55 protein-coding genes, 2 tRNA genes and 1 pseudogene (2 of these 58 running past the window's edge) are annotated in these 56,043 nt (G+C 60.2%); 22 read left to right on the top strand and 36 right to left on the bottom strand.

Features of this window, described 5'->3' with window-relative positions:
• From AC13RC_RS27820 to AC13RC_RS27855, 8 genes and pseudogenes are all read right to left on the bottom strand, one after another.
• Positions 1-403, bottom strand: the 5' portion of a protein-coding gene (locus AC13RC_RS27820) for an HAD family hydrolase (RefSeq protein ID WP_113332439.1). It extends 272 nt beyond the left edge of the window; only the first 403 of its 675 coding nucleotides appear in the window; it begins with the start codon at positions 401-403; the stop codon falls past the left edge of the window.
• Between the two features lie 98 nt (positions 404-501).
• Entirely contained in the window at positions 502-1,983 is a 1,482-nt protein-coding gene (locus AC13RC_RS27825; protein ID WP_488559171.1) for a mannitol dehydrogenase family protein, read from the bottom strand.
• A 148-nt stretch (positions 1,984-2,131) separates the two neighbouring features.
• Positions 2,132-3,136, bottom strand: a complete 1,005-nt coding sequence (locus AC13RC_RS27830) for an ABC transporter ATP-binding protein (protein WP_113332441.1) — start codon at positions 3,134-3,136, stop codon at positions 2,132-2,134.
• 11 nt (positions 3,137-3,147) lie between these two features.
• On the bottom strand, positions 3,148-3,990 hold the full coding sequence (locus tag AC13RC_RS27835) for a carbohydrate ABC transporter permease (RefSeq protein ID WP_488559172.1): 843 nt from the start codon (positions 3,988-3,990) through the stop codon (positions 3,148-3,150).
• A gap of 1 nt (position 3,991) precedes the next feature.
• Positions 3,992-4,868: pseudogene (locus AC13RC_RS27840) on the bottom strand (carbohydrate ABC transporter permease).
• Between the two features lie 144 nt (positions 4,869-5,012).
• Positions 5,013-6,329 (bottom strand): ABC transporter substrate-binding protein, encoded by a 1,317-nt coding sequence (locus AC13RC_RS27845; protein WP_113332442.1) that lies wholly within the window; start codon positions 6,327-6,329, stop codon positions 5,013-5,015.
• 146 nt (positions 6,330-6,475) lie between these two features.
• On the bottom strand, positions 6,476-7,429 hold the full coding sequence (locus AC13RC_RS27850; protein ID WP_113332443.1) for a sugar-binding transcriptional regulator: 954 nt from the start codon (positions 7,427-7,429) through the stop codon (positions 6,476-6,478).
• A gap of 59 nt (positions 7,430-7,488) precedes the next feature.
• On the bottom strand, positions 7,489-7,944 hold the full coding sequence (locus AC13RC_RS27855; RefSeq protein WP_113332444.1) for an RbsD/FucU family protein: 456 nt from the start codon (positions 7,942-7,944) through the stop codon (positions 7,489-7,491).
• Positions 7,945-8,267: 323 nt separating this feature from the next.
• Here AC13RC_RS27855 and AC13RC_RS27860 point away from each other — a divergent pair, with 323 nt between their 5' ends.
• The 6 genes from AC13RC_RS27860 (at position 8,268) to AC13RC_RS27885 (ending at position 14,763) form a co-directional block, all read left to right on the top strand.
• A complete protein-coding gene (locus AC13RC_RS27860) occupies positions 8,268-8,927 on the top strand; it encodes a response regulator (protein WP_069615956.1) in 660 nt (219 codons plus the stop codon).
• On the top strand, positions 8,924-10,276 hold the full coding sequence (locus AC13RC_RS27865; RefSeq protein WP_113354493.1) for an ATP-binding protein: 1,353 nt from the start codon (positions 8,924-8,926) through the stop codon (positions 10,274-10,276). Before AC13RC_RS27860 ends, AC13RC_RS27865 begins: the two co-directional genes overlap by 4 nt.
• Positions 10,277-10,378: 102 nt before the next feature.
• Positions 10,379-11,305: an ROK family protein gene (locus AC13RC_RS27870; RefSeq protein ID WP_488559173.1), complete on the top strand. Its 927-nt coding sequence runs from the start codon at positions 10,379-10,381 to the stop codon at positions 11,303-11,305.
• Positions 11,295-12,005 carry a copper homeostasis protein CutC gene (locus AC13RC_RS27875; protein WP_488559174.1) on the top strand — a complete coding sequence of 237 codons (711 nt, stop codon included), beginning with the start codon at positions 11,295-11,297 and terminating at the stop codon, positions 12,003-12,005. The genes AC13RC_RS27870 and AC13RC_RS27875 overlap by 11 nt, the downstream gene beginning before the upstream one ends.
• Positions 12,006-12,225: 220 nt before the next feature.
• Positions 12,226-13,107 (top strand): DUF6030 family protein, encoded by an 882-nt coding sequence (locus tag AC13RC_RS27880; RefSeq protein WP_488559175.1) that lies wholly within the window; start codon positions 12,226-12,228, stop codon positions 13,105-13,107.
• Positions 13,108-13,311: 204 nt separating this feature from the next.
• On the top strand, positions 13,312-14,763 hold the full coding sequence (locus AC13RC_RS27885; RefSeq protein ID WP_488559211.1) for a DHA2 family efflux MFS transporter permease subunit: 1,452 nt from the start codon (positions 13,312-13,314) through the stop codon (positions 14,761-14,763).
• A 3-nt stretch (positions 14,764-14,766) separates the two neighbouring features.
• Here AC13RC_RS27885 and AC13RC_RS27890 read toward each other — a convergent pair whose 3' ends face one another.
• From AC13RC_RS27890 to AC13RC_RS27950, 13 genes are all read right to left on the bottom strand, one after another.
• Entirely contained in the window at positions 14,767-16,317 is a 1,551-nt protein-coding gene (locus AC13RC_RS27890; RefSeq protein ID WP_113354486.1) for a SpoVR family protein, read from the bottom strand.
• A complete protein-coding gene (locus AC13RC_RS27895) occupies positions 16,317-17,588 on the bottom strand; it encodes a YeaH/YhbH family protein (RefSeq protein ID WP_069615950.1) in 1,272 nt (423 codons plus the stop codon). The genes AC13RC_RS27890 and AC13RC_RS27895 overlap by 1 nt, the downstream gene beginning before the upstream one ends.
• 18 nt (positions 17,589-17,606) lie before the next feature.
• A complete protein-coding gene (locus AC13RC_RS27900; RefSeq protein WP_069615949.1) occupies positions 17,607-19,553 on the bottom strand; it encodes a PrkA family serine protein kinase in 1,947 nt (648 codons plus the stop codon).
• Between the two features lie 334 nt (positions 19,554-19,887).
• A tRNA-Phe gene (locus tag AC13RC_RS27905) sits at positions 19,888-19,963 on the bottom strand.
• Positions 19,964-20,158: 195 nt separating this feature from the next.
• Complete coding sequence (yacG, locus tag AC13RC_RS27910; protein ID WP_075851761.1) at positions 20,159-20,374, bottom strand: DNA gyrase inhibitor YacG; 216 nt, start codon at positions 20,372-20,374, stop codon at positions 20,159-20,161.
• A 5-nt stretch (positions 20,375-20,379) separates the two neighbouring features.
• Entirely contained in the window at positions 20,380-21,000 is a 621-nt protein-coding gene (locus tag AC13RC_RS27915; protein ID WP_095435914.1) for a Maf-like protein, read from the bottom strand.
• Between the two features lie 91 nt (positions 21,001-21,091).
• Positions 21,092-21,310 (bottom strand): translation initiation factor IF-1, encoded by a 219-nt coding sequence (infA, locus tag AC13RC_RS27920; RefSeq protein ID WP_004117876.1) that lies wholly within the window; start codon positions 21,308-21,310, stop codon positions 21,092-21,094.
• 142 nt (positions 21,311-21,452) lie between these two features.
• Positions 21,453-21,935, bottom strand: a complete 483-nt coding sequence (locus AC13RC_RS27925; protein ID WP_113354485.1) for an arsenate-mycothiol transferase ArsC — start codon at positions 21,933-21,935, stop codon at positions 21,453-21,455.
• 5 nt (positions 21,936-21,940) lie between these two features.
• Complete coding sequence (locus AC13RC_RS27930; protein ID WP_069615945.1) at positions 21,941-22,414, bottom strand: UPF0262 family protein; 474 nt, start codon at positions 22,412-22,414, stop codon at positions 21,941-21,943.
• A gap of 3 nt (positions 22,415-22,417) precedes the next feature.
• On the bottom strand, positions 22,418-23,716 hold the full coding sequence (gene hisD / locus AC13RC_RS27935; RefSeq protein WP_488559176.1) for a histidinol dehydrogenase: 1,299 nt from the start codon (positions 23,714-23,716) through the stop codon (positions 22,418-22,420).
• Between the two features lie 58 nt (positions 23,717-23,774).
• The gene (locus AC13RC_RS27940) at positions 23,775-24,218 is read right to left on the bottom strand and encodes a DUF2948 family protein (protein WP_145315916.1); all 444 of its coding nucleotides are present in this window, start codon (positions 24,216-24,218) and stop codon (positions 23,775-23,777) included.
• 329 nt (positions 24,219-24,547) lie between these two features.
• Positions 24,548-25,840 (bottom strand): UDP-N-acetylglucosamine 1-carboxyvinyltransferase, encoded by a 1,293-nt coding sequence (gene murA / locus AC13RC_RS27945; protein WP_488559177.1) that lies wholly within the window; start codon positions 25,838-25,840, stop codon positions 24,548-24,550.
• Between the two features lie 141 nt (positions 25,841-25,981).
• The gene (locus tag AC13RC_RS27950) at positions 25,982-26,266 is read right to left on the bottom strand and encodes a hypothetical protein (RefSeq protein WP_488559178.1); all 285 of its coding nucleotides are present in this window, start codon (positions 26,264-26,266) and stop codon (positions 25,982-25,984) included.
• Between the two features lie 155 nt (positions 26,267-26,421).
• Here AC13RC_RS27950 and AC13RC_RS27955 point away from each other — a divergent pair.
• Positions 26,422-26,496 (top strand) — tRNA-Thr (locus AC13RC_RS27955).
• Between the two features lie 161 nt (positions 26,497-26,657).
• Here the strand turns inward: AC13RC_RS27955 and AC13RC_RS27960 are convergent.
• Positions 26,658-27,065, bottom strand: a complete 408-nt coding sequence (locus AC13RC_RS27960; protein ID WP_488559179.1) for a hypothetical protein — start codon at positions 27,063-27,065, stop codon at positions 26,658-26,660.
• A 503-nt stretch (positions 27,066-27,568) separates the two neighbouring features.
• Here AC13RC_RS27960 and AC13RC_RS27965 point away from each other — a divergent pair.
• From AC13RC_RS27965 to AC13RC_RS27975, 3 genes are all read left to right on the top strand, one after another.
• Complete coding sequence (locus tag AC13RC_RS27965) at positions 27,569-27,793, top strand: hypothetical protein (protein WP_488559212.1); 225 nt, start codon at positions 27,569-27,571, stop codon at positions 27,791-27,793.
• A 91-nt stretch (positions 27,794-27,884) separates the two neighbouring features.
• Positions 27,885-28,715 carry a hypothetical protein gene (locus AC13RC_RS27970; RefSeq protein WP_488559180.1) on the top strand — a complete coding sequence of 277 codons (831 nt, stop codon included), beginning with the start codon at positions 27,885-27,887 and terminating at the stop codon, positions 28,713-28,715.
• Positions 28,716-28,841: 126 nt separating this feature from the next.
• On the top strand, positions 28,842-29,906 hold the full coding sequence (locus AC13RC_RS27975; RefSeq protein WP_488559181.1) for a D-alanine--D-alanine ligase family protein: 1,065 nt from the start codon (positions 28,842-28,844) through the stop codon (positions 29,904-29,906).
• 36 nt (positions 29,907-29,942) lie between these two features.
• On the opposite strand, the gene AC13RC_RS27980 is transcribed toward AC13RC_RS27975, so the two are convergent.
• Together AC13RC_RS27980 and AC13RC_RS27985 are read right to left on the bottom strand one after the other, a co-directional pair.
• Entirely contained in the window at positions 29,943-30,290 is a 348-nt protein-coding gene (locus AC13RC_RS27980) for a CAP-Gly domain-containing protein (protein WP_112722542.1), read from the bottom strand.
• Between the two features lie 119 nt (positions 30,291-30,409).
• Positions 30,410-31,288 (bottom strand): AraC family transcriptional regulator, encoded by an 879-nt coding sequence (locus tag AC13RC_RS27985; RefSeq protein WP_488559182.1) that lies wholly within the window; start codon positions 31,286-31,288, stop codon positions 30,410-30,412.
• 182 nt (positions 31,289-31,470) lie between these two features.
• Here AC13RC_RS27985 and AC13RC_RS27990 point away from each other — a divergent pair, with 182 nt between their 5' ends.
• The 3 genes from AC13RC_RS27990 (at position 31,471) to pdxA (ending at position 34,728) form a co-directional block, all read left to right on the top strand.
• Complete coding sequence (locus AC13RC_RS27990; protein ID WP_488559183.1) at positions 31,471-32,322, top strand: oxidoreductase; 852 nt, start codon at positions 31,471-31,473, stop codon at positions 32,320-32,322.
• Between the two features lie 199 nt (positions 32,323-32,521).
• Entirely contained in the window at positions 32,522-33,706 is a 1,185-nt protein-coding gene (locus AC13RC_RS27995) for a four-carbon acid sugar kinase family protein (RefSeq protein ID WP_488559184.1), read from the top strand.
• Complete coding sequence (gene pdxA / locus AC13RC_RS28000; protein ID WP_488559185.1) at positions 33,703-34,728, top strand: 4-hydroxythreonine-4-phosphate dehydrogenase PdxA; 1,026 nt, start codon at positions 33,703-33,705, stop codon at positions 34,726-34,728. The genes AC13RC_RS27995 and pdxA overlap by 4 nt, the downstream gene beginning before the upstream one ends.
• A 78-nt stretch (positions 34,729-34,806) precedes the next feature.
• Here pdxA and AC13RC_RS28005 read toward each other — a convergent pair whose 3' ends face one another.
• A complete protein-coding gene (locus AC13RC_RS28005; RefSeq protein WP_488559186.1) occupies positions 34,807-36,333 on the bottom strand; it encodes an MFS transporter in 1,527 nt (508 codons plus the stop codon).
• Between the two features lie 182 nt (positions 36,334-36,515).
• Here AC13RC_RS28005 and AC13RC_RS28010 point away from each other — a divergent pair, with 182 nt between their 5' ends.
• The 3 genes from AC13RC_RS28010 to AC13RC_RS28020 all read left to right on the top strand — a co-directional run bounded on the left by AC13RC_RS28010 (position 36,516) and on the right by AC13RC_RS28020 (position 38,934).
• Positions 36,516-37,391 (top strand): LysR family transcriptional regulator, encoded by an 876-nt coding sequence (locus AC13RC_RS28010; protein ID WP_488559187.1) that lies wholly within the window; start codon positions 36,516-36,518, stop codon positions 37,389-37,391.
• A gap of 96 nt (positions 37,392-37,487) precedes the next feature.
• Positions 37,488-37,961, top strand: coding sequence for a VOC family protein (locus tag AC13RC_RS28015; RefSeq protein ID WP_113332466.1), 474 nt, complete (start codon positions 37,488-37,490; stop codon positions 37,959-37,961).
• Between the two features lie 229 nt (positions 37,962-38,190).
• On the top strand, positions 38,191-38,934 hold the full coding sequence (locus AC13RC_RS28020; RefSeq protein WP_488559188.1) for a metallophosphoesterase family protein: 744 nt from the start codon (positions 38,191-38,193) through the stop codon (positions 38,932-38,934).
• 56 nt (positions 38,935-38,990) lie between these two features.
• Here AC13RC_RS28020 and AC13RC_RS28025 read toward each other — a convergent pair whose 3' ends face one another.
• From AC13RC_RS28025 to AC13RC_RS28045, 5 genes are all read right to left on the bottom strand, one after another.
• Positions 38,991-42,149 (bottom strand): efflux RND transporter permease subunit, encoded by a 3,159-nt coding sequence (locus tag AC13RC_RS28025; protein ID WP_488559189.1) that lies wholly within the window; start codon positions 42,147-42,149, stop codon positions 38,991-38,993.
• Between the two features lie 23 nt (positions 42,150-42,172).
• Complete coding sequence (locus AC13RC_RS28030; RefSeq protein WP_113332468.1) at positions 42,173-43,321, bottom strand: efflux RND transporter periplasmic adaptor subunit; 1,149 nt, start codon at positions 43,319-43,321, stop codon at positions 42,173-42,175.
• 60 nt (positions 43,322-43,381) lie between these two features.
• The gene (locus AC13RC_RS28035; protein WP_488559213.1) at positions 43,382-43,990 is read right to left on the bottom strand and encodes a TetR/AcrR family transcriptional regulator; all 609 of its coding nucleotides are present in this window, start codon (positions 43,988-43,990) and stop codon (positions 43,382-43,384) included.
• 228 nt (positions 43,991-44,218) lie between these two features.
• Positions 44,219-44,698 carry a hypothetical protein gene (locus tag AC13RC_RS28040; RefSeq protein ID WP_113332470.1) on the bottom strand — a complete coding sequence of 160 codons (480 nt, stop codon included), beginning with the start codon at positions 44,696-44,698 and terminating at the stop codon, positions 44,219-44,221.
• 117 nt (positions 44,699-44,815) lie between these two features.
• Positions 44,816-45,247, bottom strand: coding sequence for an OsmC family protein (locus AC13RC_RS28045; protein ID WP_004117925.1), 432 nt, complete (start codon positions 45,245-45,247; stop codon positions 44,816-44,818).
• A 357-nt stretch (positions 45,248-45,604) separates the two neighbouring features.
• On the opposite strand from AC13RC_RS28045, the gene AC13RC_RS28050 reads away from it, so the two are divergent.
• Complete coding sequence (locus AC13RC_RS28050; RefSeq protein WP_488559190.1) at positions 45,605-46,399, top strand: FadR/GntR family transcriptional regulator; 795 nt, start codon at positions 45,605-45,607, stop codon at positions 46,397-46,399.
• Between the two features lie 30 nt (positions 46,400-46,429).
• Entirely contained in the window at positions 46,430-47,578 is a 1,149-nt protein-coding gene (gene dgoD / locus AC13RC_RS28055; protein ID WP_106999017.1) for a galactonate dehydratase, read from the top strand.
• Between the two features lie 326 nt (positions 47,579-47,904).
• On the opposite strand, the gene AC13RC_RS28060 is transcribed toward dgoD, so the two are convergent.
• The 6 genes from AC13RC_RS28060 to AC13RC_RS28085 form a co-directional block, all read right to left on the bottom strand.
• Positions 47,905-48,621, bottom strand: a complete 717-nt coding sequence (locus tag AC13RC_RS28060; protein WP_112341769.1) for a Bax inhibitor-1/YccA family protein — start codon at positions 48,619-48,621, stop codon at positions 47,905-47,907.
• A 22-nt stretch (positions 48,622-48,643) separates the two neighbouring features.
• Entirely contained in the window at positions 48,644-49,414 is a 771-nt protein-coding gene (locus AC13RC_RS28065; RefSeq protein WP_113389270.1) for an anti-sigma factor family protein, read from the bottom strand.
• Entirely contained in the window at positions 49,401-49,940 is a 540-nt protein-coding gene (locus AC13RC_RS28070) for a sigma-70 family RNA polymerase sigma factor (protein WP_145315892.1), read from the bottom strand. The genes AC13RC_RS28065 and AC13RC_RS28070 overlap by 14 nt, the downstream gene beginning before the upstream one ends.
• 64 nt (positions 49,941-50,004) lie before the next feature.
• A complete protein-coding gene (locus AC13RC_RS28075) occupies positions 50,005-50,928 on the bottom strand; it encodes a bestrophin family protein (protein WP_488559191.1) in 924 nt (307 codons plus the stop codon).
• A 123-nt stretch (positions 50,929-51,051) separates the two neighbouring features.
• Entirely contained in the window at positions 51,052-51,801 is a 750-nt protein-coding gene (msrA, locus tag AC13RC_RS28080) for a peptide-methionine (S)-S-oxide reductase MsrA (protein WP_488559192.1), read from the bottom strand.
• Positions 51,802-51,921: 120 nt separating this feature from the next.
• A complete protein-coding gene (locus AC13RC_RS28085; RefSeq protein WP_488559193.1) occupies positions 51,922-52,131 on the bottom strand; it encodes a SlyX family protein in 210 nt (69 codons plus the stop codon).
• A 234-nt stretch (positions 52,132-52,365) separates the two neighbouring features.
• Here AC13RC_RS28085 and AC13RC_RS28090 point away from each other — a divergent pair, with 234 nt between their 5' ends.
• The 4 genes in view from AC13RC_RS28090 to AC13RC_RS28105 are tightly spaced (each overlapping or abutting the next) and all read left to right on the top strand, a layout consistent with a single transcriptional unit that may run on beyond the window.
• Positions 52,366-53,199, top strand: coding sequence for a metallophosphoesterase family protein (locus AC13RC_RS28090; protein ID WP_488559194.1), 834 nt, complete (start codon positions 52,366-52,368; stop codon positions 53,197-53,199).
• On the top strand, positions 53,196-54,359 hold the full coding sequence (locus AC13RC_RS28095; protein WP_488559195.1) for an ABC transporter ATP-binding protein: 1,164 nt from the start codon (positions 53,196-53,198) through the stop codon (positions 54,357-54,359). The genes AC13RC_RS28090 and AC13RC_RS28095 overlap by 4 nt, the downstream gene beginning before the upstream one ends.
• Positions 54,352-55,275, top strand: a complete 924-nt coding sequence (locus AC13RC_RS28100; RefSeq protein ID WP_488559196.1) for a carbohydrate ABC transporter permease — start codon at positions 54,352-54,354, stop codon at positions 55,273-55,275. The genes AC13RC_RS28095 and AC13RC_RS28100 overlap by 8 nt, the downstream gene beginning before the upstream one ends.
• Positions 55,272-56,043, top strand: partial view of a carbohydrate ABC transporter permease gene (locus tag AC13RC_RS28105; RefSeq protein WP_488559197.1) — the 5' portion only. The gene runs 65 nt beyond the window's last position; only the first 772 of its 837 coding nucleotides appear in the window; the start codon lies at positions 55,272-55,274; the stop codon falls past the right edge of the window. The genes AC13RC_RS28100 and AC13RC_RS28105 overlap by 4 nt, the downstream gene beginning before the upstream one ends.

Raw genomic sequence — 56,043 nt, forward strand, 5'->3', positions numbered from 1 at the left:
TGAAGATATTGGGTTCTAGCCTGTCGAGCAGACCGGTCACGCCGAGAGAGAGACGGATGCGCTCAAGCTGGCTCGACGAGGCAACGCAGCGCGGCAGCGAAAGCGCATCCAGCGTTGCACTGATGCCGTCGATCGGCTTCAGCTCATGTTTGAAGCGCTCATAGAGATCGTTGCGGATACGGTCGAGAAATGCCTGGTCGATGAAGACGTCGAATTCCGTCTGCATCGTATCGACGAGCGTCGCCAGGCTCTTGCCGAGGAAGCGGCTGTAGACATCCTCCTCGCTCATCTCGACGCCGACATCATGCATCGCCTGGATGAGCACGCCGACCGACAACGGCTCGCTGTCGACAAGCACGCCGTCGCAATCGAAGATTACGAGCCCTGTTCCCGCATCCGCCATCACAGATCCAACCTGAATTTTGTTGCTGTCCCGCCAGCCGGAAACCCGGCACGGCAATGGAAAACGGCCGGAACAGGAGAGGTCCGGCCGCTTGAAAATTATTCCGCGAGTTTGTTGTCCAAGTATAGCTGCAGGGTGACGCGGGTACCCTTTTCCCACAGCGTTTTCAGTGCATGCGCGAAGCGCTTTCGGAAAAGATCGGATTTGGCGACATCTCCGAAAATATCATCGAACACCAGGAAGGCGTTCGGATCGTCCTTCGCCTTGAGCGCCGCTTCATGCAGCCGATCGGCGCTGGCATCGTTGAAGACGATCTCCTTGCCGCTGTCGCTCTTGCCGGCAAAGTAGCGGCACCACAGCGCCGAGACGAGCGATAGGCCGACAATATCCTCGCCGCGACGAAGGCGGTCGGCCGTCGACGGCAGAATGAACTTCGGCTGGCGGTTGGAGCCGTCCTGCGCCAGGCGCGGGATGGTGTCGGCAATCTTTGGATTGGAGAAGCGCCGCTCGATCAGCTTGAAATAATCCGCAAGCACCGTGTTTGGCACCGGCGGGATGACGGGGATGATCTCATCATTTTCGAGCTTGGCGAGGAAGGCGCGGATCAGCGGCTCTTCCATGGCTTCATGCACGAAGTGAATGTCCATCAGCGCCGCCGGGTAGGCGATCGCCGCATGGCCGCCGTTGAGGATGCGGATCTTCATGTGCTCATAGGGCGTCACGTCGGGCACGAAGGTCACGCCGACCTTTTCCAACGGTGGGCGGCCTGCGGGGAAATTGTCTTCCAGCACCCATTGCTTGAACTCTTCGCAATAGACGGGCCAGTTGTCCTCGATATCGAAAGCTTCTTTGAGCAAGTCGATTTCACGCGCACCCGTCGCCGGCGTGATGCGATCGACCATGCCATTCGGAAAGGCGACATGCGCAGCGATCCAGTCGGCAAAGGCCGGATCGGAAAGCCGCGCCGTGCCGACGACAGCAGCTTTGGTGACGCCGCCATTGTGGGGAATGTTGTCGCAGGACATGACGGTGAAAGGCTGCAGGCCGGCCGCACGCCGCGCCTTGAGACCAGCCACGATCAGGCCGAACACCGTCTTCGGCGCATCCGGGTTCTGCCCATCGGCCACGATCGCCGGATGGGCGGGATTGAACTTGCCGGAGGCATCGATGAAGTAACCACCCTCGGTAATCGTCATCGAAACGATGCGGATCGCGGGATCCGCAAGCTTGGCAATGATTGCCTTGGCATCGCCGACCGGCAGGATGTCGACCATCGGCGCAGTCACGCGCGCGGCCGTGCGATTATTGTCCTGCTCGACCACTGTCGTCAGAAAATCCTGGGCAGCCAGCTTCTCGCGCATAGCCGCATCCGACGGCAGCACGCCGGCGCCGATGATCGCCCAGTCATGGGCTTCTCCCGAATTGAAAAGATCGTCGAGATAAACAGCCTGATGGGCACGATGGAAATTGCCGACACCGAAATGCACGATACCAGCCGAAAGCGACTTCCGGTCATAAGCAGGAATAGCCGCCTTTGCAGCCGCCTGCTGAAGAGTTGCGAGCGATAATTTGCACGTCATGTCTCTGGTCCTTTTGAAGGTCTCTGGCTCCGGGCGGCTCGGGAATGCCGCACCGGCTGGTATGCTTGATCGGTCTACGCAGATCGATGGATGCGAACCGGAACAGATGCGTTGGCCGTGCCCGCTCAAGCGCACACGGCCTTGGCTTTTAGGCTGAAATCGCCAGCCCTTCGGCGTTGAACCGGTGAATATGCGCCTTGTCTGGCGTGAGATAGACGGTATCGCCAGCCCGGGCTGGAAAATCACCCGAGCCGCGAGCGGTCACCGTGCCGATCCCGTCGACATCGATATGCAGGAAAGTGTCGGAGCCGAGATGCTCAGCAACGAGAACCTTACCCTGCCAGTCACCCGACGTGGTCGACAGCAGCACGTGTTCCGGCCTGACGCCGATCGTGTCGGCGCCAAAGGTCTGCGCATAAGCGCCCTTGACGAAATTCATCTTCGGCGAGCCGATGAAGCCGGCGACGAAAAGATTGCGCGGGCTGCGATAAAGCTCCAGTGGCGAGCCAACCTGCTCGATATTGCCGCGGTTGAGCACGACGATCTTGTCAGCCATGGTCATGGCCTCGACCTGATCGTGCGTCACATAGATCATCGTCGTCTTCAACTGCTGATGCAGCTCGCTGATCTCGAGGCGCATGTTAACGCGCAGTGCCGCGTCCAGGTTCGATAAGGGCTCGTCGAAGAGGAAGGCTGCCGGCTGACGCACGATGGCGCGGCCGATCGCGACGCGCTGGCGCTGACCGCCGGAAAGCTGGCGCGGCTTGCGCTCAAGATAATCCGTCAGGTTCAGGACGCGTGCAGCATCCGCCACCTTCTTGTCGATTTCCGCCTGCGGCATGTTCGCCATCTTCAGCGGAAATGCGATGTTCTTGCGCACACTCATATGCGGATAGAGCGCGTAGGACTGAAACACCATGGCAAGGCCGCGCTCGGACGGCTTGAGATTGGTGCCATCCTTGCCGTCGATCATGATCTGGCCGCCGGAGACATCTTCGAGGCCGGCGATCAGGCGCAGCAGCGTGGACTTGCCACAGCCCGAAGGGCCGACGAAAACGACGAACTCGCCGTTGTCGATCTCAAGATCGATGGAAGGAATGACCTTGGCTTCGCCGAAGACCTTGGAGACTTGTTTGAGAACAATGCTACCCATGTTTCTCTTCCTTACTTAACCGCGCCGAAGGTCAGGCCGCGAACGAGTTGCTTCTGGCTGAACCAGCCGAGGATCAGGATCGGAGCGATCGCCATGGTCGATGCCGCTGAAAGCTTGGCATAGAACAGGCCCTCCGGGCTGGAATAGGAGGCGATGAAGGTGCTCAGCGGCGCCGCGTCCACCGCGGAGAGATTGAGCGTCCAGAAGGCCTCGTTCCAGGCGAGGATGATGTTGAGCAGCATTGTCGAGGCAAGGCCGGGGATCGCCATCGGCGTCAGCACGTAAATGATCTCCTTGGCAAGCGTCGCCCCATCCATGCGGGCCGCCTCGAGGATTTCGCCGGGAATTTCCTTGAAGTAGGTGTAGAGCATCCAGACGATGATCGGCAGGTTGATGAGCATCAGCACGACGACCATGCCCACCCGGCTGGCAAACTGGTTGTTCAGGAGGCCGAAGCTCTGGAACAGCAGATAGATCGGGATGAAGGCGCCGACCGGCGGCATCATCTTCGTCGACAGCATCCACATCAGGACGTCCTTGGTGCGCTTGGTCGGCGAGAACGCCATGGCCCATGCGGCAGGCACCGCAATGAGCAGACCGAGAATGGTCGAACCGAAAGCGATGATGACCGAGTTGCCGAAGTGGAGGAAGTAATCCGAGCGCGACTGCACCTCGAAATAATTCTCCAGCGTCCAGTGGAAGAAGAGGAATTGCGGCGGCGAGGCAATCGCATCGCCTTCCGTCTTGAAGCTCGTCAGGATCGTCCACAGGATCGGGAAGAAGATGAGGATTGCTACGATCCAGGCGGCGACCGATACGACGATCTTGCGTTGGGTGGTGATTTTGCGTGCCATCTCAAGCCTCCAGATTCTTGCCGACTGCGCGCATCAGGAAGATCGCGACGATATTGGCGAGGATGACGGCGATGATGCCGCCCGCCGATGCACCGCCAACATCCTGCGACAGAACGATCTGTGAATAGACGAGATAAGTGAGGTTGGTCGTCGCCGTTCCGGGACCGCCATTGGTGGTGACGAGGATCTCGGCGAAGGCCGACAGCATGAAGATCGTCTCGATCAGGATCACCACGGTGATGGCGCGGGCGAGATGCGGCAGGATGATGTAGATGAATTTCGAAACCGGTCCCGCCCGCGCCATCCATCTCGGCGGCTTCCTTCTGCTCCTCATCCAGCGACTGCAGGGCTGTCAGCAGGATGAGCGTGGCGAAAGGCAGCCACTGCCAGGCAATGATGATGATGATCGACAGAAGCGGAACCGTCTCCAGCCAGGTCAGCGGATCGAGCCCGAAAAAACGGAAGAGATGTGCCAGGAGCCCGTTCACCGGGTTCATGAACATGTGCTTCCAGATGAGGGCGGCGACCGTCGGCATCACGAAGAAGGGCGCAAGCACCAGCATGCGCACGATGCCCTGGCCGAAGATCGGCTGATCAAGAAGGAGAGCCAGCGCAATGCCGCCAATGACGGTGATCAGCAACGCACCACCGACAAGCAGCAGCGTCACGATCAGCGAGCTGAGGAAGGCCGGATCGGTGATGAAATATTCGTAGTTGAGAAACCCGAGGAAATCATGCGTGCCGGGGTTCAGAAGATTGTAGTTCAGCGTCGAGAAATAGATCGTCATTACGAGCGGGACGATCATCCACGCAAAGAGAAGCAGAACCGAAGGCGCCATCATGACGCGTGCGGTGGAATGGGTGTGCAACGTTGCCATGGCAAGTACCGACCTATCTTTAAAGGAGGGGGTGGCCGCGGACCGGCTGAAACAAAAGGGCCGCCAAGGGCAGTTCGGCGCTCGGCGGCCTAGGGGAAAGCAACGCTCGAGAGGGGGCGCTGCTTTCCTTAGCTTCGAAGGCCGTTACTTCGGATAGCCGGCCTTCTTCATTTCGCGTTCCGTCAGCTGCTGGGCAGCCTTCAGAGCCTGATCGACCGAAATCTGGCCGGCGAGAGCAGCCGAAAACTGCTGGCCGACAGCCGTGCCGATGCCCTGGAATTCAGGAATGGCGACGAACTGAACGCCGACATAGGGAACCGGCTTGACAGTCGGATGCGTCGGATCAGCCGAATTGATCGAGTCGAGCGTCATCTTGGCGAAAGGCGCTGCCTTCTGGTAGTCCGCATTCGCATAGAGCGAGGTGCGGGTGCCGGGAGGTGCATTCAGCCAGCCTTCCTTCTGTGCGACCAGGTTGGTGTAGTCCTTGCTGGTGGCCCACGAAATGAACTTTTCCGCCGCTTCGGTCTTCTTCGAGGAAGCCGGGATGGCGAGGTTCCATGCCCAGAGCCAGTTGCCGCGCTTGCCGAGGCCCTTATCCGGAGCCAGAGCGAAGCCGACCTTGTCGGCAACCTTCGATTCCTTCGGATCGGAAACGAAGGAAGCAGCAACGGTGGCGTCGATCCACATGCCGCACTTGCCGGACTGGAACAGGGCCAAGTTCTCGTTGAAACCGTTGGACGATGCACCCGGAGGGCCGGCATCCTTCATCAGCTTGACGTAGAAGTCGAGCGTGTCCTTCCATTCCGGCTGGTCGAACTGTGCCTTCCACTTTTCATCGAACCAGCGGGCGCCGAACGAATTCGACATCGCCGTCAGGAACGCCATGTTTTCGCCCCAGCCCGCCTTGCCGCGAAGGCAGATGCCATAGACTTCATGGTCCTTGTCGGTGATTTTGCGGGCTGCATCGGCAACAAAGTCCCAGGTCGGCGCATCCGGCATTTTCAGGCCGGCCTTGTCGAACAGGTCCTTGCGGTACATCACCATCGAGCTTTCGCCGTAGAACGGCGCTGCATAGAGCTTGCCGTCGGTCGTCAGACCGCTGCGAATGGCCGGGAGAAGGTCATCCACATCATAGTTCTTGTCGGCGGAAAGCTTGTCGAGCGAGGCAAGCCAGCCGAGCTTGCTCCAGATCGGCACTTCATAGGTGCCGATCGTCAGCACGTCGTACTGGCCGGCCTTGGTAGCGATGTCGGTCGTAACCTTCTGGCGCAATACGTTTTCTTCAAGCGTGACCCACTGCAGGTCGATACCGGGGTTCTTGGCTTTGAAATCGTCCGTAAGCTTCTGCATACGGACCATGTCGCCGTTGTTGACGGTTGCAATCGTGAGAGTTTCGGCAGACGCCAGGCCGGCAAACATCAGAGCCGAGCAGGCGCCCAGCAGTAAAGTTTTCAATTTCATATCTTCCTCCCAGAAGATTAAAAATGAGCATTCGCTTTGCTCGTGGGCAATTACTCACTTCTTGCGACAAAATGTCAATGCAGATTCGTTGCTGCATTGCCGAGCAAGCAACCTATCCTTTTGTTTTTATGAGTTAAATTTTTTGCTCAAACCTTGAGCAAAAATTCGGCAACTGCCTCGTCGGTAATCAAACCATTGATCTGCTGACCGACAACGGCCGCCTTGATCGCCTGGAATTTGCGCCGACCCTTTGCGATTCCGATGACGCTGCAGGTATCGCGCGACGGCAAGGGCGCACTGGCGACGCGCTCATTGACATCATCGGGCATGAGGTTGCCATTGCCATCGAAAACCCAGCCGCAGATCTCGCCGGCAGCGCCCCGATCCATCAACGCCAGCATCTCGTCCCTCTCGAGAAAGCCGTCGAGACAGAGCGGCGCTTCCACGCCCATCTCCCCGATACCGACGAAAGTCACGTCGGCCTGAGCGCTAATATCGAGCGTCGAGCGCACCAGTGCCTGCGCATGCAGGAGCTCCCGCTCCTCGGCCGACGACACCAGCACCGGCAGCGGCATCGGAAAGTGCCGCGCCTTGACGACGTCGGCCATGCTGAAGATGACGTTGTAATAGGCAGCGGAACCGTCGGGACCGATATTGCCCGTCAGCGACACCACCCGATGCTGCAGACATTCGATCGCCGGCAGCTGGTCGACTGCAGCCTTCAACGTGCGGCCCGTGCCGATCGCCAGCACGATGGGGTCGGCTCGCCGCAGCCAGCGCTCGATTTCGGCAGCACCGGCCTCGGCGATGCCAATGGTCGAAGATGTGCTGTCGGGATCGCTCGGCACGATATCGACATGGCGCAGACCGAACTTCTTCTTGAGCTCCGCCGCATATTCCAGACAGGCGGCGATCGGGTGATCCAGCCGAACCTTGATCAGCCGTTCGGCAACGGCCAGCGACACCAGACGCTGCGCCGACTGCCGGGATATTCCCATCGCAACGGCGATTTCATCCTGCGTGCGGCCGGCGACGTAGTAGAGCCATCCGGCCCGCGCCGCATCGTCAAGCCGCCCTTGGGAATCCAGCTTCTTCGCCATCGCCTTCCTTTACCGAAACAGCGCCCTTGCTCGGGATGATCCAGACTATCCGTGCCGGATCATGCAGTCTCCGGCGGGATGACGCCCTTGGTCAAGGTGAAACAGCCGTAGAAGCGGCGCTCGCCGGTCTGAATGACGCAAAAGGCATCCTTGGCACGCTCGTAGAAGGCGTAACGCTCGACCGGCATCAACGGCCAATGCTTGCCCTCGGCCTTGTCGATCACCGCCTGAACCTCCCGCTGGACCTGCGGCACCTCCTCCGGCGCATCGACAACTTCCATGCGCGTCGCGGCGTCATCAATGAAGGTATCGAGCGGCATCAGCGACAATATCGCCGCGACGGCATCGGCAGCAGGCACATTGTCGATGCGCAGCAGCTCGCCCAGGACCGTCTGGCTCGCAATGGCCTCCGCCGGGAAATTCGTGTCGACGACGACGAGCATGTCGCCATGCCCCATCGATTTCAGCGCATAGAGCACGTCCGCATTCAACAGCGGCGAAATTCCCTTCAGCATGAACGATCCTCCGATAGCCTGTGGCGGCCACTTCGCGGCCGCTTTGTTCTCCGCGCAAACAAGTAACCATCGCGTTCCTCTCTGTCCATAGGCGCCGGGAACGTTTTCGGCGGGTAGCCTGCAGCAATTCCAGGAAAAGTGCGCAGCAGTTTTCCGTTCGGGATTGCGTGAAAGCAAAGGGATAGAGCGGCTCAGAGATTCCGTGAAAAACTGAACCGCTCTGGCCATGAACTGTGCATCCCGCCGCGGCTTATTTCAGCCGTTATTGACCCGATAGGTTCGTCGGCATTAACTGAGGTACGTTCAACGGTTGAGAGGTGCATGTGCGCATTCTTGTGGTGGAGGACGACGACACGATCGGCGGCGCGGTTCGCGACCATATCGCGGCAGGCCCTCATGCCGTGGATTGGGTCAAGAACCTGACCGATGCGGAGGAGGTCACCAGTGCGGTGCAATACGGCCTCATCCTGTTGGATCTGCAGCTTCCCGATGGCAGCGGCATCGATTTCTTGAAGCGGCTGCGCCGCAAGCCTGACGAAACGCCCGTCATCATCCTGACAGCTCGCGATCAGATCTCCGACCGTATCGAAGGCCTGAACAGCGGCGCCGATGATTATCTCGTCAAGCCGTTCAACCTTGGCGAATTGACGGCCCGTATCCTGGCGGTCGCCCGGCGTTATGCCGGCAGTCCGCAGCCGACCCTCCGGTTTGACGACCTCGAAATCGATCAGCCGCAGCGCCGCGTCAAGCTGGCGGGCAAGGACGTGATCCTGACAGGACGAGAATGGGCCGTGCTCGACCTGCTGATCACGCGGCCGGGCGCCATCGTTTCCAAGGACAAGATAGAAGAGGCGCTCTACGCCTTCGGCTCCGAAATCGAGAGCAACACGGTGGAGGTCTATGTCAGCCGCCTGCGCAAGAAGATCGGCAAGGACCGCATAAGGACGGCCCGCGGCGTCGGCTATTGCCTGGGTGAGCGATGACCGAACACAAGGAGCCCAGCCGCGCCAGCATCACCCGGCGCCTGATCACTGCGCTGACCGGCACTGTCGTCGTCTTCTGGCTGATTGCGGTCGGCATCGGTGTCTATGTCGTCAACAAGGAACTCTCGGAAACATTCGATGGCGCATTGCAGGAAACCGCCGAGCGTCTTCTGCCGCTGGTGCTCGACGATCTCGCCAACCGCGACCATTCCGGCGATCCTCAGAGCCTGGAAGAGCTCAATAAGGGGCTGAACCGCGAATATCTGACCTATCAGGTACTCGATGGGAACGGCAAGGTTATCCTGCACTCCCACGATGCCCCTCCAACCGCCTATGACGTGCCGCTGAAGATCGGCTTCCACAATACGTCGCGATACCGGATCTATACCGAATCCTCGGCCGACGGCACGATCTTCCTGCACGTCGCCGACGCCTTCAAGAATCGCCGCGAGGCATCGCGCGAAAGTGGCGTTGCGCTGCTCTGGCCGCTACTGGCCCTCATTCCCGCCAGCATCATCGCCATCGGCGTCATCGTCGGCCGATCGCTGCGGCCGATCGACCGCTTGCGCTCGGAGATCGCCACCAAGGACGGCGGCAACATGGCGCCGCTCGTGAGCGAGACGCTGCCGCTCGAGCTGCAGCCGATCGCCCGCTCCGTCAATCTGCTGCTGGAGCGCCTGCGCCTGGCGCTGGAAGCCGAGCGCGAATTCACCGCCAATAGCGCCCATGAGCTGCGCACCCCGATTGCAGGCGCTCTTGCGCAGACCCAGAGGCTGATCGCCGAACTGCCGCAGGGGCAATTGACGGAACGCGCCGGCCGCATCGAGACGTCGCTTTCCAATCTCGGCCGGCTCGCGGAAAAGCTGCTGCAGCTTTCCCGCGCCCAGGCCGGGATCGGCACGGGTGACAAACCCGCCGATCTCGTGGCCATCATCGAAACCGTCATAGGCGATTACGACCGCGATACGGGAACGGCAGGCCGTGTCCTTCTGGAGAACGAAACGGCGGAGAAACTGATGCGCAACGTCGATATTGACGCATTTGCGATCGTCATGCGCAATCTCATCGAAAACGCCTTGATCCATGGGCCGGCGGATGACGAAGTGACCGTCCGGATCGACGACCGCACCGTCCGCGTCATCAACGGCGGCGCCGTGCTTTCCGCACATGATCTCGCCGGCCTGAAAAAGCGCTTCTGGCGCGGCAAGACGAAAGCGGCAGGCTCCGGCCTTGGACTTTCGATCGTCGAGCGCATCGTCGGCCAGATCGGCGGCCATCTCGATCTACTGTCGCCGGCGACCGGCAGGACCGATGGCTTTGAAGCCAGGATCACCCTGCCGTCCGGCTGATGACGCTCTAACTGTCAGGGATTGGCCTCATAGAGGATTGATCTTGCAAAGACCGGCAAAGGGTGCGAGCAAGTGCGCCATGTTTCCAGCGGGTCGGTATCCATGATCGTTTCCTTCGACATTGGCGGCAGCGCCATCAAAGGCGGCATTGCCCGCTCCATGACGGACATCGTGCCGCTGGCGCGGCGCCCGACGCCCAGGCACGATTTCGCCGAATTCGTCAATGCCTTGCGTGAGGTGATTGCCGAAGCCGGCGAGAGGCCGGATTGCCTCTCCTTCTCCATCGCCGGCGTCGTCGATCCCGATACGCAGACACTCACCTGCGCCAATATTCCCTGCATTCACGGCCGGCATCTTGCCGCCGATCTGGAAGCGGAACTTGGCTATCCCGTGCTGATCGCCAATGATGCCGATTGCTTCGCCATGGCGGAGGCCATGTCCGGAGCGGGCCGTGGCCATCGCATCGTCTTCGGCGCCATTCTCGGCACCGGCGTCGGCGGCGGCCTTGTCGCGGATGGCCGGCTGGTCAATGCTGCCGGCGGCTTTGCCGGGGAATGGGGCCACGGCCCCATCATCGCGTCCTCCGCCGGCAATCCATCAGTCGCTATTCCCGCCTATGCCTGCGGCTGTGGCCAGAAGGGCTGCGTCGACACCGTCGGCGGCGCACGCGGCATCGAACGCCTGCACAAGACGCTTCACGGGCTGGAACTTTCCAGCGAGGAGATCATCGGCCAGTGGCTCAGGGGCGAAGACCGTGCCGAACGCACGATTGACGTCATGGTGGATCTGGTCGCCTCGCCGCTTGCCCTCACCGTCAACATAACTGGCGCGACCATCGTGCCGGTCGGCGGTGGCCTTTCCAACGTCGAACCGCTCCTAGCTCGTTTGGACGAGGCGGTGCGCGCCCGCACCCTGCGTAAGTTCGGCCGGCCGCTCGTCGTGCCGAGCGAGTGCAAGCTGGAACCGGGCCTCATCGGCGCCGCCCTGCTGGGCCTGCAATATGCCGGAGAGCGCACCCATGCTGCTTGAGGTCTGTGTCGAGGATATTGCCGGTCTCAAGGCGGCCGTCGAGGGTGGCGGCGACCGTATCGAGCTTTGCAGCGCGCTTCCTCTCGGCGGGCTGACGCCGAGTGCCGGGCTGATGGCCGCCGCAGCGAAGATAACGGTCCCTGCATATGCCATTATCCGTCCGTGCGCCGGCAGCTTCGTCTATTCGGCGGATGAAATTGAGATCATGAAGCGCGACATCGATGCCGCACGAGCTGCCGGCTTGCCGGGCGTCGTGCTCGGCGCTTCCCTGCCGGATGGCCGACTGGATGTTGACACGCTCAAGGCGCTCACCGCCCAAGCGGAAGGTCTCGGCAAGACGCTGCACCGCGCCTTCGATCTGGTGCCCGACGTCGAGGAAGCCGTCCATGTCGCTATCTCTCTCGGCTTCGAACGCATTCTGACCTCCGGCGGCGCAAGGACTGCGGCCGAAGGCGTTGCCATGCTTGAACAGGCGATTGCAGCCGCCGCCGGCCGCATCTCCATCATGCCCGGCTCCGGCGTGACGCTTGCAACGGTCGGCCAGCTATGGCCGCGCCTGCAGATCAGCGAGATCCACGCCTCCTGCTCCGCAACCGCCTCGGAGACGGATGAGCGTGTCATCGCCCTCGGCTTCTCTCCGCCATCGGTCCGCCGCACGGATGCCGCCACCGTCAGGGCACTTAAGGCGTATTTCGCCTAGAGCGGACTGCTCCAAGAACATGCAAAAAGCCGGACGCGGGGAACGCGGGAACCGCATGCCGAAGGTCGCGATCTGCTTTAAGCAACATCATGAATTGACAAAGAAACATTAGAATGATCAATCGTTCATAAACGCATATGCTGTAGCCATGAACATGGCTGCGCAACATACAGTTATTGCAGCAAGGTAAGTTTCCTCGGGAGTAGCTGTGATCTGAACCATGTCGGTGGCGCCACCTCGCAAGAAAAGCAGGGCTGTCTTTTGGATTGCAGCTGTTGTCATCGGTTCGATCATCCTGGCAACCGCGCTCCTTGCCAACGATATGCGCAATCTAAGAGCGCTGGATAGCCGCTATCATCTCAATCTCTTTCCGAAACCGGAACAACATGCAGCAGCGCCCGCCGCGCCTGCGCAGGAACAGCAGCCGGCCCATGCGGCTACGCCTGCGGTGGCGGCGCCGAAGACGTCAGGCCCGGCGGCCACAAGCGTCCGTGTCAAGCCAGCGACGGTCACCGCCAAGCCATCCGTCAAGAAAAGATCCCATCTGCTGGATGAGCCTGTCGACGCGCTGCTGAGTGCCTTCGTGCGCAGCTGGCGGATATCGGGCCAGGCGCTTTGCGCCGATCTCCAGAAGTTCGGCCTGTCCGTAGGCGAATGGCGGCAAAGCGAACTGGGCACCAGCACTTCGGAGTGCAGCTATGCCGTCCAGAAGGGCGCCTATGGCGATCCCAAGGCAGCTTCCTTCTTCATCATCGCCAGGGGCAAGCCATCAGGCGAAATCGATACCATCCGCATCAAGGTCATCATGCCTGACAATGACGACGGAAAGGCCGTTGCCGGCACCTTTGTCGACACCGTCGTCCTATTGCTGAACGAGACACATTGGCTGGACTTTCAGGCCGCACTCGAGGCAGTCGGCAAGTTGCAGGATGTGACGCTGCAAGCCTTCGGCGCCAAGCTTGCCTTTTTCAAGGAATTCCAGAGCGACAACAATTTCAATCTGCAGCTGGAATTGCGCAGAACGTCGCCGGAACAGCTCCGAACCGCGATCGTCTTCGACAAGGCGCGCTGGACACTGCCCTCCCCGCCATCGACTAATTGATCACATGGATTCCTTCGAAAGGCTGGGTTCCTGTTGCGCTGCGCCATCGATAGTGCTCATATAGGCAACGATTCCGAAGGTCGGCGGATCACCGGCCGCCAGCACCATGTTTCCCGAGAGCACACGAGGCGGTTTCCGAAGGGATTCATGCAAATCGTCAAACGCGCCGGTCCCCAGCCGGACGTTGGAAAGCCATTTCATTTCATGGATTCGATAGATCCCAATCCGCAGGGCCAGACTTTTGCGGTCGAACGCAATCCCCGCCTGCGCTACATCATCCCCGCGGTGGTCGCCGTCGCCTTCCTGATGGAACAGCTGGATTCGACCATCCTCGTCACCGCCGTTCCCGATATCGCCAAGAGCCTCGATACGACGCCGCTGCGCATGAATCTGGCGGTCACGACCTATATTCTGACGCTTGCCATGTTCATTCCGGTGAGTGGCTGGTTTGCCGATCGCTTCGGCGCCCGGCGCATCCTAACGCTTTCCCTCTTCATCTTCACCATCGGCTCGATCCTCTGCGGCCTGGCGACCAGCCTGCCGATGCTTATCGCCACGCGCGCACTGCAGGGCTTTGGCGGCGCAATGATGACGCCGGTCGGGCGCCTCATCCTCATCCGCAGTTTCCCCCGCAGCCAGCTCGTGACTGCCATGACCTACATGACCCTGCCCGCCGTCATCGGGCCCGTCATCGGGCCGGTGCTCGGCGGCTTCCTGACAACCTATCTGTCCTGGCGCTGGATCTTCTGGGTGAACCTGCCCTTCGGCCTGATCGGCATGGCCATGGCGCTGCGCTATGTCGAGGATACCGAACGCGACAAGACCATGAAATTCGACTTTCCCGGTTTCGTCATGGTCGGTCTCGGCTGTGTGCTGCTGCAATATGGCATCGAGAATATCGGCCGACCTGCAATTCCGGTCTGGGCCATCCTCCTAGCGCTTGCCGCCGCCGGCCTGCTGCTGGTCGGCTTCATCCGCTATGCCAGAACAGTGGAATCTCCGGCCGTGGATCTCACCCTCTTCAAGCTGCGCACCTTCCGCATCGGCACCCTTGCCGGCGGCATCTGTCGTATCGGGCTGAATGGCGTGCCCTTTCTGCTGCCGCTGATGCTGCAGGTCGGCTTCGGCTTGAGTCCGATCGTCTCGGGTACATTGACCTTCGTCAGCGCCCTGAGCGCCCTTGCCGTGCGGCCGGTCTCGGCAAAACTGCTAAAGCTCTATGGCTTCGATCGCATGTTGACGTGGAGCGCCGTATTCGGTGCCGCCGTCGTCGCCGGCTTCGCGCTGATCACACCCGATACGCCGCACTGGTTCATCATCGTCTATGTCTTCATCTTCGGGCTGGCGCGGGCCGGACAGTTCATGACGTCCAATACGCTATCCTATTCCGATACTCCGGCGGCTCAACTCAGCCGCGCGACCAGCTTGGGCGGTGTGCTGCAGCAATTGAGCGTCAGCTTCGGCGTCTCCGTCGCCGCCATGCTGCTGGGTCTGGTGACTTTGGATGGATCGCCGCTGACGCCGGAGAAATTCCACATTGCATTTTTGCTGATGGCCGTGATCCCGCTGCTCGGCATACCCGGCTTTCTCAAGCTGCGGCCGGAAGACGGCGCGCAAGTGAGCGGCCATCAGCGGCAATCGAAAAAGCAGCCGTAAGGCTTATGCCGCAAGCGCCGAGGCGCGCGGATGGACGAGATGATCGCGAAGTACCGCGCCGGAGCGGTCGACTTCCTGCATCAGCACGTCGTAGCTCCACAGATCGGCCAGATGCTGCAATACGCGCTTAGCATCCATATCGTCGAGCATCGCGCCGTTCAGCACCGTATGCTTGACCAGCAGCCGCCTGTCGCCGGCAAGATCGACATCGACGATCTCGATATGCGGATCGATCCAGCCGACATCATATTGCCGTGACAATTCACGGCGGATGCGCCGGTAGCCACGCTCATCATGAATGGCGGCGACCCTCAGCCCCTCTTCCTCCTCCGGATCATCCGTCAGCTGGAACATGCGCATCTTGCGCATCAGATGCGGGCTCAAGAACTGGGCGACAAAACTCTCGTCGCGATAATTGGCCCAGAGATCGCGCAGCACCGCCATTGCATCGCCGGTGCCGGCGATTTCCGGGAACCATTGGCGATCCTCTTCCTCCGGCTTCGTCACGATGCGCTCGATATCCTGCATCATGGCAAAGCCGATCGCGTAGGGGTTGAGGCCGGAATAGCGGGGATCGTTGAAGGTCGGCTGGAAAACCACATTGGTATGCGATTTCAGGAATTCCAGAAAATCGCCGTCGCCGATGCCACCGAGTTCGTGCAGCCGGGTCATGATGCGATAGTGCACGTAGGTCGCCGTGCCCTCGTTCATCACCTTGGTCTGGCTCTGCGGGTAGAAATATTGGGCGACATGCCGCACGATGCGGATGATCTCGCGCTGCCAGGGTTTTAAGCGGGGCGCCATCTTTTCCAGGAAATAGAGGATATTTTCCTGCGGCAGGCCCGCCAGCGAGCGTCGCCGCTCCAGATCGAGATCCTGTGTCTTCTTGCCCGACCCGGCCGGAACCGTGCGCCAGAGATCGTTGAAGATCTTCTCGTCATATTCGCGCCGCTCGCGCTCGCGCTTCTCCTCGTCGCGCAGGTCCGGCGTCTTCTTGCCGGCATAGCGATGCACGCCATGCGACATCAGCGCATGGGCGGCATCCAGCGTGCGCTCGACGGCGGCGTGGCCATAGCGCTCCTCGCAGCGTGCCACATAGCTCTTGGCGAAGTTGAGATAGTCGAGAATGCCTTCGGCATCGGTCCAGAGCTTGAAGAGATAATTGTTCTTGAAGAAGTGATTGTGGCCGAAGGCGGCATGGGCGATGACGAGAGCCTGCATCGTCGCGCTATTCTCCTCCATCAGATAGGAGATGCAGGGGGAGCTGTTAATGACGATCTCATAGGCAAGGCCGCGCAGGCCCTTGCGGTAGAAGGCCTCGTGATGGGCGAAATGCTTGCCGAAGGACCAGTGCTTGTAAAAGAGCGGCATGCCGATCGAGGAATAGACGTCGAGCATCTGCTCGGCGGTGATGATCTCGATCTGATTGGGGTAAACATCGAGCCCGAGCTCGTCGATGGCGATCTTCTCGCAGGCATCGTGAATTCGCTGGATGGTGGCGAAATCCCAGTCCGCGCCTTCGAAAAGCCGCTCCATCGATGCCTTTTTTGCCATCATCCGCTCCTTGTTTCCGCCGTACGGCGCTGGAAGAGATCGTGGAAGACCGGATAGATCTGGCTGCGATCGCTGACACGCCGCATGGAAAGCACCGGCCATCCCGCCTGCATCCGCTCATAGAGCGACCAGATCGCCGAGCCGGACGAGATCGCGACGCTGCGTGATTCCCCCACTTCGAGATAGGCAAAATATTGGCAGACGGGCAGGATCTCGCTCGTCATCAGCGCCGCCGTCGTCGCATTGTCGGAATAGGCGTTATCGCCATCCGATGCTTGCGCGGCGTAGATGTTCCAGTCGGATGCCGGGAAGCGGTCCCGCACGATCCGCCGCATGGCCTCGAGCGCGCTCGAAACCTGGGTGCCGCCGGTTGCCGGGCTGCGGAAGAAGGTCTCCTCGTCCACCTCTTCCGCTACGTCGGTATGGCGGATGAAGACGATCTCGACGCGGCGATACTGCCGGGTCAGGAAAATGTAGAGCAGCATATAGAAGCGCTTGGCGAGATCCTTCATGTGCTCCGTCATCGAGCCGGAGACGTCCATCAGGCAGAACATGACGGCTTGCGCCACCGGCTTCGGCTCGTTCTCGAAACGGCGATAGCGGATATCGATCGGGTCGATATAGGGAATGCGCCGGACCTTCGATTCCAGTCTTTTGATCTCGTCTTCGAGCTGTGCGCGGCGCTTCTCGTCCGTGCACTCCTCGGCCTCCTCGATGAGCTTTTCGACCGTTTCCGGCTTCGGGCGATGCAGCGCGACACGGCGCATCATGGCAAGCCGCATCGTGCGGTTGATGGCAAGATTGGCAGGTGATCCCGTAACCGAATAGCCCGAGCGCACCGGATTGATCTGGTCCGCCGACATCAGGCGGCGCTTGGCTAGATCGGGCAATTCGAGATCGTCGAGGAAGAGATCGAGGAATTCGTCCCGCGTCAAGATGAAGCGGAAGGCATCCTCGCCGGTTCCATCGCCGCCGGCCCGCGACTTGCCGCTACCGCCCTCGGGGCGGGGAAGCATATCGCCTTCGATGAAGTCCTTGTTACCGGGAAGAATATGTTCCTTCAGGCCCTCCGGGCCGCGATGGAACCGAGGTTCCTCGGTTCCATCCAGGGGAATGCTGATTTCGCCACCCTTCAGAATATCCTGAATGTCGCGATTTTGAGAGGATTCATAGACCGCTCTCTGCACCAGCGCTTTTGCTCTTCGCAAAAACCGTTGACGATTTTCCAGACTTTTTCCGCCTGGGTTCAGGCGTCTGTCAACAATGTGCATTCCTTCTTCCTTGGTGGCTCATCCCGCCTGTTTCACACGCATGTACCATTCCACAAGCCGCCGGACCTGCCGTTCGGTGTAACCCCGCGCGACCATCCGCTCGACGAATTCGCCATGTTTCTTCTCCGTCTCGCCATCCTTCTTGGAGCCGAACGAGATGACGGGCAGAAGGTCCTCGACTTGAGAGAACATCCGCTTTTCGATGACTTCACGGATCTTCTCATAGCTGGTCCAGGACGGGTTCTTGCCGCCGTGGCTCGCCCGTGCCCGCAGGCAGAACTTGACCACCTCGTTGCGGAAGTCCTTCGGATTGGCGATACCTGCCGGCTTTTCGATCTTGGTGAGCTCCTGGTTCAAAAGCTCGCGGTCGAGAAGCTGGCCGGTATCCGGATCCTTGAAATCGACATCCTCGATCCAGGCGTCGGCATAGTCGACATAGCGATCGAAGAGATTCTGTCCGTAATCCGCATAGGATTCCAGATAGGCCTTCTGGATCTCGTTGCCGATGAACTCCGCATAGCGCGGCGCCAGTTCGCTCTTGATAAACTCGATATACAGCTTTTCGGTTTCAAGCGGCAGCTGCTCGCGGCGGATTGCCTGCTCCAGCATGTACATCAGATGCACCGGATCGGCACCGACTTCTGTCGTATCGTAGTTGAAGGTCGCCGCCAGCACTTTGAAGGCAAAACGGGTGGAGGCTCCATCCATGCCTTCGTCGACACCGGCCGAGTCACGATATTCCTGCACGCTGCGCGCTCTCGGATCAGTCTCCTTCAGGCTCTCGCCGTCATAGACCCGAAGCTTGGAGAAGGCGGTCGAATTCTCGTGCTTAGAAAGCCGCGTCAGAACCGTGAAGCGGGCGAGCGTCTCCAATGTCGACGGCGCGCAGGGCGCGTCGCTGAGCTCGGATTCCTCGATCAGCTTCTCATAGATCTTCTGCTCTTCGGTGACCCGCAGGCAATAAGGCACTTTCACCACGCAGATGCGGTCGATGAATGCCTCATTGTTCTTGTTGGCCTTGAATGTCTGCCATTCCGACTCGTTTGAGTGCGCCAGGATGATGCCGGAGAAGGGTATCGCACCGATATTTTCCGTACCGATGTAATTGCCTTCCTGCGTCGCCGTCAGCAGCGGATGCAGCATCTTGATCGGTGCCTTGAACATTTCGACGAATTCGAGAATGCCCTGGTTGGCACGGTTCAATGCACCGGAGTAGCTGTAGGCATCCGGATCGTTCTGCGCGAGGCTTTCGAGCTTGCGGATATCCACCTTGCCGACCAGCGAGGAAATGTCCTGGTTGTTCTCGTCGCCCGGTTCCGTCTTGGCGACGGCAATTTGCCGCAGCCTTGAGGGCTGCATCCTGACGACACGGAAGCGGGAAATATCGCCTTCGAACTCTTCCAGCCGCTTGAGGCACCAGGGACTCATGAGCCCGGTCAGGCGCCGGCGCGGAATGCCATAGCGCTCCTCGATCATCGGCCCCATGGTGACGGGATCGAACAGGCTGAGCGGGCTTTCGAAGACCGGGCTAAGCTCGTTTCCGGCCTTGAGCACATAGATGGGATGAACTTCCATCAATGATTTCAGCCGCTCGGCGAGGGATGACTTGCCGCCGCCGACAGGCCCGAGTAGATAGAGGATCTGCTTGCGCTCCTCCAACCCCTGGGCCGCATGGCGGAAGAAGGCGACGATGCGTTCGATCGTCTCTTCCATGCCGAAAAAGCCCGAAAAAGCCGGATAAGTCCGGATGGTCCGGTTCATGAAAATACGCCCAAGCCTTGTATCCTTGGCCGTATCGATCAGCAGTGGTTCGCCCATGGCTGCCAGTAGCCGCTCAGCCGCATTTGCGTACATGAGCGGATCATCCCGGCACGCTTCCAGGTATTCTGAGAATGACATCTCGACTTCGCGCCGTGCTTCAAAAGTACGGGCGAACGTGTTGAACAGAACATCATTGTTTAACATGGCGCCTCGGTAGCTTGCTATTGCAATTAACGCCGGCTTTTACGAGATCACTTTATCCCGCTGTATCTAAAGTGCGGTATGACTCGCTACGAATCAATAGGTGATCTGTCAATAATTCGTACGCTTGATTCCAAATGTCATCAATATCTTGATGGGGTCATGCACCGAATTAATGAAACACAACCAGAAGATTGTTGTGGCAATACAACGCACTCAGTGGTTATGCAACCTCAACCGGCCTATTGCCGCATATTTTTGCAAATACACGATCTCGGCGAAGAATTGATCGAAGCCAGCGTCAAGCTTCATTGTCCGCATGATTGGGGAGAAAAGATGGTGCCCAGAGCCGGAATCGAACCAGCGACACGCGGATTTTCAATCCGCTGCTCTACCAACTGAGCTATCTGGGCATCCTAGCTTCGCGTCGAGGGAAGAGCCTTGGCAGGCGCTGGGCGGTTGGTTCGCCCCGGAAGCGAGCGGGGTTATAGCATCTTGTTCGGCCATGTCCAGCAGCAAATGACTCTTTTTTGACAGGAAATCGAATTTTGCCAATTCGCGAACAAAATGAAAGGGTTCGTGAGATCCTGCACCTTTGGAAAACGCATTCAGTCCTGGTCGGAGCCGTCGGCCTTCGTCTCGTCCTCGGTGACGGGGATGGCATAGGAGCCGTTGAGCCACCGCGAGAGATCGACGGAGCGGCAGCGATCCGAGCAGAAGGGATAATGTTCACGCAGCGAAGGACGGCCGCATTCCGGACAGGGACGCGTCTTTCGCAGCGGCTCGACTTTCGAACCGACCTTGATCTCTTCAGCCTTCGTCATGACGACTATCCTTCCTGCCATCCGGCATGGACATCGAAGCCCTCGCCTGCCAGCAGCAGCATGGTTTCATAAAGCGGCAATCCGACGACATTGGTGTAGGAACCGACAAGCTTTTGCACGAAGGAGCCGGCAAGCCCCTGAATGCCATAGGCTCCCGCCTTGCCCCGCCACTGGCCGGAGGCGAGATACATGTCGATATCCCGGCTGGAAAGCCGCTTGAAACGCACCTTGGTTTCCACCACCTTCTGGCGGGCCTTGCGGTCCGGAGTGATCAGGCAGATGCCGGTATAGACGACATGGCCGCGCCCGGAGAGCAGATGCAGCGCCGCAGCCGCCTCATCGACGAATTCCGCCTTCGGCAGGATGCGCCGCCCGACGGCGACGACCGTGTCGGCCGAAAGGATATAGCTTCCCTGCCAGGCGGCGTCGCTCTTGATTGCCGCAAAGGCGGCATCACCCTTCTCAGCCGAAAGCCGCCGCGCCAGCGAGCGCGGATGCTCCGATTTCTTCGGCGTCTCATCGATATCCATGGGCATGAGACGCGCGGGCTCGATGCCTGACTGATGCAGGAGCTCGACGCGACGCGGCGATCCGGAGGCCAGTATCAGCTTGTGTTTCAACGCCATCAGATCTCGACCTGTCATGCGGGAATGAGAGCCGGGTCCCGGAGCATGATGCCGAAAATGTCGGCGGCACCCGGCTCCAGCGAACGACGGATTACTTGAAACGGTAGGTGATGCGGCCCTTGGTCAGGTCGTAAGGGGTCATTTCCACCAGCACCTTGTCGCCGGCCAGAACGCGAATGCGGTTCTTGCGCATGCGGCCCGCGGTATGGGCGATGATCTCGTGCTCGTTTTCCAGCTTCACGCGAAAGGTCGCGTTCGGCAGGAGTTCGGTGACGACACCGGGAAATTCGAGGACTTCTTCTTTCGGCATTAAAGCTTCTTTTCCTGTCGGTTGAGGCCGGCGCTCCTGTTAAAAAGGCTGGGTCGCCGGAAATTTGCGCGGAAACTACACAATCGCCGCGGTTTTGTGAACCACGTTGATAAGGGTTTCTGCATTTGTTTCATTTGCGGCTCTAAAGCGAGCCGCGATGTTCCACAAGCCTGCTCTCTATGAGGCCGAGAAGATAGTCCCTCACCGCGCGATAGGCATCCAGAACCTGCTCACGCGTTCCATCCGTCGCGGAAGGGTCCATCGTCGGCCAATAGATGACGTCGACAGCGTTCGCCCGCGTCAGTTCCAGCGCGGCATGATGCGCCTCGGGAGACAGCGTGATGATGACATCGAAGAAATCATCCTCCAGCTCTTCCATGGTCTGCGGCTGACGGCGGCCAAGCGAAAGCCCGATCTCGGCAAGCACCACATCGACGAAGGGATTGCGCTCGCCGGCGCGTACCCCGGCCGAGGCGATATACGTGCCCTGAGGCAGCATGCTGCGCGCCATCGCCTCGGCCATGGGCGAACGGATGGCATTGAGGCCGCACATGAAGAGGATGGCGCCGGGGGATTTGCCCCCGGGCGACCTGCCATTCTGCTCGATCGCCTGCGGCTCATCCATGGCAGTCACCCGCGCCAATAGAGCACGCAAACGAGCGTGAAAAGCCGCCGCGCCGTGTCGAAATCCACGCTGATCTTGCCGTTCAACCGGTCCATCAGCGTCTGCGAGCCTTCGTTGTGAATGCCGCGCCGGCCCATGTCGATCGCCTCGATGCGGCTTGGCGTGGCCGAGCGGATCGCCTCGTAATAGCTCTCGCAGATCATGAAATAATCCTTCACGATCCGGCGAAACGGGGTGAGCGACAGAATATGGGTGGCGACAACGCCACCATCTTCCATGCGGATGTCGAAGACCAGCTTCTGGTCGACCAGCGACAAGTTCAGGAGATAGGGGCCGCCCTGATGTCCCACAGGCTCGAAGCTGTTTTCCTCAATCAGGTCGAAGATGGCGACGGCGCGTTCGTGCTCGACATCGGGCGTCGAGCGGCCGATCGTGTCGTCCAGGACCACATCGCTCAGCCGGAAGACGCCCTTCGCCATGCCTTACCCCTCGAGATTGAGGCGGATCGCAACCGACCGCGCATGCGCATCCAGCCCCTCGGAATTGGCAAGCGCGATCGCCGCTGGCCCGAGCGCGCGGAGCTGCTCCGACCCCAGCCGGAGAATAGAGGTGCGCTTGACGAAATCGAGCACCGACAACCCGGAGGAGAAGCGTGCAGAGCGGGCAGTCGGCAGCACATGGTTCGAGCCGCCGACATAATCGCCGATCACTTCGGGCGTATGACGGCCGAGAAAAATCGCGCCGGCATTGCGAACACCGGCCAAAAGCGGCTCGGGATCATCGACCGCCAGCTCCAGATGCTCGGCCGCAATGCGGTTGGCAAGCGGAATGGCCTGCTTCACTTCGGCGACTAGGATAACCGCGCCGAAATCCCGCCAGCTCGTCGCTGCCGTCTGCGAGCGGCTGAGCTGCTTCAGCTGCCGCTCGACCGCCGCTTCCACGGCTCTGCCGAATTCGGCATCGTCGGTGATCAGGATCGATTGGGCGCTTTCGTCATGCTCAGCCTGCGCCAGCAGATCGGCGGCGATCCAGTCCGGATCGTTATTCTTGTCGGCGATGACGAGCACTTCCGACGGGCCGGCAATCATGTCGATACCAACAGTGCCGAACACCTGGCGCTTGGCTGCCGCCACATAGGCATTGCCGGGGCCGGTGATCTTATAGACCGGCTTGATCGTCTCTGTGCCGTAGGCAAGGGCTGCAATCGCCTGCGCGCCGCCGATGCGGTAGATCTCCTCGACGCCGGCCATGCGCGCGGCCGCGAGCACGGCTGGATTGACGGCGCCGCCTGTGGCCGGCACGGCGATGACGACGCGATCGACACCGGCGACTTTGGCCGGCACGGCATTCATCAGCACCGAGCTGGGATAGCTCGCCGTACCGCCGGGCACATACAGACCGACCGCTTCGATCGCCGTCCAGCGCGATCCGAGGCCAACGCCGAGATCGTCTTCATAGATATCGTCCTTCGGCAGCTGCCGGCGATGATGCGATTCGATGCGGGTGGCTGCAACCTTCAAAGCGCCGAGGACCTCGGCCGGAACGGCGGCGACGGCCGCATCGATTTCCGCTTCGCTGACGCGCATCGGCGTTACGGCGAAATCGACGCCGTCGAACTTCTTAGAATAGTCTGCAAGGGCGGCATCGCCGCGCGCCCGCACATCGTCGATGATGCCGCGCACGACGGCATTCACATCCTCGGACACTTCCCGCTTGGTCGTCAGGAACGCGGCGAACTGCTGCTCGAACCCTTCCGACGCCTGATCCAGCCAGATAGCCAAACTGATATTCCTCTTTCACTGCGGCCGCCCGCGGCGGCAAAAATCCAACGGTCGCTGCCTATTCGCCCGCGTCGGGATGTCGGGGCTTATGGGCCGTCTCCCATGCCCCGCCGATATCCGCAAGCTGGGCTTCGATGCATTCGACATCGAGCGCAATCGTCGCGTTGGCGGCAAGGGCAAGCTCGATCGTCCCCTCAGGCCCCTCGCCCTTCTGCTCGAAACGGATCGCAAGCAGCGACAGCACCTCGTCGCGATTGCGCCGGTCGAAGCCACTGGAGCGCACGGCTTGCACGCGCTTGAACACCAGCGCGGAACGATGGCGTTCGTAAGGCTTGCTGCGCTGGTCCGATTGTTCCCAGACGAAACGATTGGCCGCGAGCGAAAACTGCTCTTGCTTCGGCGCATAGGACATGTCGCCGACCTTGAAGACGCTATCCTGCATATAGGCAGAGATGACATCCAGGTCCTCGGTGTCGAGTGCCATTAGCTTGAGATCGCTCATTCGTCCTTTATCCCTGATCGCGCCATTGGAACCCCCGGCAAGCATTGTTGCCGGCGTTCCTTCATTCTGGACATAGGATGGGAGCGCAAAAGACGCAACCGAAGAAAGCAGGCTTGCCCGCTCTCTTCGCGCCGACGGATGGAAATAAGCCTGATCATGCAAAATGCTGTCGCGCTTTTGCGACAGCGGAATGCAAAAACCGGAGGGCTGCCCGGGGGCAGGACAATCGCATATGAGCTGAAATCGTTGCCGCCTCCCCTTCTCCCCTCGGGGAGAAGAGGTTTCCGGGGATGATCCCAGCATATGCGATTGCCGGGGGAGCGGCGCGCTTATTCGCTGATGCGCTCGACCACGGCGCCGCAGCGCGTCAGCTTGTCTTCCAGCCGCTCGAAGCCGCGATCGAGGTGATAGATGCGCGACACCACCGTCTCGCCCTCGGCGGCAAGACCGGCAATGACGAGCGAGACGGAAGCGCGAAGATCGGTCGCCATCACGGGCGCGCCCTTCAGCTTCTGAACGCCTTCGACGCGGGCGGTCTGACCGGAAAGCGAGATCTTGGCGCCGAGGCGGGCGAGCTCCTGCACATGCATGAAGCGGTTTTCAAAGATGGTCTCGGTGATGTTGGAGACGCCCGAGGAGCGGGTCATCAGCGCCATGAACTGCGCCTGCAGGTCGGTCGGGAAGCCGGGGAACGGATCGGTGACGACGTCGACCGGCTGGATGCCGCCGCCATTGCGCATGACGCGGATGCCGTTATTGGTCGGCGAAACCGTGGCGCCGGCCCGGCGCAGGCTTTCGAGCGCGGTATCAAGCAGCGCGACATCGGTGTTTTCAAGCGTGACGTCGCCGCCGGCCATGGCAACGGCCATGGCATAGGTGCCGGTCTCGATACGGTCGGGCAGCACGCGGTGGCGGGCGCCGGAGAGCGAGGTGACGCCCTCGATGGTGATCGTGCCGGTGCCGGCGCCGGAGATCTTGGCGCCCATGGCGATCAGGCAATTGGCGAGATCGACGATCTCGGGCTCGCGGGCCGCATTGCCGATGACGGTGGTGCCGCGGGCAAGCGTGGCCGCCATCATCATCACATGCGTGGCACCGACAGAAACCTTCGGGAAATCATAACGGGCGCCGATGAGGCCGCCCTTCGGCGCCGTGGCGTTGATATAGCCGCCGTCGATTTCCATGGTGGCGCCGAGCGCCTGTAAGCCCTCAATGAAGAGATCGACCGGGCGCGTGCCGATGGCGCAGCCGCCGGGCAGCGACACGCGCGCCTGTCCCTCGCGGGCGAGCAGCGGCCCGATGACCCAGAAGCTCGCGCGCATCTTGGCGACGAGCTCATAAGGCGCGGTCGTATCGACGATGGTGCGGCAGGTGAAATGGATGGTGCGGGAATAGCCGTCTTCCTGGCGCTCGCGCCGGCCGTTGACGGCGACATCGACGCCGTGATTGCCGAGGATGCGCATCAAAAGCTCGACATCGGCGAGATGCGGCACGTTTTCGAGGGTCAGGGTATCGCTTGTCAGCAGCGAGGCGATCATCAGCGGCAGGGCGGCATTCTTGGCGCCGGAGATCGGAATGATACCGTTGAGCTCATTGCCGCCGACAATCCTGATACGATCCATATAAGCAATACGGGCGAGGCCCGCCTTTCCTGATAGTTCCGGGCGCCAATGTCAGGCGCCAGGTTTCGTGCACCTGGTAAAAGGCACTCTTTAGACGAAATAGATTAACGCATCAATTCGATTGATGATGGGCGACATCAATCATTGCGATTCGTCCCTTTTTGCGGCGGAATCGGCACTATCCCCAGGCTTTGCGCCCGGCAGCCCATCCGTCTCGTCGGCCTGCCCGGCGCGCCGCGCCCTGACCTGCTGCTTGCGCCGCGCCAGATTCTCGCGCAGCTTCTGCGCCGCACGCTCACGCCGCCGATCCGCTTCCGTGACCTGCCTGGCATCCGCCCGCGCGCCCGCCTCGCCGCCGACCCCGCTGGGGGCCGAACCGCCCTGCAAAGCCTGCCCTTCATCGATTTTCGTCTTGTCCGCAGCCATGGTTTTCCCATAGCCGAAAACCCTGGCCTTCAAAAGACCGACACATTTTTTCCAACGAACTTTCACAGAACTTGCAATTTGCGGCTTGCACTCCGCCCCGACCTATGGCAATAGCCGCCTCGCCCAATACGGCGCACCTATCAGCGCCACGGAATGCTGCTATAGCTCAGGGGTAGAGCACTCCCTTGGTAAGGGAGAGGCCGAGAGTTCAAATCTCTCTAGCAGCACCAGCCACACAGCCGATATCTTTGTGGTTTCCGACACAGGTATTCGTTTGTCCTGATTGAAGCTGTGAGGCTAAGCAGTCTCCACAACGTATATTGACCGCGGCATCGTATGGAGATGATTGGGCAGTTTGCTGCAATTCTATAGTCAGAGATGGTCCAAGGCTCTATGACTTGCCAGCCACATACTTCTCACCGACATCAAGCAAGTGTTTTGCGGATTGGCAAAATGCGTCTTTTTGGTCCTGGGTCGGATATGTCATCGTTGAAACTGCGCCCATAACGATGAATGCCTTCTGTCCATCATCAGTCTTTAAAAAAGTATCGGGCGCTACAACGGTCGCGAGCTTTTTGGATGGCGGTGGGTTATTGCAAGAATTGGCTGCAAACAAACCAACAATATAAGCAGACTGGATCGGAAACTTGGTGCTGTAGATAGAAAATTCCTGCATCAAACGATCATGGTCGGTAAAAATTGCCGCCACATATTGCTTCATCTCTGGGGAGAGTTCATCGGCAAATGTCGGGTAAGCCCCCCATATAAGTACACTACATACGATAAGTAATTTCCGCATTTTACCTCCGACGCCAACCGCATGCGTCCACACGCATAGCGCGATCCACTATTCCGCCAATCGCGCAGACGGTCAACGCACTTTTCCATCGCTCAGAGTGGAAAACATATCTTTCTGACGCATTGACATGAAAGACACATCCTCAGCCATCTGCTGTCATACCTGCGAAGGTTTTATGGAGTTCATTTCCAACCCATTTTAACGCCCCTCACAGGATTGGCCGCACTATTTTTCAGCAAGCTATTAATTCTACCCAGCAACCGCGACGTTGCGGGTCCGATCATACGGATGATCTCGATAAGCCCTACAAAAAGCCCCACCGACTCGCATGGGAAGTATCCAGTGCCTTAGGGAGAGGAGATTAGAGGTGCTCTCCCGCTATTTCCTGCGTCATCACGCAGCCCTCCCCAATTCCGCTGCAATCCCCCGTATAACCCCTCCTCCCATCACATCCTTCTTGGCCCGGGAGAAAAGCCTCAATATCGAAACTACGCGTCGCCGTTCTGTTTGCCGGTCAGTTCACCGAGTATGAGGTTTCCGTCATGTCGGCCCGCAATGTCGTCAAGGCGATCGATGGCGGCAGATATGAGACCGTGCCGATCCTGATCGACCGCACCGGGCACCGGCTGACGGCGCTGGAAGGGCAGCAATGCCTTGGCAAGGGAGAAGCCGAGAGTTCAAATCTCCAGCAGCAGCAGTTTTCCTCCGGAAACCTCTTAATCCTTTGAGCTGCAGCGTAAGATTGCTCGTTACCTGAACTTGGCGTTTGCGCCATAATACACCAATCAGATTCGTTGGGGCCGAGGGTGAAATTCGATCATGATTGGCGGAGGACTTCGAACAGCTTTTGAGACGACGGCTCCGCAAAAGGGAGAATTGCTCTCGGTTGTCCGGCAAAATGGCTCCAATAACCTGATCGTCTATTTCAATTCCTACGGCGTAGAGAATCGCCCCGGCAAACAGCCCGGCAGGCCCTTCGGAACAAAATTCCAGAATTATCGAAAAGTCATCCGCTACGATGCGCATGCCATCTGGTTCGTGGAAGAGAAGGGTTCCTGGTATCTTGAGCATCAGGACCGCATTCTCGACATCCTGATGCGTTACATCGTCGAACATGACATTGCGGCGATCAAAATGATTGGCTCCAGCGCCGGCGGATACGCAGCGATCAGAATGGGGTTGCTGCTGGATCAACGGCTTAAGCACAGCGGCAGCGACGCCACGATTCTCTCTTTCGCGATCAATCCCCAAACCGGCTTTCGGCCGGACTTGTTCGCCCGCATCGAAAGGACGACACTGGAAAGCCGCTGGCAGGGTGCGCGGCTTGGACAGGATCCCATCGTGCTCGCAAAGGACTATATTGACGCCTACGCACCCATGCAGATCGATCTCGTCGAGCTCGCGCGGAACTACCAACCGCGAAACGTCGGCATCGTCCTGATGTACGATAATCTTAATCCGATCGAGACCACCTTCTGTGGCGACCTCGCAGATATTGATTTCATTCTGCACTTCCCCGTGCCGCTTGGTCTAAACCACTTCGATGGCGCAACGAAAATCCTCCTCAACGAATTGTGGCCGGTCTTCGATCAGGCTCTGTCTTTCCCCAAATTGGACAATGCAGATGGGGAGCTGCGCGCCCTGGCATGATACGAACTCCGGCACGTACAAATCTGTTCTTGTGACAGCACACCTCATCCCTCCCCAATTCCGCTGCAATCCCCCGTTTAAACCCTTCTCCCATCACATCCTTCTTGGCCCGGGAGAAAAGCCTCAATGTCGAAACTACGCGTCGCCGTTCTGTTTGGCGGTCAGTCCACCGAGCATGAGGTGTCCGTCATGTCGGCCCGCAATGTCGTCAAGGCGATCGATGGCGCAAGATATGAGATCGTGCCGATCCTGATCGATAGCGCCGGGCGCTGGCTGCTGGTGGAGGAAAAGGGCGGCGCGCTGCCGGAGCCGGTTGCCTATGAGGGCACCGAAGTCTGCCTGGTTCCGGGCGGCAAGGGGCGGCTGCTGGCGCTGGAAGGTGCTGGTGGGCGCGAGCTGCCGGCGGTCGATGTGCTGTTTCCGGTGCTGCATGGGCTGAACGGCGAGGATGGCTCCATTCAGGGCCTTGCCCAGATCGTTGGCCTGCCCCTCGTCGGCTGCGGCATTCTGGGCTCGGCCAATGCGATCGACAAGGATATGGCAAAGCGCCTGCTGCGCGAGGCCAGCCTGCCGGTGGCCCGCTCGGTTACGCTGACGCGTGGCGACAAGCCAGATTTTAATGAGATCGTCGCCACGCTCGGCTCGCCCGTCTTCGTCAAACCCACGCGCCAGGGTTCGTCGGTCGGCGTCAGCAAGGTGCAGGAAGCTGCATCCTTCGAGAGCGCGCTGGCCGAGGCCTTCCGGCATGACCGCAAGGTGCTGGTGGAAGAATTCGTGCGTGCCCGCGAGATCGAATGCGCCGTGCTGGAAGAGTCTGACGGCTCGCTCTTCGTCTCCGTGCCGGGCGAGATCGCGACATCTGCAACGTATGAGCTGTACTCCTATGAGGCGAAATACCTCGATCAGAATGGCGCCGTCGTCACCGTGCCGGCGGATATTCCGGCTGAGACGGCAGAGGGGTTGAAGCGCATGGCGGCGGATGGCTTTCGCGCGCTTGGATGCGAAGGGCTGGCGCGCGTCGATTTCTTTCTGCGGCCGGATGGCAGCGTCGTCATCAACGAGATCAACACCATGCCCGGCTTCACCAATATCAGCATGTATCCCAAGGCCATGGGCGCCTCGGGCATTTCCTATCCGGAGCTTATCACCCGCCTGATCGAGCACGGGCTTGCGCGGGCGCGGCAGGGGTAATCGATAGGAAGCGGCAGGTTTCGATGCCGCCTGCCGTCAGACCTTTTCCGTCTTCTTGGTCTTCACCTTAGGCTCGACAGGCGCATCCGGCGTCGGCGCGAGCAGCTTTCTGAGCGAGGCGATCTTATCCTTCACCAGCGGGCGGAAGCGGCTGGCGCGATAGGGCATGTCGGCGGCGCCATAGCCTTCCGGCCCGTCGTCATTGCCACGATGGATTTCCTCCAGCTTCACGCCGATGAAGGTGCCGTCGACATAATGCGTGTATTCGCCAACCCAGCGGATGGTGTAGATCGTTCCCTTGCGGATCAGCTGATCGATGCTGACATGCTTGAACGTATCGTCGATGCAGACGACCTTCTGGCCCACATGGAAATCGTAGCTCACCCTGCCCTCCTTGAGGCGACGAAACATTATGGCTTCTGCCGCTAGGGCAGGAACATGGCCAGATATCGGCAAACCCGGTGCGCTTCACTCTCCAGAACAAATCGTCCGGCGAGTCAAGTTCATCTGCCGCTGAGAAAGGCCGCGTCCGTCGCCGGCGGCCGACCGAACAATTTGCGGTATTCACGCGTGAACTGCGTCTGGCTGTCATAGCCGACCTCAAATCCGATCTCCCGTGCATTGCCCTCGCGAAGAAGCAACCGGCGACGCGCCTCCTGCAGCCGGATGAGCGCCCGATATTGCAACGGCGTCATCAATGTCACGGCCTTGAAATGCCGATGCAGCGATGTCGGGCTCATTCCCGCCATGTCGGCTAGTTTGCCGATACTCATGGCCTCGGCGAAATGGCCCTTGATCCAGTCGGTGACGCGGCCGATCTGCGCCAGATTTGTGCCATGCGTGGCAAGCTGCCGCAGCATAGGTCCGAGCTCGCCCCGCAGCAGCCGGTAATAGAGCTCAAGCTTGGCAAGCTTTGCCATCATCTCGATATCGTCAGGCGCGTCGAGACAGGAGACAAGGCGCAATGCAGCACTCACGATCTCCGGCGTCTGCTGCGACACCGCAATTCCGGCGTGATCGCGAGGCTCCGCCGCATGGAACACCGGAGCCTCCGCAAGGAGCTTTGCGATCTCCTCTCTCTCCAGTTCGAAGGAAAGCGCCAGGTGCGGGCTGGCAGGATCGGCCTGCTCGATCCGCGCAGACACCGGCAGATTGACCGTCGCGATGAAATATTGCGAGGAATCGACGCTGAAAACCCGCTCTCCGAGCCGGATCGTCTTCGTCCCCTGCAATACCATGCAGATTCTTGGACTGTAGACGGTATCCGTCGGCAGCGTCGGCTGCTCAACTCTATAAAGCGTCAGCCCCTGTACTTCGGTCGCCTGCTTCGGAACGGCGGCGTGGCGGCTGATCAGCTCTCGCAGCTGTGTCGACGGGTCCATAAATCCGGCTTTCGATGATGGCGGCATTTCCTACACATGATATCGCCAACAGGCAAAATTGGAAGGATCGTATGAAACTCTGGTCCTTCTGCCCTAACGCCTGGGCATCAGTCGCCCCTAGATTTGCTCAAGGCGATCCTTCGACGGAAGGCTGCCAAAACATGCAAACAAAGGAGCAAACCATGAGCGACACACCCGTATGGTTTATCACCGGATCCTCGGCCGGCCTTGGATATGAACTTGCAAAATCCGTACTCGAGCGGGGCTGGCGGGCCGTCGTAACGGCAAGGCAGCCTGAAAAACTGGAAACCCTTGTAGCGGAACACGAAGGACGCGCTTTGGCGCTGCGCCTCGACGTCACCGACATTTCCACGATCCGCACGGCGGTGGCCGCTTCCATCGACGCTTTTGGCAGGATCGATGTGCTCGTCAACAATGCAGGCTATGGCTATCTCGCCGCCATCGAGGAAGGCGACGATGAGGGCGTGCGAAAACAGTTCGAAACCAATCTGTTCGGTCTCATCAATGTCACCAAGGAAGTATTGCCCGGGATGCGCGCCCGCAGAAGGGGCCATATCGTCAACATCTCGTCGTTGGGTGGCCTGGTCGCATTCGCGGCCACAGGCTATTATCACGCGACGAAGTTTGCCGTGGAAGCGATCTCGGAATCCCTGTCCTATGAGGTTGCGCCACTTGGCTTGAAGGTGACGATTGTCGAGCCGGGCGCGTTTCGCACCAATTGGGCCGGAAGCTCGATGGTTGAGTCGCCGATCCGGATCGAGGATTATGACGACACCGCCGGAAAGCGCCGCCAGTCCACGAAGGCATCTTCCGGCAATCAACCCGGCGATCCCTCGCGTGCCGCGGCCGCCATCATAAAGGCGGTCAAAGCCGAGGCGCCGCCGCTTCGATTGCTGCTGGGCGCTCCGGCGCTCGATATCGCCTACAAGCGCCTCGAAGCGCTGAAAGCGAACTTCGATGCCTGGAAGGATGTTACGCTGAGTACCGACTTTCCGGATTCTCGGAAAAGCTGATTTTCTCGCAGGCGCGAGCCGTCGTTAGCGACACTCCGTTAGGCGCCTGCGAGAACACAACGAATGTCACGGTTCCGATCAATGAAACGATGACAAAGCAAGCGTTGACAAGGCCCATGGAAGGCTGAAGATTGCGCTTCGTTCAAGCAGCCGTACGGCCTTGCTTCCATATCCGATACCCGCAAGGCTCGTTGAGTTCATGCCCACCCTCCGCCTCATTGCCGACGACCTGACCGGCGCACTCGATACCGCCGTCGAATTCGTCGGCGTCTACGGGCCAATTGACGTGGAGCGCGGCGATGCGCTTTCCGAGAACCTGCCGGATTGTCTCGCGATCGACAGCGGTACCCGCGAGAAGACGGCCGCCGAAGCAGAAGTGACCGTCGCCAGCATAGCGCCACTGCTCCAGGGCGCCGATCTCGCCTTCAAGAAGGTGGACAGCCTGTTTCGGGGGCCTTGGGCGGTGGAGCTTGCGGCCTGTTTTCGGCTCGGCCATTGGCGGCACTGCATCCTCGCGCCGGCATTCCCGCATCACGGGCGGCACACGCGGGGCGGACGACAGGTGCTTTATGCCGGTAAGGACGCCTGGCGCGACATTAGCGGCGATATAACAGCGCATTTGCGCGCCGAGGGTTTGCCAGCTTTTAACACACCACTCGATAGGCTCGAAGGCCAGTCCATCCCGGATGGCATCCATGTTTTCGATGCGCACACGGATGATGATCTCGATGCCATCATCGCATGGGTCTCATCTGAGCTGAAGGGGCCGGTCCTCTGGAGCGGCACAGGCGGCCTTGCCCGGGCTCTAGCGCGTAATATCGAGCTGGCGACTCATCACCTGCCTCGCGCAAACAAGGACAAAGGCGAACGCCACTCAGCGCCATCGGTCCCTATCTCGCGCAAGCTGCGGAGGCCGGTGCTCGGTCTGTTCGGCTCCGACCAGCCAATCACGCTGGCGCAGCTCCAGGCCTGTGGCCCCAATTGGCTGAAGCTTGGCGAGGGTGCTGATGCCGATGCCATCGATCATCAAATCCGGCAAAGCGGCGTCGCCATGGTCAGCCTCGACCTGCCGACGGGGCTTGAACGCGATGATGCTGCCAGGCGGATAGCGGCGAGCTTCGGCGGCATGGTCAAGGCACTGCCCGCCCCAGGGACATTGATCGTCGCGGGCGGCGAGACCCTGCGCAATCTCTGTTCGGCGCTCGATGTGTCAGCCCTCAGCATCACCGGCCAGGCAGCACCCGGCCTGCCGCGCTCGACGATCGTCGGCGGTTCCTGGGAAGGCACGACGGTCATCTCGAAATCAGGCGCATTTGGCGGCCCCACCCTATGGCGAGATCTCTTAAGTGAAAACGGGCTGATTGCCGGAGGAGAAGAACCATGACGCGGCATCTTGCAATCACCATGGGCGACCCCGCCGGCATCGGCCCGGAAATCATCGCCAAGGCTGTCGCCCGCTTGAAGGGCAGGCTCGACGAATGTAAGCTTAAACTTACAATAATCGGCAGTGGCCCCGCCCTGCGGCTCGCCGAAAAACAGCTCGGCCTCGATATCGAAATCCCCGAAGCTGAGATGGAAGGCGACTGGCCGAACCTCTGCTTCATTCAGGCCGATGCCGAGGGAGAACCGATCCTGCCGGGCCGGCTTTCCGCCGATGGCGGCCGTATGGCCTTCAAGGCGATCGAAAAGGGCGTTCAACTCGCCCTATCAGGCAAGGTCGCCGGCATCGTCACCGCACCACTGAACAAGGAAGCACTGAACAAAGCCGGCTTCCATTATGCCGGCCATACCGAGCTTTTGGCCGAGCTCACCGGCGCGCGCGGCTCCGTGATGATGCTCGCCCACGGCAATATGCGTGTCAGCCACGTCACTACCCATGTCGCGCTGGAGGATGTGCCGAAGCGGCTAACGCCCGAGCGGCTGCGGCTCGTCATCGACCTCACGCACAAGGCTCTCAAAAACCTCGGCATCGCCAACCCGAAGATCGCGGTGGCGGCGCTCAATCCGCATGCCGGCGAAGGCGGCCTCTTTGGCCGGCAGGATATTGATATCTCCGCGCCCACCATTGCCAAGGCGGTATCCGACGGGCTCGATATCGTCGGCCCGGTTCCCGGCGATACGGTTTTCGTCAAGCTGCGCGCCGGCCAGTATGACGCGGTCATCGCCATGTATCACGATCAGGGGCATATTCCGGTCAAGCTGCTCGGTTTCGAGATCGATCCGGCGACAGGCAAATGGATGGATCTTTCCGGCGTCAACATCACCCTCGGCCTGCCGATCGTGCGCACCTCCGTCGACCACGGCACAGCCTTCGACATTGCCGGCAAGGGCATTGCCAATGAGCGCAGCCTGATAGAGGCGATCGAATTCGCGGAGAGGCTGGCGATGGGCGATCGAGCTGGATAAAGGTCGCCCAGCATGCCGCACCTCTGATACCTCTCCACGAATTTCACGATCGATATCCAATGCGAATTGCGCATGACATTATTTCGATGCAGCCGCATTGGTATGCGCTCTCGTCCTGAAGGCGAGCAAGCTCAAGAAAGCGAGTACCCAAACGCTCAGGGCGCCGTAGAGCATCACCCAATCAAAACCTTGGGCAAGCGCTGCGTGCACGATCTCGCGCGAAAATTTCGTCATAGGCTCGTCCACCACGCCGGTGCTGCCCGCTGCGATGCGCTCTGCCAGCCGAGGTAACGAAGTCGCGTCGGGCAAAGCTGGAAGCACGGTCTGCAGGTTTGCGAGAACGCCGCGCACGAGAACGAATCCCATCACGGCAATGTTGATGGCAAGCGAGATCATTCGCGCGCTCATGTCGATACCCGAAGCCATGCCGGCTCGGTCGCTCGAAACAGAGCCCGTCGTCGTGTTCGTGACGGTTGTGTTCGTCACTCCGAGGCCGACGCCGGCGACGAGTGCTCCGAGCAATGTTACCGGCAGGCTCTCCTCACCTGCAGCCGCACCGAGCTTCATAACCAGAAAGCCGAGCCCGATCGTGAACAGGCCGGCAGGAATGACAAGACCGGGGCCGCGGCGAAGCAGAAGTCGTTCGGCAAACGGCGGCACGATCAATGTCGGCAACGTATAGGCAAGCAACGCAATACCGGCTGCCACTCCGTCTAGGCCAAGGCCTGCTTCAAACCAGATGGGAATGTAGATCATGAACGGCCAGAAACTGAAATTCATCCCCATCGACCCGAAGATTGCGCCCGAGAAGCGCCTGATCCTGAAGACCGTAAAATCGAACATGGAGTGGCTTTTGGATAGCTCAATAACGATGAAGACTGTGAAGCTGATGACAGCAATAGCAGCGACGGTGAGCGAAACAGGATTGATAAAACCGAACTGCGAACCTCGCGTGATGTAAAAGACCAGGCAGAAGACCGCGGCCGATAGCGAAACGATGCCGGGAATGTCGAGATGCTGGGCGTTGGGATCTCGTGTTTCCCGCACGCCAGCAAATGCCAGCAAGATCGTCAGGATCGTGATCAGGACGTGTACGAGAAACACCCATTCCCAGCCCATGAGCGCTGAGATGCCATTTCCGATGGCCGGTCCGAAGCCGAGACCAAAGCCGAAGACTATCCCCCACCAGCCAAAAGCTTTGGCGCGCTCGCCGGCATCGCCATATTGCTGAGATAATACGGCGATCTGGGAAATCAGCATTGCGCCACCGGTCGCACCTTGTAGAGCGCGGCCGGCGATGAGGATTGTGATGTTCGGCGCGATACCACAGACGAGCGAGCTGATGCCGAAGGCAATCATGCTCGCGACGAAAAGCCGTTTACGGCCATAGCGGTCGGCGAGCGTTCCGGCCGCCATCAGCACGGTCGCAACTGCTAGCGTATAGGCATTCATGGTCCATTGAAGCTGCTGGAAGTCGGCATGCAACACCCGCTCCAGCGTCGGCAGTATTGCCGGGACGCTGGAGATTTCAAGACCGAACATCATCGATGAAAGACAGACAGCGGCCAGAGCGAGCCTTGTGTTTTGGCGTTGGATATTGCTCATAATTTCGCCTTTCGACATGAAATTGTCGTCGATCAGCGCCGGCATTCCCTTGGGCATCCATGCCGTTGCTCGTGCATTCTGCAACACGAAACGCCGTCGATCATCAAATCTGTATCCCGTGCTTGATCATGTTTAAATGCTATGACTATCTATATCAGTGATGACAAATTTGGATTTATGCGATGTCGCTCGATGTCAACGCCGTTCAGGTTTTTGTAACCATTGCCGATTTCCAAAGCTTTACACGAGCGGCGGAGGCGCTGGGTACTACACAGGCTACCGTGAGCGTAAAGTTGAAACGGCTGGAGGAGCGTGTCGGCAAGAAGCTGATTGAGCGAACGCCGCGCCATGTCCGTCTGTCAGCCCATGGCGAAACATTCCTTCCCTCCGCCCGGGAGTTGCTCGCCGCACACGAACGTGCCATCGCAGGGCTTTCCGTAGCGCGCAGGCGCTTCAGGTTGGGAATTGCCAGCCACGTCATGGGGCCTGAAGTACCGACCTTGTTGGCGCGTCTGAAAGCGGTTGATCCGGCGCTCACCATAGAAGTGCGGCTGGACGTCTCCCGACCGCTGATCGAGGCCTTCGAGGAGGGCAAGCTCGATGCCATTATCATTCGCAGCGACGACGACCGACGGGATGGAGAGATCCTCGGGCCGGAGCATTTCGGCTGGTTTGCTTCACCGGATTTCGAGCATCGAGCGGGGGAGCCCTTGCCGTTGGCCGCCCTGTCTCCGACCTGCGCAGTGCGCGATATGGCAATCCGGCTGCTCGACCGGTCTTCGATTCCGTGGACGGAAGTCTTCGTCGGCGGGACGGCGGCGATCGCGGCTGCCCTATCGGCGGGGCTCGCGGTTTCGCCGTTTCCGCGTCGCCTTGCCCCGGGCGATGTGATCGATGTTGGCGACACGCTCGGCCTGCCGCCGCTTCCATCCTTGTCACTCGTGCTGCATTCCTCTTTGTCTGATCCAAAATCCAGAGACAGCCTACGCGCCATCACCGCCGCCTTCCGTGAACATCGCAAGCCGAGCAAACAACTCCACTTACCTGCATCGTCTTGAAAGCATTTTTTCAAATCCTCATGTCGACATCTCGCTTTTTCAAACGTCCTCTGGCCGCCTAGCTGCAAAGAGAGTTATCCGTGAGAGGAGCACCCGATGTCCAAGATTGCCCCATGCCTGTGGTTTGCGCGCGAAGCCGAGGAGGCTGCGAATTTCTATGTTTCGCTCTTCCCCGATTCCCGGATCGATCACGTGCAGAAGAACATTGTCGACATGCCCTCCGGCAAGCCCGATGAGGTTCTGGTCGTTACTTTCACGCTCGCCGGTCAGCCCTTCATGGCACTGAACGGCGGCGACCGCATCGAATATAATCATGCGATCTCGCTGGAGGTGGATTGCGCCGACCAGGCTGAGGTCGACCGCCTTTGGGATGGCCTTGTCGATGGCGGCGCGCCGGTGGAATGCGGTTGGGTTACGGATCGCTACGGCGTCTATTGGCAGGTCGTGCCGGCGGTGCTCCGCAAATATATCGCCGATCCGGATCCGGCCAAGGCCGCTCGCGTCATGCGAGCCTGGATGGGCATGGTCAAGCTCGACATTGCCGGGCTCGAAGCCGCCTATCGCGGCTGAGCGACTGTTCTGGGGATCGCGTCATGGGCGAGGTCCGCCGAAGATGTTCTGAAATTCGCTGCAATTTCAGCGGTTCAGACCAATGCCTGCGCCCGTAAGACTTGCGGCGGATCGATGCTTGGAATACCGTCCACTATAGGCTCGCCACAGGCGGGTTTCTCGACACCATGTCAAGCAATTGGACTGCCGCGGCCGTTCAGGCGCGACCCGGCAGGAAATGGTCGATTTCATGCAGCATCAACGAGACCGCATCGATCTCACCGGACGTGATTACACGGCGATCTATGCGCTCAGCGACATCCATGGCTGTTATGATGAGATGATGGAGGCCGAAAGGCGCATCATCGCGGATGCGCGCACCTTTCCCGGCCGAAAGCTTCTGCTGTTTCTCGGCGATTATGTCGATCGCGGCCCACGTTCCAGCGATGTCCTGGCGCATCTTAGTGCACCGCCGCCTGAAGGCTTTGATCGCTATGCGCTTTGCGGCAATCATGACGACGTGTTCCTGCGCTTTCTGGACGATCCCGATACCAACATCCATTGGCTGGAGTTCGGTGCCCTGCCGACGCTCGCATCCTACGGCATCGACGCCAGACATATGCTCTTCGACCTGGGCTACAGCGTCGCGGAGTTGCGCGACATGACGCTAAAGGCAATGCCGGCAGCGCATGTCGACCTGCTGCGTTCGCTAACTATAGCTGTCACTTACGGCTCGATACTCTTCGTCCATGCCGGCATCATACCCGGCCTTCCTCTCAGTGAGCAGACGGATGAAGATCTGATGTGGATTCGTGAGCCGTTCCTGTCGGGCGGACCGCAATTGCCGCTGCTGGTGGTCCACGGCCACACACCAGGTTCGCATCCCGTTTTTGGTCTCAGCCGCATCGGTATCGATACGGCCGTTTCGATGGGCGGAACTCTGACGATCCTCAAGATCGCCGAAGGTAAACAGACGATCCTGCCATCGATCTGAACGGTTCAAACAAATATCCCGGCTCGAAGCCGGGATATTTGTTTCTTTCAGGTGCCTTACTCCGCCGCCACGGCCGGCGGCAGCTGGACCGTATTCCGCTCCTCCTCATCGGCCTGCTCCTTGGCCGGCGGTTCCGCCGACTTGTTCCTCGGCTCGCGGCCGAAGAACAGGGCGTAGCCGGCGGGCAGGACGAAGATCGTCAGCACGGTCGCGACTAGAATGCCGCCCATCATGGCGTAGGCGAGCGGTCCCCAGAAGACGCCGCGCGAGATCGGGATCAGCGCCAGAACGGCCGTCAGCGCCGTCAGCATGATCGGGCGGAAACGACGTACGGCCGAGCCGATGATCGCCTCCTTCCTATCCATCCCGGCCGCGATATCCTGGTCTATCTGGTCGACAAGGATGATCGAGTTGCGGATGATGATGCCGAGCAGAGCGATGACGCCGAGGATCGCGACGAAGCCGAAGGGCGCACCGCTGATGAGCAGAGCCCCTGCTGCGCCGATAATGCCGAGCGGGCCGGTCGCCAGCACCAGCATTGCCTTGCCGAAGTGCTGCAGCTGCGCCATCAACAGCACGACGATGATGACGAGCATGATCGGCGCCTTGGCGGCGATCGAGGCTTGGCTCTCCGCGCTGTCTTCGGCGCCGCCCTGTATCTCGATCTTGTAGCCGGCCGGCAGGCTGCTCCTCAGATCCGCCATATCGTTGTAGAGCTTGGCCGTCACGTCGTTCGACTGCACGTTATCAGGCAAGGTTGCCCGCACTGAGATAGTCGGCAGACGATCGCGGCGCCATTCGATGCTCTGCTCCATGACGGGCACGATCTTGGCGACTTGCGACAGCGGCACGAACCCGCCCGAGTCGGTCGGGATATAGACGGAGTTGACCGAGGTCAGCAGATGACGGCTTGCCTCCGGCTCGCGGGCAACGATCCCGACGGTTTCCTCACCCTCGCGATAATTGTCGAGCGTGAAGCCGGACATCGAGGCCTGCAGCATCTGGCGGATGCGCTGCGAGGTAACGCCGAGAGCGCGGGCACGGTCCTGATCGATCACCAGCTTCATCGCCGGCACCGGCTCGAGCCAGTCATCATGGATGGCGCCGAGCAGCGGGTTTTGGGTAAAGCGCTGCTTCACCTGGTCGGCAATACGGCGAACCTCCTGCCGGTCAGGACCCATGACGCGCAGCTGCACAGGCCAGCCGGTGGGCGGGCCGAGGAACAGGCGGTCGACCTTGCCACGGACGGCGGGGAAATCCGCCGCCAGGATGCCGCGCATCTTGGCGATCAGCCGCTCGCGTGCCGGCTCGTCCTTGGCCATGACGAGCATCTGGGCATAGTTCGGGTTGGTGAGCTGCTGATCGAGCGGCAGGAAGAAGCGTGGCGCCCCCTGCCCGACATAGGTGGCGATGAAGCGCTTGTCCGGATCATCGGCCATGCGGGCTTCCAGCGCTTGAGCCTGGCGCTCGACCTCCTTGATGCTGGTGCCCTCGGGCAGCCAGAGATCGACCAGGATTTCCGGACGCGACGACTGGGGAAAGAAGTTCTGCGGAATGAACTGGAAGGACCACAGGCTGCCGATAAAGGCGGCAAGCGTCAGCAGCAGAACGATGACGCGATGGCGTACGGCCCAGGCGACCGAGGAGTGCAGGCGGCGATAGAAGCGCGTGTCGAACACATCATGATGCTCGCCGGCATGGTGGCGCTGCTTGAGGATCATGTAGCCAAGCCATGGTGTGAAATAGACGGCCACGAACCAGGAAACGACGAGCGCGATGCCAACGACGTAGAAGAGCGTGCGGACATATTCGCCGGCCGTCGATGCAGCAAAGCCCACGGGGATAAAGCCGGCTGTCGTAATCAGCGTGCCCGTCAGCATCGGGAAGGCAGTCGAGGAATAGGCGAAGCTGGCGGCATCGAGCTTGACGAGCCCCTCTTCCAGTTTGCGCTCCATGAGCTCGACCACGATCATGGCGTCGTCGACCAGCAGGCCGAGCGCAATGATGAGCGCGCCGAGCGAAATGCGCTGCAGGTCGATGCCGAACTCGTACATGATGGCGAAGGTGGCGGCCAGCACCAGCGGAATGGCGATTGCGATCACCAGGCCGGAACGCCAGCCGATCGACAGGAACGAGACGATCAGCACGATGACGAGAGCTTCGCCCAGCGCATGCATGAACTCGCTGATCGCGTCGGTGACGACATCAGGCTGGTTGGCGATCTGATCGACCTGAACGCCGACCGGCAGCGAGGCTTCGAAGCGTTTGTAGGTTTCCTCAACCGACTTACCGACATCGGTCACCTTGAAGCCTGGAGCCATGACGACGCCGAGCTGAACACTCGGATGGCCATTGTAGAGAAACTTGGCCGTATAGGGATCCTGCAGACCGGCGGTGACGGTAGCGATATCGCCGAGACGAGTCACCTGGCCGCCGGCGTTGAGCCGCAGGTTCTTGATATCCTCGATCTTGTTGACGTCACCCTCGACCGAGATGCGTACCGAGCGCGTGCTCGTATCGACATTGCCGGCCGGATCGACATTGTTCTGGCCGACAACGGCGTTCTTCAGATCGTTGAGCGTCAGCCCGCGCTCGGCCAGAACCTTGGAGGAGACGTCGATATAAATCTGCTCCGCCTGATCGCCGATGATGGTGGCCTTCTCGACGCCAGGCGTCGAAAGCAGCATGTCACGGGCTTGGATGGCGAATTTCTTCAGCTCTGGATAGGTGTAGCCGTCGCCGCTGATCGAATGCAGCGTAATGAAGGTATCGCCGAATTCATCGTTGAAATAGGGGCCAAGCAGGCCGGCAGGCAGCTCGTTGCCGATATCGCCGACCTTCTTGCGGATCTGGTAAAAGGCGTCCTTCACCTCGGCGGTATTGGTGTCGCCCTTGATCTGGATTGTCGTGATGGCAAAACCAGCGCGGGTGTAGGATTTGACCCAATCGAGATGCGGCGTTTCCTGTAGCTTGCGCTCGATCTTGTTGACCACCTGGTCTTCCATGTCCTGCAGCGAGGCGCCGGGCCAGACGGTCTGCACGACCATGACGCGGAAGGTGAAATCCGGGTCTTCCTTCTGACCCATATGGGTCAGGCCGAGTGCGCCAGCAATGATGATGAGCCCGAACAGGAAGCGCGCGATGCTTGGATGGGCGATCGCCCAGCGCGACAGGTTGAAACGCTTCCTCTCGCCAGAGGTGCTGTTGATGGACATGACGTCGTCCCCCTCTATCCGGATCAGCGTACGATATCCGCCGAAGCGGCTTTGGTGTCTGCGGAGGCCTGCTGAGCACCGGCGCTCGGAAGCTTGACCTTCATGTTTTCGCTCATGAACTGGGTGCCGGCTGCAACGACGACATCACCGGTCTTGAGGCCATCGGCCACGCGCACGCCGTCATCGGAAAAGTCCGCGACCTTGATGGTCCGGGAATGCACGGTGCCGGCACTGCGGTCGACAAGCCAGACGATCTGCTGCCCGTCCCTCTGCGCAAGCGCGCTCAGCGGAATGGAAACATAGGGCTGCGTATTGTCGGCAAGCGCCTCGATCGTCGCGGTCATGCCAAGCAGAACGCGCGGATCGTTCGGCACGCTCACACGCACCGCGAAGGTGCGCGACTGATCGGCACTCCCGGACACTTCCCGCACCTTTCCGTCAAGCACGAGCGCCGCGTCGGACCAGAAGCGCGCCTTGACGTCCTTGCCGACCTTGAACTGGGCGATGTCCATTTCCGGGACAGCGACCTGCACTTCCTTCTCGCCATCGACGGCAACGGTGATGACGGGTGTGCCGGAACTGACCACCTGGCCGACATCGGCATTGATTGCGGTCACGATACCATTCATGTCAGAGGTCAGGTCAGCATAGGCGACCTGATTCTTCGCCTCGGTCAATGCCGACACCGCGGAATCGCGCGTCGAAACGGCCTGCTCATAGGAAAGCTCCGCCTGCTCGAGCTGCGACTTCGAGGTGACATTCTTGTTAAAGAGCGTCTGTGCACGCGTGCGGGCAAGCTCGGTCGTCTGCACCTGCTTTTCGGCCGCATCCAGATCGGCCTGCGAGCGGCGCACGGCGAGGATATAGTCGGTGGCATCTATGCGGGCGATCACATCGCCGGGCTTTACCCTCTGGCCGATATCCACCTTGCGCTCGATGATCTTGCCGTTGACACGAAAGCCGAGATTCATTTCCGTCCGCGCACGAACGGCGCCGGAATAGTCGAGCTTGCGCGTCGTGTCCGCCTGGGCGATTTCGACGACCTTGACCGGCCGGATCACCTCCGCCGTCTCTTCCTTCTTCTCATTGCAGCCCGAAAGCCCGAGCCCCAAGGCTGCAAGTAGAACCGCACCGGCAGCGGCCCGTAGAGTGTTGGTCGTCAGCGAAACCATGTCGCTCTCCTAAAATCGAACAAAAAGTGGAAACACGCCGGCCATCCGGTGCGCGCATTGCTATTTCTTCAAAGCCCTGATGACGAATGCGATGATATCTTCGGGATCTGCCTGGTAGGGCTTGGCAAGGCACTGGGCCACCATTTGCGGGTGACAGAGATCGACGGTCGTCGCAGCGAAGCATTTGGCGGCAAGATGCGGGTCCTGTTCGGCGAATTCGCCGGCAGCAATCCCCTCCGCGATGATTTCGGCGACCAGCGCCTGCGTACGCTCGATATGCTTTTCGATGACATGCCAGTCGCGCTCGATGGCGACGATGACCATCTCGTGAACCTTCTGCTCATCCAGCATGGTCTCCAATATCATCTTGTACTGAGATAGTGCGTAAGCCCGTAGCCGCTCGGTCGCGCTGATCGGCTGATTACGGATACCAAGAGCCATCTGATAGCTCTGGCCGAGCATGCGCCCGCAAAGAGCCTGGTGAATTTCCGTCTTGGAGCCGAAGAACCGGTAGATATTTGCCGTCGACATGCCGAGATCCCGGGCGATATCGGCGACGTTCGTCTTGCTGTAGCCATAGTGGCGAAACAGCTTTTCGGCGGCATCGAGAATGCGCGTGATGTTTTCCTGGCGGGCAGGATCGGCGCTAACGTCGGAAAGATCGAGCATAAGCAGGCCTGATGGTTTACGAGTGACGATTTTCAATTTTCGTCACTCGTAAACCATCAGAGCGCCGATGTCAATGAAGCCGACCACAACTTGGGCGGCTTTTAGATGCTATTCAATAAACCGAGAATGCGCCGAACTACTTGAAGCAACAGTTAAACGATCGACAACAGCCTCGCGGGGCGAAGCCGAAAGTGTCCGAAATTTTATCGCGGCACGGCCGCTGCGTTGTCAGGCGCTCAAGAGTGTCGGATGAAAACGTCGAAGGCTGAAAAAGCCGACGAAGACGATGACCACCAAAAGCGCGACCTGCGCCGCGAGAATCGGCGGCTCGTTTCCGGTGGGCGCCAGCGCGTTGAGCGCCGGTATCTTCTGGAACGATTGAATGATGAGCACCAGACAGTTGAAGAACAACAACACGAGCGCGCCGATCACGAAAACGGCACGCCATATGCCGGCAAGGTGGAATGTGTAGCGCGCCAGCGCCGTCGGAATGAAGATCAGCAGACAGATAATGCCGACGATGATCGCCGGCGTCACGCCATGAAACGGGAACAGAAAACCCGTCAAGCTGGTGAGAGCCGTTGTCAGCATGTAGACGAGCGTCGAACGATTATGACGGTCGGCGGTGAGAAAGCCGTAGGCTACCACGATGCCGCTGATGATGGCGACCAAGCTGATGACGACGTGAATCAAGAGAATTCCAGACATTCGCCCCTCCAAGTGAGCATTGCATTTCGATGGAAATGACAGCCCAATGCCCCGAATGCGGAATATATACGAAACGCGCCGCGCCAGCCAGCGCGACGCGAAGACCTTAGAGGCCGCTCAGGCGGCGTGAACTTCCAGAGAGATCGGAACGGAGGCAAGCGCCTTGGAAACCGGGCAGCCGGCTTTCGCCTTATTGGCAAGCTCGGTGAAGGTCGCTTCATCGGCGCCGGGCACCTTGCCGGTCAGCGTCAGGTGGATTGCGGTGATGGCGAAGCCGCCTTCGACGCTTTCAAGCGTCACCTTGGCCGTCGTCTCCATGCTTTCGGCGGTGAAACCGGCTTCATTGAGGATCAGCGACAGGGCCATGGTGAAGCAGCCGGCATGGGCCGCGCCGATCAGCTCTTCCGGATTGGTGCCGGCAACGCCTTCGAAGCGGCTGGCAAAACCGTAAGGATAGTGATTGAGCGCGCCGCTCTGCGTCGAGATCTGACCCTTGCCGTCCTTCAAGCCACCGGACCATTGAGCCGAACCTGTGCGATTGATCTGCATGTCGTCCTCCTTGTCGTTGAATGAATTTCGGGAGTGGAACCGCCTCCCGTTGATGATCGACGGCAAGCGGCTTGACCGCCTGCATCGTCACCATAGTCCTTCTATCCGCCCAAGACGACGCCGCCGTAACAGCAGCGAGGCCGATTTCGAAAAGCATGGAGCGAGGGATTGTTCCCGGATAGCCTCACCGAAGCTCTTTTAAATCATCATACAAGCGTATTGCCAATGTATGATGATTGCCATATCATCGCGTTCACATGGTCGCGAAGCGCGACAAGGCATCGCCCGCATGGAAGCCCCTCTCGTCGAAAGAGAAGGTAGTCGGAAAAGCATGCGAAACGGTGTGGAGGAGATAGGGTGGAATCGCTCGAAAGACAGGGGCACGACTCATCGGCTCAGCCGGGTCGTCGTCCGCGCGTGCGCAGAAACGTGACGGCTGCGATCGCTGAAGACATCTGCGCCGAGCGCTATGCTTCCGGCTCGACCCTGCCGCGCGAAAACGATCTCTGCGAAATGTACGGCGTCAGCCGCACGGTCATCCGCGAATCCCTCAAGGTGCTGGAGTCCAAGGGGCTCGTGCGTGGCAAGCCGCGCATCGGCACCACCGTTTGCGACAAGGACGATTGGAACATTCTCGACCAGGACGTGCTGGCATGGATGGGTCCCTATATCGCCGATTTCGATATTCTCGGCTCCATTCTCGAAGCGCGCCGCACCATAGAGCCCGCCGCCGCAGAATATGCGGCCGAGCGCGCCACGGCCCGCGAAATTGCCGACCTGGAGAGTGCATGGCAGCAGATGCGCGACAGCGGCGATGATCCGGAAGGCTTTACCGAAGCCGACGTGACCTTCCACAGCGTACTTCTGAGCGCCAGTCACAACCAGGTGTTCCGGCGCCTCTCCAGCGCCATGCATGCCGGCCTGAAATATGCTCTGCACGCCTCCAACGTCGCCGCCGATAGCCGCGACGAAGCGATTGCCGTTCACGGCGAACTTGTCGAGGCACTGCGCCTGCGCGACCGCGATGCCGCACGCGCCTGTGCCCATCGCATGCTCGATCTTGCGGCCCGCGATCTCGCTGTCGAACGACGGCTGGACGAAGGCCGGATAACCAATCCCGAAACCCGGAGATCTGCGGCCTCGCGCCGCTGACACAACCCAAAGCCAAACGGAATCATTCCCATGAAAATCACCAAGCTGACGACCTATATCGTTCCCCCGCGCTGGCTGTTCCTGAAGATCGAGACCGATGAAGGCATCGTCGGCTGGGGTGAGCCCGTGGTCGAGGGCCGTGCGCTGACTGTACAGGCCGCCGTGCACGAACTGGAAGACTATCTGATCGGCAAAGACCCCTTCCTGATCGAGGATCACTGGACCGTCATGTACCGCGCCGGTTTCTACCGCGGCGGCGCCGTTCACATGTCGGCGCTGGCCGGCATCGACCAGGCTCTCTGGGACATCAAGGGCAAGGCGCTGGGTCAGCCGATCCATTCGCTGCTCGGCGGTCAGGTGCGTGACAAGATCAAGGTCTATTCCTGGATCGGCGGCGACCGCCCCTCCGACGTCGCCAACAATGCCAAGGATGTGGTTGCCCGCGGCTTCAAGGCGATCAAGCTCAACGGCTGCGAGGAAATGCAGATCGTCGATACCTATGACAAGGTGGAGAAGGCTGTCGAAACCATCGCCACCATCCGCGAAGCGATCGGCCCCTACATCGGCATCGGCGTCGATTTCCACGGCCGCGTCCATCGTCCGATGGCCAAGGTGCTTGCCAAGGAGCTGGAACCCTACAAGCTGCTCTTCATCGAAGAGCCGGTGCTGTCGGAAAACCGCGAGGCGCTGAAGGAAATCGCCAATCATTGCTCGACGCCGATCGCTTTGGGTGAGCGTCTCTATTCGCGCTGGGACTTCAAGTCGGTCCTGTCGGACGGTTATGTCGACATTCTTCAGCCCGATCTCTCCCACGCAGGCGGCATCACCGAATGCCGCAAGATCGCGGCCATGGCCGAAGCCTATGACGTGGCGCTCGCCCCGCATTGCCCGCTCGGCCCGATCGCGCTTGCCGCCTGCCTGCAGGTCGATGCCGTCAGCTACAATGCCTTCATCCAGGAACAGAGCCTCGGCATCCACTACAACAAGGGCAACGACATCCTCGACTACATCTCCAACAAGGAGGTGTTCCACTATGCCGACGGCTTCGTTTCGATCCCGCAGGGTCCAGGCCTCGGCATCGAAGTCGACGAAGCCTATGTCATCGAACGCGCCAAGGAAGGCCACCGCTGGCGCAACCCGGTCTGGCGCCATGAAGATGGCAGTGTCGCTGAGTGGTAAGACCACGCTCGTCACCTGACGGACGAGAAACCGCATATCATCCAATGATGAAAGGCCCGATGGCAGCAGATCTGCGCTATCGGGCCTTTTTCTTTAGACGGTGCTCTCTTAATCCGGCACCTTCCCCTTTGCCGCGTGGCGGCGAATATCGCTGCACATCCCGTGTGCCGTTCTCCCAAAAAAGTTGCGCCTGCAGTATCGGCGCAGATACTGCAGGCGCGTCATGCGTCTCAACAAGCCCCCAGGGAGACGCATTACCGGAGCATGATCACCAAAGGCGTGGAGTGCCCTTTAGCTCTGATCATGCTCAAGCAGGCAATTTCAAACTACTCCCGCTCGCCGGTGAAATTCAGCAGCAACTGGAAGATGTTGACGAAGTTCAGATAGAGCGACAGGGCACCGAAGACGGCGAGCTTCTGCTGCGATTCCTGATCGTAGTTTTCGGCATACTGCTCCTTGATGTTCTGCGTATCCCAGGCGGTCAGGCCGACGAAGACGACGATACCGATGATCGAGATGGCGAACTGCAGTGCGCTCGAACCCAGAAAGATATTGACGATGCTGGCGATGATGACGCCGAACAGACCCATCATCAGGAACGAGCCGATGTTCGAGAGATCACGCTTCGTCGTATAGCCGTAGAGGCTGGTCGCGCCGAACATGGTCGCGGCGATGAAGAAGGTACGCGCGATGCTCGTGCCGGTGAAAACCAGGAAGACGGAGGCCAGCGACAGGCCCATGACGGCACAGAAGGCCCAGAACATCATCTGCGCCGTGCTGGCCGACATCGACTGGATGCGGAACGAGAAGAAGAACACGAAGGCAAGCGGCGCCAGCATGACGACCCACTTCAGCGGGCTCTGGAAGATCGGCACATAGAGCGCCGGCGTCGTGCCGACGATCAGGGCGACGATACCCGTCACGACAAGGCCGATACCCATGTAGTTGTAGACGCGCAGCATGTGCCGGCGCAGCCCCTCGTCGAAGAGCGCCTGAGAGCCGGCGGCGGCTCCGTAGCCGTATCGCGGATTGGTCGGGTTCATGGTCGTTCTCCTTTAATCCAAACTAGTAGAGGCTGCGGGCAAGCTTTTCGGCATCGCCGTCAAGCTGACCGGCCTTGCCGTTGCCGATCAGCGCATAGGCGACTTCCCCGATCTGCCAATAGGCAGCCTGGACATCGTCACGCTTGATGTGACTGACATCCTGCACGGCGAAATTGCCCGGACGGACGGCAAATAGTGACAAATGTCCGTCTTCGCCGGCATCCACCATCATTTCGACGCTCGGACCGAATTCGGACGGATAGATTTGCGCATCGGTGACGCGCCAGTCGCCCGGCAGCTGCGGCAAAATGATTGCCGTCGACGCGCGGATTTCATCCGGATTGTAATTTGCAGCCGCCGACTGCGGCTTGATCTCTTCGCGCACGGCCGTGGTCTTGTAGGCGCGCACCGCATCGTCGACGAAGGCCGGCGGCCGTGTCGACGCGCTGACCTCGCTCGCCGTAAAGGCGCCGAAGGACGTATGCGCAACCCAGCCGGTCGTGACCAGCACGGCAACGGCCGCAACACGCTGGAAAGAACCCAGCATACGGCCGTAGACCAGCCCGCGCTCCAGCCGCCGTGCGGCCTCACGCGTTTCCACCCGAACCACATGGCCTTCTCCGGCCAGGGCCATGCGCAGCTCGCCGCGGATGCTCATATCGGCCATTACCTTGGCGGCGATCTCCGGATGCTCCGAGAGATAGGATTCCACCTCGACACGGCGCGCAAGCGTCAGTTCGCCGTCGACATAGGCGTCGAGATCGGTATCGATGATCGGATCAACGATTTTCATTGCCGCCTCCCTCGATAAGCCTGAGATGTGAAATCTTCGAGGTAGCCTCCTCGAAACTACGCAGGCTCGCGCGAGCCCGGGCAATGCGGGACATCAGGGTGCCCAGAGGAATGCCAAGCGCGGATGCCGCCTCCTGATAGGAGAGATCCTCGATCGCCACGAGATGCAGCGCCTCACGCTGCTCCTCGGGCAGACTGAAGAAGGCTTCACGGACCTGGTTCAGGCGAACCGTGTGATCCTGCGATGCCGGCAGTGCCGTTTCGAGATCGGCCGCAGCCTCCTCGTGACGGCGGTTCAACGACTTCTTCTGACGCAGGCGATCGATATGCACATTGTGCAGGATCGATAGCAGCCAGGTGCGCAGATTGCCGTCGCGCCTGAAAGAAGCCTTGCGCTCATAGGCCTTGACCAGCGCGTCATGCACCAGATCCTCGGCCTCGTCCGCGTTGCGCACGAGCGAGCGGGCATAACGTCTCAGCGAACCGAGCTGCCCCAAAACATCGAATGTGCGTCCTTTGCGTTCCATACACCTATATACGGAAGCACTCCGGATTCTATTCCATCGCCTGACAAATATTTTTTGCCGATTTTCACATCAGCAGAAAATCCTTGGGCTGCGGCAGCGGCGGCAGGTCGGTTTCGCCGAGTGCTTCGCGCAGATTGATCTCGATCGTATCGGCAAGGGCGCCGATGGCGAGCGCGTTGGGGCGATGGCCGAAAGGATCTTCCAGCTCGTCGCCCAGCGCATCGAGACCGAAGAAGGTATAGGCTATGAGGGCCGTCACGAAGGGCGAGCCCCAGCCGAGCGTGTCGACATAGCCGAAAGGCAGCAGGAAACAGAAGAGATAGGCGGTGCGATGCAGAAGCAGCGTATAGCCGAACGGCAGCGGCGTATTACGCAGCCGCTCGCAGGCGGCCTGCGCGGCTCCCATCTGCCCGATGCTGATATCCAGCATCTGATATTGGATATCCGAAATGGTGCCCGATGCTTTCAATCGCGCCAGATCGGCGGACATCAGGCGCAGAATGAGATCAGGCTTGTTGCGGGCCGCATGGTAGAATTCCGCTTCGCTTGGAGCAAGCAGGCGAAACACCTTGCCCTCGTCGCTGCCGGGCCGCAAAAGACAGACCAACGCCTGCGCGAAAGCCATGGTCAGGCGCAGCAGGTTCTTGCGCGCTTCGATGCCGGCCTCCCCTGCACTCTCCAGCACCAACGTCTGCCGGGCGAAGCCGCGCGCGAGATGGACGAGCTGCCCCCAGTCGCGCCGCCCCTCCCACCAACGGTCGTAGCAGGCATTGTTGCGAAAACCGAGGAAGATCGAAAGCGCGATACCGAGCAGCGACAGCGCCGAGCCGTTGAAGGAGACGATGAGGTTCGGCCGCTCCTCATGGCCCCAGACGATCAATGCTGACAGCAGAAAGATGGCGATGATCTGCGGCAGGATACGCCGGATGATCGACCCACGAAGGATGAAGAAAAGCTGGAAAAGATTCGGCCGGTCGCGGACGATCATGACGAAACGCACTCTCGATGAATGTCTGATGGCGCAGCAATACACCAGACGCGCTGAGAGTAATGAGCATTTCTTGCAAGGCGGCCGTGACCGGCGGGCATCGCTCGCCGGTTAGGCGGACCCTCATTTCGCGCTCGCGCTTGCCGTCACCAGAACCGGATCGGCGCGATAATCCCCGGGAAAGAGATGCTGCAGGTTCTTGATCTTCGGCAGATCATTGATGACGATGTAGGGATAGCTCGGATGCGTTGCCAGGAAATCCTGATGATAGGCCTCGGCGGCATAGAATTGCCGCGCTGGCTCGATTTTGGTGACGATGGCTGTATCGAAGACCTTGGCGTGATTGAGCTGGTCGATATAGGCCTTGGCAATATCGGCCTGTGACTGGCTGGTCGGGAAAATCGCCGAGCGATATTGCGTCCCGGTATCCGGCCCCTGATAGTTCAGCTCCGTCGGATCATGCGCCACTGAGAAATAGATCTGCAGCAGATGGCCGTAGCTGATCTTGTGCGGATCGAAAACGATGCGCACGGATTCGGCATGGCCGGTGTCGCCACCGCTCACCATTTCATAATGCGCCGCATCCTTGCTGCCACCGGTATAGCCTGACGTCGCGCTGATGACGCCATTGACGTGCTGGAAGACGCCCTGCACGCCCCAGAAACAGCCACCGGCAAGCACCGCCGTCTCCGTGTTGGCAGAGGCTGCCTTCTCGTCCATGCTCGGTGCGGGAATGACACGCGCGTCCTCGGCCGAAGCACGGCCGACAAATTGCAGCGCAACGCCGCCAAGCAATACTGCCGCTGTCAGGCCGGCGAAGCGAACAAAGCGTGCTGAACGGAATCGGATCATGTCCGTCGATAAAATCTTCATGGTGATTTCCTCTCGACCGCGATGCAAATGCTCCGGTCACAAAGAAATACGGGAAGACAGGCTCTTTTGTTACACACGCCCGCGTGTAACACTGAAACGTGAATGACGCGGTGACCTGATTCAGTAATGCGGCGGCTTGGTAATGGCCGGCGCTTCGAGCGATTGTTCCTCCAGCGTCAAAAACCGCTCGGTCAGCCGGTCGAGCTTCTGCCTGGTCTGTTCGACGACCTTCCATTGCTCGGCAATCTGGTCGGAAAGCTCCTCGATCGTCTTGGCCTGATGGGCGACCATCTCCTCGAGTTTGGTGATGCGGCTCTCTTCGTCTGACATGTCTGATCCCTTTCGCAACGATCTATAGCATCGAGGCGGCTGCGTACAATCCCGCAAGTCGGTGTGAAGCGAACACTGGCGCCGTTTGACGGCGATATGACAAAACTGAAAAACAGCTGAAAAGACCTGTTACCTGACTGACATGGGCGCCTTCTAAAGAAAGCGCATAGACGCGCCCATTTGAAGGCAATCCCTTCCACAGGCGCACCGTTCTGAAGACCTCGGAGAAGCGCCGTGAAGATCATCCAGATCACCGACACCCATTTGAGCCCCAACAAGCCACATTTCAACGGCAATTGGGAGCCGCTGGCGAAATGGATCGAGGCAAGCGGCGCCGATCTCGTCATTCATACCGGCGATCTCAGCGTTGACGGCGCCGACAAGGATGAAGATCTCGTCTTCTCCATGGAGATGATGCGGCAGGTCTCCGTGCCAATGCTCATCGTCCCCGGCAACCACGATGTCGGCCACCTGCCCGGCTCCTATCAGCCCGTCAATCCCGAACGGCTGGACCGCTGGCGCCGCCTCGTCGGCCCGGATTATTGGGCGAAGGACGTCGGCAACTGGCGCCTGATCGGCCTCAACAGCCTGCTCATGGGCTTCGAGGATGCCGAGGAGCAGAAGCAGTTCGACTGGCTGCAAGAGATACTCGAAAGCCGTGGCGAGCGTCGCATTGCCCTTTTCGCCCACAAGCCGCTCTTCGTCGATGCGCCCGATGAGGGCGATACCGGTTACTGGAGCGTGCGCCCGGCCCAGCGCCGCCGTCTCTACGATCTGATCGCGGCCCACGACGTCGCCCTCTTCGGCAGCGGCCACCTGCACTGGACCTGGGAAGGCCGCTTCAATGACACCAACCTGGTATGGGCACCGCCCGGCGCCTTCATCCTCGACAAGATGGAACGCGAAATGCCCGGCGAACGGCTGATCGGCGCGGCGATCCATGAACTTAGCGAAACGGTCTCGACGGAGCTCGTCGCCGTACCCGGCATGACTGCCTACTTCCTCGATGATGTCGTCATGGAAGTCTATCCGCAGGCCGCCCCCAAGGCAAAGGAGCCGACCGAATGAGCGCACTCTCGCTTCGCGGCATCGCCAAATCCTTCGGCGGCAACGCCATCCTCAAGGGCGTCGATCTCGACGTCCAGCCCGGCGAATTCATCGCCCTCGTCGGCCCCTCGGGCTGCGGCAAGAGCACGCTCTTGCGCATCCTCGCCGGTCTCGACCATGCCGACAGCGGCGAAATCATCCTCGGCGGCAGCGACGTTTCCGGCGTTGCAGCTGCCGATCGCAACATCGCCATGGTCTTCCAGTCCTACGCTCTCTATCCGCACCTGACGGCCTCGGAAAACATTGCCGTGCCGCTCGCCATGCGCCGCCTGTCGCGCGTCCAGCGCCTGCCCTTCATCGGCTCGCTCATCCCCGGCCAGCGCGCAGCTCGCGCCGGCATCATCCGCGATGTCCGCGACATGGCCGTCTCGCTGAAGATCGATCACCTGCTCGATCGCAAGCCGGGCCAGATGTCGGGCGGCCAGCGCCAGCGCGTGGCGCTGGCCCGTGCCATGGTCCGCCGTCCCGCCGTCTTCCTCATGGACGAGCCGCTTTCCAATCTCGATGCCAATTTGCGCGTCCATGCCCGCGGCGAGATCGTCGATCTGCACCGCCGCGCCGGTGTTCCCACGGTCTATGTCACGCATGATCAGGCCGAAGCGCTGTCGATGGCCGATCGCGTCGCCGTCATGATCGGCGGCCAGCTGCTGCAGCTCGCCTCTCCCCAGACGATCTATGACGACCCGGCCCATGTGGAAGTCGCCCGTTTTGTCGGGCAGCCGCGCATCAATCTGCTGCCGGCGCTCGCCGAAAACGGCACCGTCGCCTTCGGTGGCATCCGGCTGGCGCTCGACGACAGCAGCTTTGCCGGCAGGAATGTGACCCTCGGCATTCGCCCGGAATTCGTCCAGCTCTCCCAGGGCCGCCAGGATGCGCTCGCCGCCCATATCGAGCGGATGGAATTCCTCGGCTCCGAAGTCATCCTCTATGCCAAGCTCGACGCCATCGGCGAAACCATGGTCGTCAAGCTCTCGCCGGCCGAAGCTGCCGGCCTTTCCGCCGGTGCGCCGATTGCGCTGACGCTCACGGCCGAGCAAGCCTTGGTCTTCGCCGAAGACGGCCGCCGCCTGCGCGCGAGCCCCACGGCTGTCGACGCCACGCGGGAGAAGGCGCATGGCTAGCATTGCTGCCACCTCCCTGCCGATGCAGGCGGCCGCGGCACGCGAACGCAGCGAAGCCCGTACGGCATTGCTGTTCGCCCTGCCCGCCATCGTCCTGATCGTGCTCTTCATCATCGTGCCGATCGTCGCCGTCGTCGTACTCGGCTTCACGGATTTCCAGCTCGGCGACAAGAGCCTGCGTTTCGTGGCTTTTGAGAACTACGCGCATCTGCTTCGCGACCGCGCCTTCCAGAAATCACTCTGGAACACGGCGACCTATACCGCCATCGTGGCACCCGTCTCGATCGTGCTCGGCCTCGGCGTCGCGTTGCTGATCGAGAGCGAAGGCATCGGCCGCAGCTTCTTCCGCACGGCTTATTTCCTGCCCGTCGCCTCGCTGATCGTCGCAATGGCGACCGTCTGGCAATATCTCTTCCACCCGACGATCGGCCCGATCAACGCGCTGCTCGGCGAGATCGGCGTGCGTGGCCCTAACTGGCTCGGCGCCTCGGCGACCGCGCTCTACAGCCTGTCGATCATCGGCGTGTGGCAATCGGTCGGCTTCAACATGGTGCTGTTTCTCGCAGGCCTCACCGCCATCCCGCGTGAACTCTACGCTGCAGCCGAAGTCGATGGTGCGAAATCGGCATGGGACCGCTTCTGGCTCGTCACCTGGCCGATGCTCGGACCGACGACGCTCTTCGTCACCACCATCAGCATCATCAATGCGGTGAAGGTCTTCGACACTGTAAAGGCCCTGACCGACGGCGGTCCGAACCATGCCTCCGAGGTCCTGCTCTTCAGCATCTACCAGGAGGGTTTCGTCTACCTCCGGGTCGGCTATGCCTCGGCGATGACCACGGTGTTTCTCGCCATCCTCGTGGTGCTGACCTTCCTGCAATATCGCGCCCAAGACCGGCAGGTGCATTACACATGACCTCGACAGGCTTCACTCCCGGCCGCATCCTGCGCCTCTCTCTGCTGATCCTGGGCTCGCTCATCTTCCTCGCGCCCTACATCTTCATGATCTCGACCGCCGGCAAGGCGCAGGACGATATCTTCACCTCCGCGCTGAAGCTGATCCCGACGCATTTCTATTACGTCGAGAACATCGCCAAGGCGCTGAGCAAGGTTTCGATGGGCACGCTGCTGTTCAACGGCGTCCTGGTCTGCGGCCTGATCTTCTTCTTCCAGGTGCTGATCGCCATCCCCTGCGCCTATGCCATGGCGAAGCTGAAATTCCCGGCCGCACGCACCATGATGGTGCTGGTCATGCTCGGGCTGCTGATCCCGATCCACGCGACGGCGCTGCCGCTCTATGTCGGCTTCAACAGCCTGTCGCTGCTGAACAGCTATGCCGCCCTGGTCGCGCCCTTCTCGATCTCGGTCTTCGCGATCTTCATGTTCCTGCAGTTCTTCCGCGCCATGCCTGACGATCTGATCCATGCCGCCCGCCTCGATGGCATGTCTGAAATCGGCATCGTCGCCCGCGTCATCGTGCCGAATGCCTGGCCGGCAGTCACGGCTTTCGCGATCTTTTCGGTCGTCGCGCACTGGAACGACCTCTACTGGCCGCTGATCGTCATCACCAAGCAGGAATATTTCACGCCGCCGCTGGGTCTCATGTATTTCCGCGCCGCCGAAGCCGGCGACGACTACGGCGCGCTGATGGCTGCAACCCTCATCATCACCCTTCCCCTCGTCG

The sequence above is a fragment of the Martinezella sp. CNPSo 3890 genome (assembly GCF_057784455.1).

Coding starts and splice junctions, on each gene's coding strand:
- AC13RC_RS27825 (WP_488559171.1), bottom strand. CDS start 1,983: ATGACGTGCAAATTATCGCTCGCAACTCTTCAGCAGGCGGCTGCAAAG.
- AC13RC_RS27830 (WP_113332441.1), bottom strand. CDS start 3,136: ATGGGTAGCATTGTTCTCAAACAAGTCTCCAAGGTCTTCGGCGAAGCC.
- AC13RC_RS27835 (WP_488559172.1), bottom strand. CDS start 3,990: ATGGCACGCAAAATCACCACCCAACGCAAGATCGTCGTATCGGTCGCC.
- AC13RC_RS27845 (WP_113332442.1), bottom strand. CDS start 6,329: ATGAAATTGAAAACTTTACTGCTGGGCGCCTGCTCGGCTCTGATGTTT.
- AC13RC_RS27850 (WP_113332443.1), bottom strand. CDS start 7,429: ATGGCGAAGAAGCTGGATTCCCAAGGGCGGCTTGACGATGCGGCGCGG.
- AC13RC_RS27855 (WP_113332444.1), bottom strand. CDS start 7,944: ATGCTGAAGGGAATTTCGCCGCTGTTGAATGCGGACGTGCTCTATGCG.
- AC13RC_RS27865 (WP_113354493.1), top strand. CDS start 8,924: ATGACCGAACACAAGGAGCCCAGCCGCGCCAGCATCACCCGGCGCCTG.
- AC13RC_RS27870 (WP_488559173.1), top strand. CDS start 10,379: ATGATCGTTTCCTTCGACATTGGCGGCAGCGCCATCAAAGGCGGCATT.
- AC13RC_RS27875 (WP_488559174.1), top strand. CDS start 11,295: ATGCTGCTTGAGGTCTGTGTCGAGGATATTGCCGGTCTCAAGGCGGCC.
- AC13RC_RS27880 (WP_488559175.1), top strand. CDS start 12,226: ATGTCGGTGGCGCCACCTCGCAAGAAAAGCAGGGCTGTCTTTTGGATT.
- AC13RC_RS27885 (WP_488559211.1), top strand. CDS start 13,312: ATGGATTCGATAGATCCCAATCCGCAGGGCCAGACTTTTGCGGTCGAA.
- AC13RC_RS27890 (WP_113354486.1), bottom strand. CDS start 16,317: ATGGCAAAAAAGGCATCGATGGAGCGGCTTTTCGAAGGCGCGGACTGG.
- AC13RC_RS27895 (WP_069615950.1), bottom strand. CDS start 17,588: ATGCACATTGTTGACAGACGCCTGAACCCAGGCGGAAAAAGTCTGGAA.
- AC13RC_RS27900 (WP_069615949.1), bottom strand. CDS start 19,553: ATGTTAAACAATGATGTTCTGTTCAACACGTTCGCCCGTACTTTTGAA.
- yacG (WP_075851761.1), bottom strand. CDS start 20,374: ATGACGAAGGCTGAAGAGATCAAGGTCGGTTCGAAAGTCGAGCCGCTG.
- AC13RC_RS27915 (WP_095435914.1), bottom strand. CDS start 21,000: ATGGCGTTGAAACACAAGCTGATACTGGCCTCCGGATCGCCGCGTCGC.
- infA (WP_004117876.1), bottom strand. CDS start 21,310: ATGCCGAAAGAAGAAGTCCTCGAATTTCCCGGTGTCGTCACCGAACTC.
- AC13RC_RS27925 (WP_113354485.1), bottom strand. CDS start 21,935: ATGGATGAGCCGCAGGCGATCGAGCAGAATGGCAGGTCGCCCGGGGGC.
- AC13RC_RS27930 (WP_069615945.1), bottom strand. CDS start 22,414: ATGGCGAAGGGCGTCTTCCGGCTGAGCGATGTGGTCCTGGACGACACG.
- AC13RC_RS27940 (WP_145315916.1), bottom strand. CDS start 24,218: ATGAGCGATCTCAAGCTAATGGCACTCGACACCGAGGACCTGGATGTC.
- murA (WP_488559177.1), bottom strand. CDS start 25,840: ATGGATCGTATCAGGATTGTCGGCGGCAATGAGCTCAACGGTATCATT.
- AC13RC_RS27950 (WP_488559178.1), bottom strand. CDS start 26,266: ATGGCTGCGGACAAGACGAAAATCGATGAAGGGCAGGCTTTGCAGGGC.
- AC13RC_RS27960 (WP_488559179.1), bottom strand. CDS start 27,065: ATGCGGAAATTACTTATCGTATGTAGTGTACTTATATGGGGGGCTTAC.
- AC13RC_RS27970 (WP_488559180.1), top strand. CDS start 27,885: ATGATTGGCGGAGGACTTCGAACAGCTTTTGAGACGACGGCTCCGCAA.
- AC13RC_RS27975 (WP_488559181.1), top strand. CDS start 28,842: ATGTCGAAACTACGCGTCGCCGTTCTGTTTGGCGGTCAGTCCACCGAG.
- AC13RC_RS27985 (WP_488559182.1), bottom strand. CDS start 31,288: ATGGACCCGTCGACACAGCTGCGAGAGCTGATCAGCCGCCACGCCGCC.
- AC13RC_RS27990 (WP_488559183.1), top strand. CDS start 31,471: ATGAGCGACACACCCGTATGGTTTATCACCGGATCCTCGGCCGGCCTT.
- AC13RC_RS27995 (WP_488559184.1), top strand. CDS start 32,522: ATGCCCACCCTCCGCCTCATTGCCGACGACCTGACCGGCGCACTCGAT.
- pdxA (WP_488559185.1), top strand. CDS start 33,703: ATGACGCGGCATCTTGCAATCACCATGGGCGACCCCGCCGGCATCGGC.
- AC13RC_RS28005 (WP_488559186.1), bottom strand. CDS start 36,333: ATGAGCAATATCCAACGCCAAAACACAAGGCTCGCTCTGGCCGCTGTC.
- AC13RC_RS28010 (WP_488559187.1), top strand. CDS start 36,516: ATGTCGCTCGATGTCAACGCCGTTCAGGTTTTTGTAACCATTGCCGAT.
- AC13RC_RS28015 (WP_113332466.1), top strand. CDS start 37,488: ATGTCCAAGATTGCCCCATGCCTGTGGTTTGCGCGCGAAGCCGAGGAG.
- AC13RC_RS28020 (WP_488559188.1), top strand. CDS start 38,191: ATGCAGCATCAACGAGACCGCATCGATCTCACCGGACGTGATTACACG.
- AC13RC_RS28025 (WP_488559189.1), bottom strand. CDS start 42,149: ATGTCCATCAACAGCACCTCTGGCGAGAGGAAGCGTTTCAACCTGTCG.
- AC13RC_RS28030 (WP_113332468.1), bottom strand. CDS start 43,321: ATGGTTTCGCTGACGACCAACACTCTACGGGCCGCTGCCGGTGCGGTT.
- AC13RC_RS28035 (WP_488559213.1), bottom strand. CDS start 43,990: ATGCTCGATCTTTCCGACGTTAGCGCCGATCCTGCCCGCCAGGAAAAC.
- AC13RC_RS28040 (WP_113332470.1), bottom strand. CDS start 44,698: ATGTCTGGAATTCTCTTGATTCACGTCGTCATCAGCTTGGTCGCCATC.
- AC13RC_RS28045 (WP_004117925.1), bottom strand. CDS start 45,247: ATGCAGATCAATCGCACAGGTTCGGCTCAATGGTCCGGTGGCTTGAAG.
- dgoD (WP_106999017.1), top strand. CDS start 46,430: ATGAAAATCACCAAGCTGACGACCTATATCGTTCCCCCGCGCTGGCTG.
- AC13RC_RS28060 (WP_112341769.1), bottom strand. CDS start 48,621: ATGAACCCGACCAATCCGCGATACGGCTACGGAGCCGCCGCCGGCTCT.
- AC13RC_RS28065 (WP_113389270.1), bottom strand. CDS start 49,414: ATGAAAATCGTTGATCCGATCATCGATACCGATCTCGACGCCTATGTC.
- AC13RC_RS28070 (WP_145315892.1), bottom strand. CDS start 49,940: ATGGAACGCAAAGGACGCACATTCGATGTTTTGGGGCAGCTCGGTTCG.
- AC13RC_RS28075 (WP_488559191.1), bottom strand. CDS start 50,928: ATGATCGTCCGCGACCGGCCGAATCTTTTCCAGCTTTTCTTCATCCTT.
- msrA (WP_488559192.1), bottom strand. CDS start 51,801: ATGAAGATTTTATCGACGGACATGATCCGATTCCGTTCAGCACGCTTT.
- AC13RC_RS28085 (WP_488559193.1), bottom strand. CDS start 52,131: ATGTCAGACGAAGAGAGCCGCATCACCAAACTCGAGGAGATGGTCGCC.
- AC13RC_RS28095 (WP_488559195.1), top strand. CDS start 53,196: ATGAGCGCACTCTCGCTTCGCGGCATCGCCAAATCCTTCGGCGGCAAC.
- AC13RC_RS28100 (WP_488559196.1), top strand. CDS start 54,352: ATGGCTAGCATTGCTGCCACCTCCCTGCCGATGCAGGCGGCCGCGGCA.